Below are 49504 nucleotides of genomic sequence, written 5' to 3'. Positions count from 1 at the left end.
AAACGGGTGCTGGAAGACAACGCCGACGCACAGGCCGCATTCGACCGCGTCGCTCGATTGTCGATCGAGTCCTTCAGGGTCGGCGTTGCCGACGGAGTCGAAGTCGATGGTTGGCTCATCAAACCACCTGAATTCGACCCGGCGAAGAGTTATCCCCTCCTGGTATATGTGTATGGCGAACCCGCGGGCCAGACGGTCGGCAATCAATGGGGGCGGAACACCGGTATGTGGCACCTGATGCTTGCCCAGCGCGGGTACCTGGTGGCGAGCCTCGACAACCGCGGCACGCCGGCACCTCGCGGCCGTGAGTGGCGCAAGTCGGTTTACCGACAGATCGGAATTTTGGCATCAGCCGACCAGGCGGCTGGAGTGCGGGCGATGATCGACCGATGGCCGTTCATCGACCCGGACCGTGTCGGCGTATGGGGATGGAGCGGCGGTGGCACAATGACGCTGAACGCGCTCTTCCGTTACCCGGACATCTACTCGGTCGGCCTGGCGGTCGCCTCGGTCCCAGACCAGAGGCTCTACGACACCGTTTATCAGGAGCGCTACATGGCGTTGCCCGAGATCAACGAACAGGGCTATTTCGATGGCTCTCCCATCAACCACGCCCACCGGCTCGAAGGCAATCTCCTTCTGGTTCACGGCACAGGGGACGACAATGTGCACTACCAGGGCGCCGAGAGGCTGATCAACGAGCTCGTGAAGCACGACAAGCAATTCGAGATGATGGCGTATCCGAATCGGTCGCACGGCATCTCCGAGGGCGAGGGAACAACAATGCATCTCTACACCCTTCTCACCAGGTATCTCGAGGAGAACCTCGAACCGGGATGCCATGCACGGCCCGATCCAGAGGCTATTTCGCTGCTCGGAAAGCCGCTCTCTCCACAGCCGGCGGCACCCGAAGCGATGGCGGATTACGATGTCGGGCGCACTGAATGGAAGAAATCACCCAGGGACGCAGAGGTCGATCTCACACGCATACGAAATTAGGAACGAGGAGATCCCTTCCTCTCTCCCACGAGTTGGAGAACTCGCATGAGACAGGGTTACAGATTATGATTTCCGCATTCGCATCGAGTGATTGAAGGAGACCTCGTGCTCGTCAGATTGGCCCAGCACAGTGCAGAGTTCATCAGACGAACGCTGCCCGACCCGTTCGTGTTCGCGGTGTTGTTGACCGTCATCACCGGAATCGCAGCCGTTCTGTGGGTCGGAGCCGGTCCGCTCGAGGTTCTCTCAGGCTGGTACGACGGATTCTGGATGCTGCTCGAGTTCGGCATGCAAATCATCCTGATCCTCGTCACCGGATACGCTATCGCCCTGTCTGCGCCGGCCGCCCGCCTCATCGACCGACTGGCTCTCAAGATCACCCGTCCCGCCTCGGTCTACCTGACCGTGCTCGTGGCGGGCGAGTTGCTCAACCTCGTGAGCTGGGGATGGATCGTTCTGGCGGCGGTCCTCGGCCGCGAGCTGGCCATTCGTGTGCGTGGCGTTCACTACCCATACCTCATGGCGTGTGTCTTCGTATCGAGTGGATCGTGGGTGACCGGGTTTTCGAGCTCGATTCCCCTGATGCTCAACACGCCCGACAACTTTCTCATCGAGAGCGGCCTCCTGTCCGCCACGATACCTGTCAGTACGACCCTCGGCAGCCCGCTCAACCTGACAGTCATTGCCCTCTACGTGGTCGGCGGGCCGCTCGTGATGTGGCTCCTGAGACCGCGTGGTGCAGCCGTCGAAATCGATGATCTGCGAACCGGCCCGGGACCCGCAAAGGAATGGACGGTGGCCGAGGAGGCCGAGGCTCTCAGAGATCCCGAGCCCATTCTCTCCGACAAGCTGAACCACAGCGCCGTCCTGCAGATGTTCGTCGTCGCAATGGGCCTTGCTTACATCGTCACGCACTTCATTCGTCGAGGCTTCGACCTCAACCTCAACCTCATGATCTTCATTTTTCTGATCTTCGGCATGTTGCTCCACCGCACGCCGATCGCATATGTCACGGCCATGGCCCGCGCCTGCTCGAACATCTCGGGGATCGTGTTTCAGTACCCGTTTTACGCGGGAATCATGGGCATCATGATGGCGACCGGTCTGGGGACGGCGATCGCAGAGTGGATGACATCGTATGTGACCCTGAAGACCCTTCCGTTGGCCGCTTTTCTCCTCGGTGGAGCGGTCAACTTCTCGATTCCGTCGGCCGGCGGTGAATGGGCGGTCATCGGGCCGCCGTTGATCGAGACTGCTCGTGATTTGGCCGGGCAGCTGAGTGCGGCAGAGTTCAACTCTCAGGTCGGCAGAATCGCGATGGCCGTGGCCTACGGCGAGTCGCTCACCAACCTCCTGCAGCCCTTTTTCCTGCTCACCATCCTCCCCGTGATGGGTGCCGGAATTCGTATCCAGGCACGCGACGTCGTCGGGTATTTTCTGCTGCCCTTCCTGATCTTCTTCGCCATTGTCGGGGCGTTGGTGACCGTGTTTCCGTTCTGAACCCGGATGGGTTGCCTCTCGTCACCAGTACCACACGAGCTGCGCCGAGATGCCGGGACCCGAGGAGAGGTACACGCCGGGCACCTCGGTTGCGCCACCGCCGAACTCGGTGCCGTTGGCTCCGACCGGCAGGTTGAACGCGCTCCACAGCAGGAGGTTCTCGCGAAGGTCGTTCTGGAAAACCACCTGGATCAGCGCACTCGGATCCGTCAGGTTGACGAAGGCGTTCGGAGTCACCTGGAAGAGCGGCGTGACCTCGACCGTGGCACTGAGCCCCAGGTAGTGGCGCCCGAGGTTGAACAGCTCCCCGCGGGAAATGCGCGCGATCAGATCAGGGTTCTCGGTCAGACACATGAGGGAATAGCAACCGTCGGAACGCCCGAAGCCGTTGGCATAGTACTCGGCCGCGCCGCTGAAATTCCTGCCGCCCCACACCCACGAGTACGAAAGACTCGTCACCAGTGAGAGAACGGTGTCGTCATCGGTAAAGGTGAGCACCACATCACCACGCCACACCGCCCCGCCGATACTTTGATTCATACCAAACCCGGCGAGCGCATCCCCGAAATGTTGTGTAATGAGGGCATCGTACTCGCTGCTCGAGGCCATGTGGTGGTACTTGAGGGCGAGCGAGCTCTGGTCCGCCTCGACATCCCCCGTGAAAGGGTCGCGACGAAAGACCATCACGGTCTGGGCGTCGTCGCCATTCGAGAACAGGTACTGCCCGTAGAGCAGATCGTCGCCGGTCTTGTACTCCTTGTCGACCGCAGCCGGGTCGAATGGATTGAAGATGTCCATGACGTTGAAGATCAAACCGTTGCCCCAGGTGATCGCCTGCCGGCCGAATTTCACCACCACGCGGTCGGACGTATACCCCACTGAGAGCCGATCGAGCCGGTGAAGGACCGCTGTCTTCCCGGAGTCGGTGAAGACGTGAGTTAGATCGAAAAGTCGGGTGCGATCGTCCGGCAGATGGGGGAAGAGGGCCCCCAGATTTGCCGGGAGCCCTCGAGTGAACTCGAGGCGGTCCGCGTACAGACCGATCAGCTGATAGTCGATGTCGAGGCTCCAGCGACCGCGCCGGAGGTCAAACACCAGGCGTCCGTCGACCGAGGAATCAACCGAACTCGAACCGAAGATGTCGTTGAAGGCACTATCGTCTGCATAGGTCGTGACCGCGATCTGAGGACTCAGGCGACCACTGAGATCGAAGTCCGTATCACCCGCGCGGACCACTCCCGCCGATGCGATCAGGCATCCGATCATGACCGCGATTCCGAGTCGCGAAGGTTTCACCACCGGCCTTCAGGCGGCTTCCTGTTCTTCGTCCCCAACGATGCGACCGTCGAGCATTCGAATCACTCGCCGCGCGTACCCCATGACGCGCCGGTCGTGGGTCGCAATGACGAAGGTGGTGCGGCGGTTCTCGTTGAGCTCGACGAAGAGCTCCATCAACTGGTCGGCTGACTGAGAGTCGAGGTTGGCAGTCGGTTCGTCGGCGAGCACCAGGGCCGGACGGGAGACGATAGCGCGGGCGACCGCCACCCGCTGCTGTTGACCACCGGACATCTCGGCGGGGCGGCGGTTCTCGAGGCCGCCAAGGCCAACCTCCTCCAGGATCGCCAGAGATCGCTCTCGACGTTCCTCGGCGCGGATGCCCTGGACCTCCATCACGAACTCGACGTTTTCCCTCGCGGTCAGTACCGGAATCAGGTTGTATGCCTGAAAGACGAACCCGATGCGATGGAGGCGCATCTCCGCCAGATCGCCCTTGCCCAGATTGTCGATGCGATCGCCTGCGAGCCAGATCTGACCGCTGTCCGGGGTGTCGAGGCCTCCGATGGCGTTGAGGAGGGTTGTCTTCCCGCCGCCTGAAGGAGCGGACAGGCATACAAATCCGCCGTCGGCTATTTCGAGATGAACATGGTCCAGGCCGGTGACTTCTACCTGCCCCTGACGATAGGTTTTGCAAAGGTCTACACAGCGTACTGCTTTCATGATCACACCCTCGTAATGGCCCGCACCGGGTCCAGCTGCGACGCCCGCCAGGCTGGTGCCAGGCTGGCCAGAAATCCGAGCACGATGACGATGACATTGGCGAGAACGACGTCTTTCAGGTAGAGCGCAGGATAGATGACGCTCGAGGAGCCGAAGTACTCCATCCCCTCGCCGACGATGGAGACGTCGATGCCCCCCTGGAGGGGTTCGATTGTGGCCCATGCCGCCAGATTGCCGACCGCCAGGCCGATGACCAGCAGGAGGAAAGACTCCGCCAGGATCTGGGTGAGGATGCTGCGTGGCGTCATCCCGAGCGCGAGCATCAGACCGATCTCGCGCACACGCTCGAAGACAGCCATGACCAGGGTGTTGACGAGGCCAAACGAGAGCGCCAGAAATACGACCACGATCCACACCACGACGAAGCCGTCCATCACGGCCAACATTGACCCGAGGTAGGGATCGAGCTTGTTCCACGGCAGAACCTCGAGCCCGGGCCCGGCCGCGTCGGCCACCATCCGGCGCAGCCCCTCGACGTCACGGTAGTCGGTTCCCAGGACCGCCACCTCGGAGATCGCATCTCCCACTCCGAGAAGATCCTGTATCGCTCCCTCGCCGCTGAACACGAGCCCCTCTTCGAACTGTACGAGTTTGGAGTCGAAAATGCCGACGATGCGGAAGCCTCGGTCGGCGATGTCGTTCTCCCGGTCCTGGGTCATGATCACGACCCGTTTGCCGAGGCCGGTCTCCAGCTTTTCAACGAGTTTGCGGCCCACGACCAGGCCCCGGTCGTCGCGTGACTCCAGGAATCGTCCCTCCGTCACGTCTTCGGCAACGAAGCTGATGTCTCTCTCCCGTTCGGGTTCGACACCGACCAGCGTGACGCTTCGAGTATCACGTTCAGATGAGATCACCGCCGGAACCCGTATTCGCGTCGCCCATGCGACGACCTCCGGGCGGTTCAGAACCTGGAGCAGATTCTCGTCCGGTGGCGCGATCATATTCGAAACCGTTGGATCGTCACGGAATTTCGGGTCGTGGATCTGGACGTGGCCGGGAATTGCGCTGATGCCATCCTCGACCATGTTGTCGACCATGCCGCGCATCAACGCCGTCATGAATATCATCGCCCACACGCCGACGGCGATCGCAGCCAGCATAATCAGCGTGCGACGGTGATTTCGCCACAGGTTTCGCCAGGCGAGACGGAAGACGATTCTGAACCTGCCCATCAGACTGCCCTCATGGCCTTGACCGGCTCGACGAAGTGAAGTTTGAACGCCGGGTAAAGCGTGGAAACAACGCTCGCGATGAAAACGATTACAGGTCCCAAGAGCAGCCCTACGAACGACACCTGCGGATAGACGCGGCTCGGGAGGTTGAACTTCCCGGCCATTTCCTCCATCCCTGGATACGAGAACCCGTGGTATCCGAGCCAGAGCACCAGGGCAGCGCCCAGAACTACCCCCAGAACCAGACCGACGGTGCCCATGAGGCCGGATTCCAGCAGCACCAATCGGCCGAGCCGGCCCGGCTTCACACCAAGGGCCATGATGATGCCAAACTCCTTCGTGCGTTCGAGGACTGACATCAGCTGGGTGTTGAGAACGCTGAATGCGACCAGCACGATCAGGATTCCATACATGAACCAAGCGCTCGTGAAATCGGCCTGAATGGCCTGCTTGAGACCCGGCAGAAGTTCATCCCAGTCGTGAACGACGAGCCCCGAGTCCTCTGGCAAGAGAGCCTCGACCCTCGAGCGGGTTTGACCGACCTGGATCAGACCAGGGGCCATCACGACCACCGCATGTCCCGCGCCGTCCATCGCGAAGACGTCGTCGAAGAAACCGAGGGGCACCTCGGCCAAGCTGCGGTCAAGATCCTCCATGCCGCTCTCGAAGATACCGACGATGGTCACAACCGCGGCTGCAAAGGACCCGTCTCGGCCGTTGCCTATGAAGGTCAGTTCGTCTCCCACCCCGACCTGGAGGTTCCGCGCCAGCACGCGACCGATGACGATTTCCTCGGCGAGGTCGTCATCGAGGAATCTGCCGTCCTTGACCAGTCCGGGCAAGCTCGAGACCCGGGGCTCGAAGTCCGGCTCCACACCCGTGATCTGCAGCCCGTAGCTTCTGTCGGTACTCGATATCAAGGCGAACGCCGAGGCTCGCGCAGCCACTCCGTCGCTCGCGAGACCACGCCGCAGATCGTTGGCGAGCTTCTTCACCTCCGGTACCACCTGCCGCATCCTGTGATCGTCGATGTAACCGGGCGCCTGTACCTGGAGATGACCGGTCTGGGCCCGGAGGGTGTTGTCGATCATCATCCCGTACATCCCGACCTGGAGAGAGATCATGAATACGAGAAGGACATTGGAAAAGACCATCGCACCAACCGTCAGCCAGGTCCGGCGCTTGCGTCTCCAGAGGTTCCTCCAGGCCATCTTGAGCGTAATGTTCATCGCTCAATCACGCGGGTTTCGAAGGTTGGAGCGGGTGAACACGTTGTCGGCGATCTCGACGCCGAACTTCACACTGTCGATGCGGAACTCGGTCCACTCGTCTTCGGTTTCCGCCTTCGCCATCCTCTGGCGGACAGCGATCGTGCGCCCATCCATGACTCCGATTTCGAGTGTACGGAGAGTTTTCACCAGAACGCCATCCTGGTCGTAGTACTCCTGCGACAAAAGGACATCGTCGTCGCGGATCCGCAGGACCTCTCTGCCCCACACCACGGCCGCCTCTTCGTGGGGGATTGCCTCGATCACGTGAACGGTGTGTCCATCTGATTCCTCGGTGCCGACCAAGGTGTGATCGTACTGGTCGACTATGTCGTCGGCACGCGAGACATCTTTGTTGGAAAAGTCCGAACCCATCCAGCTCTGGCCCATCAACGACGACGGAATCTTGATCACCCGATTGACCTTTGGCGCGAACGACCACATGTTGTCGCCGACCGTCAGCGTGCCGTTTCCAGCGTCCTTCTTTGGCGCGGTAATCCGCACCAAGGTTTTCGCGGTTCCCAGAGTCCAGGCCCGCATCGACATCGTTCGCTCCCACGAAGGACGGTGAATCGTCATGGACATTTCACCGTAGGAGGATTCGCCGCGCCAGTTGTCGATCGCAGCGCGGACGATCTCCTTCGCATCCTCGGCACCCGCAATCGAGGCCGTGATTCCAGCCATCGACAGAGCGGCGCACACTACTGCTTTGCGAATCATATTCACTCCACTTGTCCAACTTCCGATTACGGCGGCGACTCCAGCATGCGTCGAAAAATGCCAAAAACCTGGTCGAAGATCCGTTCCACCTCTACCTCACCCAGCCGCTCCCAGTTTTCGACCACCCAGCGATCTCCGGCCTCATCCGCTCCGACCAGCAACGCCTGGAGCAGTCCGGCCGGAAGATCGTCGCGCACGGTCCCGACGGCCTGACCACGTTCGATCAGCTCTGCTTGCCACTGCCTGGCTTCTGCGAACTTCTCCGACAGCGCATCCAACACTCCGGGAATGTCCGGCGGGTTGTACATCAGACGGGTGAAACCGACCAGCCAGGGGTTTGCACGGATTCGTGATCTCATCTCGCGCATCAGAGCTTCGAGGCTCGGCCAGAAGTTCTCGGCATTGAATTCCTCGAGGTCGAATTCCTCGATAGGCAGGAAGATGGCCCAGGCAAGATCGGCCACGGTACTGAAAAGATCTGCCTTGTCGTCGAAGTAGTAATAGAACGAGCCCTTGCTCATCCCGAGGCGATCGAGAAGTTGGTTGAGCGAAACACCCTGGTAGCCTCGCGATGCGAACTCCATCGCCGCCGTTTCGAGTATGCGATACCTGGTATCGACGTCAAGATTTGCAAATCGGGGCCGTGCCATTTCGTGTCCTCAAAATCCCATACGAATCCTCGACCGAAAGGTTTTACCTCATGGTTAGACCAGATGGTCGAACTATTCAGTATAATGTAAATTAGCGGAGCCGATCCGTCAAGGGCCTTCTGGATCCCATTGGCCGCCGTTGCATTATCTCCCCCATGGCAAGAGTGATCGAACGGCGCGACCGAATGATGCCAGCGCCTTCTGCGAGTAAACATAGTTGACCATCAATCCGCACGATTCGCCGAGACCACGCTCGGAGGTGTTGGCGGCGAAATTGACGTTGTTGCGTGACACTCGCGCACCATTTCCGAGGTGAAAGCCGGCGACGGGGTTGAGCGGCCTGCCACGCGGGTCTTCCTCGTGTTCGATATAGGTGAAGGCAAGCTCGCCCAAAGGCTTTCGCAGGTGCTGAGGAAAGACCGGATCGTCGATCCAGTCTGATCGATCGAGCACCGAAATCAAGATTTCCGCGAAATCCCCCGGCTCACCTCCGAGTTCGCTGTGTCGACCGATGATCGCATCCTGGCACTTGACCGAAAACACCTTGAGGGCGTCTGCTCGCTTGATGGCGAATTTCTCATCCCGGCCCTGGAGAATCGGACGGAGGTAACGAGGCCAGAATCCCGGGATAGGGCTGAGGGTGGCGTAGGTCTTGAGCGACGGATGGCGCTCCCTGAGAGCCTCTGTGACACGCATGATCAACACTTTGCCGAGGCCGAGGCCGGCAAGCCCGATCTGCGTATTGTTGATCGAGTAAAAAATCGCCGTGTCGGGCGAACTGACTTGTTCCCGCGCCGAACCGCTGTCATCTATGACATCGTGAATCGAACCCATGAGTCCGCGGCTCAGGGCAACCTCGATGAAGACCACCGGTTCCTTGGGCATCGCGACGTGGTACAGGGCGAAGCACAATCTGTCCTCGCCGAGCCTCTGACCCATTTCCTCCAAACCAACCATGGGATGGACCATCTCCCGTTCCTTGAGAAATCGGATGGTCTCGAAGGGCGCACTGAGATCGATCTCCTCGAGGAACAGGAGCCCATGCTGGCACCAGCGGTTGAGAAGATGCGCGACGTCTTCTTCGAGAGCCTCCAGCCCCTTTTCGCCCAATCGCTGAGCATCGATGACCTCCGCGCGGAGCGCGAGCACGAACTCCATCCCGCCGGTGGTATTGATCAAGGCTTCCAAAAGACGCTGCCTCGGCGACGCGATCGCCTTTCTGAGCTCACGCACATTTTCATTCCAAGCGACACAATCGTTTTCTGTTGCCTTACGAAGGTTGGCCATCGGTTCCTCGAGCGTGTCGAGTCCAACCTCGAACTGCCCGGATAACCAGTGGAAAAGTTCGAGACGTTGTTCCGACGCGAGCTCTTCATATCTCTCGCGGAAACGCTCGAGCAGACTCCGATCCGTGCCGTCGCCGAAAGAAAAGCGCCGTGCCAGCGTCACCACCTGCCGGACTTTCTTCTTCATTTGTCTCGAGTTTACAGGACCATCCAAGCGCTCCCTATCCCTATCTCGCTCCCACTCTCGAAGAACTGAAAATCAAAGGTTGACAGGTCTAGCTTCGGAGCGTATTTTAATAACCAGTTAGTTAAAATAACTGGTTAGTGGCAACTGCTGATGAATGAACGACAACCGCAGACACGTCAAAAGATCCTCGACGCCGCATCCAGCGTCTTCGCCGATGAGGGTTTTGCCGGTGCACGGGTGGACGTGATTGCGCATCGAGCTGGCGTCAACAAGGCCATGCTCTACTACCACATTGGCAACAAGCAGGCTCTTTACGCCGCTGTTCTGAGCCGCAACTTCGATCGAATCGAGGAGGAGCTCAACAGGACTCTGGTTATGGGTGGTTCCGCGCGCGAGCAGCTGCAAGCTCTGATCACAGGCATGGCTCGGACCCTGGAGTCTCTTCCCGACCACCCACGAATCATGTTGCGGGAGTTCGCCTCCGGCGGTATGTACCTTCAGCCCGAGGTTTTCGAGCGGATGGCGAGGCTACTGGGAACGGTGCGAGACCTGTTGACCGACGGGGTTCGCCGCGGAGAATTCCGCGCCACTGACACCGTGATGACACACCTCGTACTGGTCGGCGCATCTCTTTTTCTCAGCGCCGTCGCGCCCCTCCGAAAACAGGTTTCCACAATCGATCCGGGAATCGAATTTCCTCAAGGCGCCGATCTGGGCGAGTTCGTCGCCGATCTCCTCCTCCACGGCATTGCCATCGAGCGAATTGGAGAATCTACATGACTCGAAAAAATTCCATCTACCTTGCGGCGCTCGCAGCTTCTTTGCTTGCCGTCGGATGTCGAGACACCAACAACGACGGGGCGATTTACGCCTCCGGCCACATCGAGGCGACCGAGGTTCGCCTGGCGTCAAAAATCGGCGGCCGGCTTCTCGAGGCTCCTCTCGAGGAGGGCGACATCGTGACGACCGGCGACCTGGTTGCCCGCATCGAGACCATCGACGCCGAGCATCAGCTGGCCCGGGCGCGGGCCAACGCCGAGGCGGCTGATGCCCAGCTCCGCCTTCTGCTCGCCGGCACCCGAGCCGAGGATCTCCGCCGGGCCGAGGATCAGCTTGCGCAGTCTCAGGCCGAGCTCGACGCGGCGCGCCGTGATCTCGACCGCCTCGCTGGCCTCGCCGAGCGAGGCACGGCGACCGAAAAGTCACGCGATGATGCCGCCACTCGTCTGGAGGTTGCGGAACGCTCCGTCGCCGCGGCCAGGGCACAGCTCGACAAGCTGGTAGCCGGACCTCGCCGGCAGGAGATCGAGGCCGCCCGCGCTCAGCGCGCGTCTGCGGAAGCGATGGTGGCGGCGGTCCAGCAGCAGATTTCTGATGCAACCGTCGTTGCGCCATCGGACGGCATCATTACATCGCGGATCGCGGAGCCGGGCGAGGTACTCCCCCCAGGAGCCACTATCGCGGTTCTCACAGACATCGGACGGCCATGGCTGACCGTCTGGATCGACGAGCCGAGCCTTTCACAGGTAACGCTCGGCCAGAGAGTGACCGTTCACATCGACGGAACTGACGAGAGCTTTGAAGGCGCCGTTTCGTTCATCTCGTCGGTGGCCGAGTTCACACCCAAGAACGTCCAGACTCCCGATGAGCGCGCCAAGCTGGTCTTCCGGATCAAGGTACGACTGGACAATCCAAAGGGAATCTTCAAGCCCGGGATGCCAGCCGACGCCTACTTCGGTTGAGAGGGCAGCGTGACCTCAGCCTCTCTGCTCGAGGTGCGAGATCTGGTGGTCTGCTACGGGAACCACGAGGCCGTGCACCGTGTATCCCTCGAGGTGAGGTCGGGCGAAGTCGTGGGCCTCATCGGTCCCGACGGCGCCGGCAAGACCTCCACATTGCGCGTCCTCGGAGGACTGCTGCAAGCAGATTCCGGATCGGCGACCGCATTTGGCGAAGACTGCTGGCGCGAGCGAAGGAGTCTCCACACTCGACTCGGCTATCTCGCGCAGCGATTTGCCCTCTACGGCGACCTCACCGTAGACGAGAACATCCAATTCTTCGCCCTCATGTACGGTGTTCCCGATTGGCGGACACGCCGGCGAAAGTTGCTCGAACTGGTCGGCCTGGCCCCCTTTCATGATCGCCTGGCCGACCGCCTCTCCGGAGGCATGAAGCAGAAGCTGGCCCTCGCCTGCACACTCATCCACTCACCCCGCGCGCTACTCCTCGACGAGCCCACGACGGGCGTTGACCCGGTGACACGACGCGAGTTCTGGCGACTGCTCGCCGATCTCGTGAGCGATGGATTGACCCTCCTGATCGCCACGCCGTACCTCGACGAGGCCGAACGGTGCACGCGAGTGCTGTTGATGCACGAAGGCACGATTCTCGCGGACGCGCGACCGCAGGAGATTCCCGACCTGATGCCCGGCACGGTGATCGAGATCACCGCGAGCCCTCGCGCAGCGGCAATCGAAGCCCTCAGAACCCTGGACTCGGTCGTCGACGTCAGCGTCTTTGGAACGACTCTCCACGCCCACCTCGTCGGAGCAACCGACCCCGGGGGCTCGATTCGCGAGGCGCTCGCCAGAAGGCAGATCGACGTCGAATCGACCCGCGAGGTCCCCGCCGGTCTCGAGGACACCTTTCTCTACCTCACACGGACCGCGACCGCCAGTCACGCAACGGAGGCATCATGGAGCTGAAAACCCCTTTCCTCATCCTGGCATCCGTCACCGCACTCGCCGGGGATGCGGCCGGCGTTGAAACACTGACCCTCGACGCCGAATCCGCAACCAGGATGGCCATCGAGGCGTCGAGGCTGACATCCGCCGCTGAAGAGCGAGTCGAGGCCCGACAATCCTCGGTCAAAGCCGCCGACGCAGCCCGCTTGCCGGTCGTCAGTATCAGTGCGGTAGTCGAGCGGCAGAATTCCGTCCCCGAGTTTGCCGCACCCATCAACGGCCCTACCGAGCCACCGGTTGTGATCTTTCCAAGCATCGAGAACACGTACAGCGCCGACCTGTCGATTTCTCAGCCGATCTACACCGGCGGCGCGATTACTGCAGGCCGCGACGGCGCACGGTTCGACGAGACGGCAGCCACGTGGTCGCAGAAGCTGACTGCCCTCGATTTGTCAAGCCAGGCGCGCAGGCTCTACTGGGCCGCGGTCGCGGCGGCGGCCGGTGTCGACGTCGCCGAGGCGCAGATCACGCGCACGCAGCGTCTCCTCGACGACGCCCGTGCCCTGCGCGCAGCAGGTATGGCAGTTAACGCCGATGTGTTTGCTGCCGAGGCACGGTATTCCGCAGCCGAGGTCGATCTCATCCGGACGCGAAACGAAAAAAAGCAGGCCTTGGCGCGTCTCGGGTCTCTGCTCGGAATCGACACGACCGTTGCTTTCATCACTCTCAAAGACGCCAGAACCGAACACGTTCCCGCCTCTCCACGCGCTCTGGCCGACCTCGAGCGCGCGGCCCTCGAGAATCGGCCCGAGCTCAGGATCACCGATGCTCGAATTGACGGTCTCGGCGTCCAGGCCCGGGCGGTGAATTCGAACCGAAAACCGGCGGTGGCCGCAACTGGCCAATGGCTGGTAGCGCGCCCCAACCATCGTTTCCTGCCCCTCGAGGACGTCGTCAACGACTCCTGGCGAGTCGGTGTCGGCGCCAGTTGGCAGATCTTCGATGGAAGTCGGACCAGAGAACAGGTGGCCACCGTCCACGCCGAACAGCGCGCTCTCCAGTATGACCGTGGCGAACTCGAGCGCCAGATCCTCCTCGAGGTTGCGACCGCGCGCCTGCAACTCGAGTCGGCCCTTGAAGCGGTTGTATCGGCCGACGCCGCGGCGGATGCCGCGGTGGCCTGGGAGGAGGCGTCGAGTGAGCGATACTCCGCCGGCCTGGCGATGCTGTCCGAGCTACTCGATGCCCAGGCCGACCTGAGCGCCGCTGAGGTTGCGCAGGTCAAGACCCGTGCTGGCGCCTGGATGGCCGAGGCGGCACTCCTGCGGGCGGTGGGTCAGTGACCACGGCTTCCGCCGCCACGGCCCAACCCGAGATCATGGTCTCGGCAGATGGGCTGACCCGCCACTTCGGGGATTTCGTAGCTGTCGACCACGTCTCCCTCGAGGTCGCTCCAGGAGAAATCTTCGGCTTCCTCGGCTCCAACGGCGCCGGAAAGACCACCGTCATTCGTATGCTTTGCGGTCTGCTGGCACCCACTGAGGGTCGGGGCACGGTGGCCGGATTCGATATCAATACCCAGGTGCCCGAGATCAAGATGCGCATCGGATACATGTCGCAGAAGTTTTCGCTCTACAGCGACCTCACGGTGGACGAGAACCTCCGCTTCTGGGGCGGGACGTACGGGCTCTGGGGCAAGCAGTACGACGAACAACGGCTATGGGCCCTCGACCTCACCGGACTCGAGTCACGACGCCATGCGATCGTCGCCGATCTGCCCGGCGGCTTTCGGCAACGGCTGGCCCTTTCGTGCGCCCTTCTTCATCGCCCACCTGTGGTATTCCTCGACGAGCCGACCGGCGGCGTCGATCCGGAGGCGCGGCGCCGATTCTGGGACCTGATCGACGACCTTTCGGCGGAGCGAGTCACGGTCTTCGTCACCACCCACTACATGGACGAGGCCGAACGCTGTCACCGCGTCGCCCTGATGCACGCCGGGAAGCTGCTCGCGGTCGACACTATCGCACAGCTCAAGAAGATCTTCCCCTCCGGGTCGGTGCTCGAGATCGCGTGCCGCGACGCGCCCCGCGCCCTCGAGCACCTCGAGAATCTTCCGGGCGTGATCGACGCGGCCCTCTTTGGGAATCACCTCCACGCGGTTGTCGACCGGCCAGAATTGGGACGGACAATCGCCGACCAGCTCGACGCCGCGGGCTTTGCCCCAGTTGAGCTGAGCCCCGTGTCGCCATCGCTCGAGGATGTCTTCATCCGTTCGATCCGAGAAGCCGAAATCGAGTCATGATACGTCGCGTCCTCGCAACCGCGGTCAAGGAGCTTCTTCAGCTCAGGCGCGACTGGCGCACGGCGCTAGCGCTGCTCGCGATGCCGATGATCCTGCTCCTGATTTACGGCTTCGCCCTCAGCTTCGACGTCACCGATGTCCGGCTCGGCATTGTCGACCAGTCGCGAAGTCAGGCCTCCCGCCGGGTCGTCGAGTCCTTCCTCAAGAGCGGCTATTTCGTTCAGCGTGCGGCCCTCGATGACACGCGCCCACTCGACGAACTCTTCACCTCCGGGGCCATACAAGCCGCGCTGGTCATCCCCGCTGAATTCGCATCGCGGACCGCGGACCACAGACCAAGCGCGATACAGTTCATTCTCGACGGTTCCGACGCTCAAATGGCCAACACCGTTCTCGGCTACGCGCGCCAGATCGTCGCCTCCCAGACCGGAGCAGTCTACGGCATTGAGGTGCAGGTGCCGTATGAGACGAGGCCCCTGGTCTGGTACAACCCCAACCTGAACTCGACCATCTTCCTGGTGCCCGGCCTACTCGCCTTCATCCTCATGGTGTCGTCGGTGATCGCCACCGCCCTTGCTGTTGTTCGCGAGAAGGAGCGCGGAACCATGGAATCGCTGCGTGCCACTCCGATTCGCGCCATCGAGCTCCTCCTCGGCAAGACCCTGCCCTATTTGCTGGTCGCCTCGGTATCGGCCACCGGCTCGCTCTTCCTGGCCTGGTCTCTCTTCGACGTGCCGGTCCGCGGATCACTCGTGTGGTTGGCCGCGGTCACACTTCTCTTCCTCGCTGGCGGACTCGGCTGGGGTACCTTCATCTCGACTCTTGCCGACAATCAACAGCTCGCTTTCCAGCTCGCCTTGCTCTCCTCGATGCTGCCCACCCTTCTCCTGTCTGGCTTCATCTTTCCCATCTCATCCATGCCCAAGGTTCTGCAGTTTGTGACCCTCATCGTCCCAGCCCGTTACTACATCACCGCCCTTCGCTCGATCGTCCTCAAGGGCGTAGGTCCCGAAATGTGGTGGCTGCAGGCCGTCGCCCTCGCCGTCTACGCCGCCGTTGTTCTGCTGCTCGCCACCGTACGCATGGTCCGGAGTCTGTGATGCGAATGCTCGTCAATATGCTGGTCAAGGAGCTCATCCAGCTGCGGCGGGACCCCAAGACCCTGGCGGTGCTGTTCATCGCGCCGATCGTTCAGCTGACCCTCCTCTCCTACGCCGCCACCACCGACATTCGACAGATTGCGCTGGCGGTGTGCGACCTAGACCGATCATCGGCAAGCCGTCAACTCCTCCGACACTTCGACTCCTCAACATATTTCAGGCGTGTCGCCTCGGTGAGTTCTCAAAATCAGCTGGATCCGCTCTTGGCCAGCGGAAAGGCGCGGGTCGGCATCACCGTTCCGGCCGGATTTTCGGCCGAGCGCATCGCGGGTCGCACCGGCAATGTACAGGTGGTCGCCGACGGGTCAGACCCAATGGTCGGCACCCTCGGACTTGCCTACGCCCAAGGCATCCTGATGACGTCAGCCGAGGCGTCAGGTGCGGGCACACCGCTCGAGCTTCTGCCCACGGTTCTGTTCAACCCGGACCTCATCAGTCGCTACTTCATGGTTCCGGGCGTTCTCGCCCTGCTCCTGGTCGTCATGACCATGATGCTCTCGTCGATGGCCATCGTTCGCGAAACCGAGCTTGGAACCATGGAGCAGCTGCTGGTGACGCCTCTCACTCCGAGCGCTGTCATTACCGGCAAGCTCGTGCCCTACGCGCTGGTCGGCGTGGTCGAGTTTCTCTCCGCCCTGGCGGTGGTGCTCTTCTGGTTCGAGGTGCCTTTGCGGGGATCGTTCTGGACCCTTTGCCTGTTGACGGCGCCGTTCATTGTCTGCTGCCTCGGCCTGGGCCTCCTGGTCTCCACGCTCTCACGCACCCAGCAACAGGCAATGATGATCTCCGCATTCGTCTTCATGATGCCGCAGATCTACCTCTCCGGCTTCGTGTTTCCGATCCAGAACATGCCGCAGGCCTTCCAATGGGCCACATATGCCATCCCGTTGCGGTACTACGTGACGATTCTCCGCGGCGTGTTCCTGAAGGGCGCCGGTCTCGATGTCCTGTGGCCGAGCGGTCTCGCTCTCCTCGTTCTGGCAGTGGTCATCATCACATTTGCTCGCCTCCGTTACCGCGTTCACCTGGATTAGTTCCGTTTTAGAAAAATGGAACCCGGGGTTCCAGTTCGCTGTGGTGATCGCGGCGTGCAGTCCGGGAAGGGTATCGCTTGAGGTGCCGAGGAGCGAGTTTTCGGACGATCTCTCGGTCTCCGCCGAGGGCCGAGTTTTGCTACGCTCGGATCGTTTCGTACAGGATTATCGAGAGCTCGTCGGACCCGCACCGATTCTGGAGGACCAGCATGCGCACGATCATCGAACCTTTCCGCATCAAAATGACGGAACCACTCAAGATTACAACCCGCGACGAGCGACAGCGTGCGTTGGAGGCGGCTCACCATAACGTCTTTCTGCTCGACGCCGAGGACTGCTGCATCGACCTATTGACCGACTCGGGCACCGGCGCCATGTCGACGCAGCAGTGGGCAGCGCTGATGCTCGGTGACGAAAGCTACGCCGGGAGTCGCTCGTGGAAACGCTTCGAGTCGACGGTACGCGAGATTACCGGTATGGACCATGTGCTGCCGACCCACCAAGGGCGCGCCGCAGAAGGCATCCTTGCCGAGACCGTGGTGCGGCCCGGTGACGTCATCCCCAATAACAGCCACTTCGACACCACCCGCGCCAATATCGAGTACTGCGGTGCGGTGGCTCTCAATCTACCCTGCGCGGAGGCCTACGACACGCAGGTGGCGGCACCGTTCAAAGGCGACATGGACGTGGCCGCACTCCGCGCATGCATTGAAGAACACGGAAGGGAGAAGATACCGTTCGCCATGATGACGGTGACGAACAACACCGGAGGCGGACAACCAGTGTCGATGGCCAACCTCCGCGCCGTCAAAGAGGTCCTCGCCGAGCATGAGATCCCCCTCATCATCGATGCATGCCGTTTTGCCGAAAACTCATATTTCGTAGGTCAGCGTGAGGAGGGCTACGCCGACTACTCGCTCCTCGAGATCGCGCAGGAGATGTTTTCGATGGCCGACGGCGCAACCATGAGCTGCAAGAAGGACGGCCTGGCCAACATCGGCGGCTTCCTGGTATGCCGCGACGACGAGTGGGCAACACGGTTTCGGAACCTCCTCATCCTGCGTGAGGGTTTCCCTACCTACGGCGGTCTCGCTGGACGCGACCTCGAGGCGATCTCTGTCGGCCTCATGGAAGCCCTCGACAACGACTACCAGATCTACCGCCACGCGACCGTCGAATACATGGTCGAGCGCCTGAGCGCGATCGGCATGCCGATGGTGCTCCCGGCCGGGGGACACGCCGTCTTCCTCGACGCCCGCAAAATGGTCCCCCAGGTGCCACAGCTCCAGTATCCAGGAATCGGCGTCGTCAACGCGCTCTATCTGGCCGGAGGAATCCGTGCGGTCGAGCTCGGCAGCGTGATGTTCGGCCACACCGACGGAGATGGTATGGAGCAGCCGTCACCGCTCGAGCTCGTGCGCCTCGCCTTCCCGCGCCGGGTTTACACCCAGAGCCACTTCGATTACATCATCGAGGTCATCGACCAGGTCTGGCGAGAGCGAGAGACGATACCTGGCCACCGCATCACGTACCAGCAGGATATTCTGCGCCACTTCACCTGCCATTTCGAGCCTATGTAGCCCGCAACGCCTCCACCTCGTCGATGTGGAGAGGCCCGGCTGCACCCAGGCGGCGTGCGCCGTCGGAGGTGATGACCAAGTCCTCCTCGTTGCGAATGCCTCCGAAATCCCGCCATTCGTCCAAGGCGCCGAAGTCGAGGTCCTTCATCCACTCTGCGACGACCCGCGCAGCAGTGAGGTGAACCTCGCGGGTCTGAATTCCGGGGCCAAATTCTGCTACAGGCGCGTCGTAGGATTCTCGTGGAAACATCGATTTCAACCCCTCTCGAAAAGGCCTACTGCCCGCCGTATCCGTGCGGAGGTTCGCCTTCAATCACTATCAACCGAAGATGCTCCAGCACCCTAGCAGTCACCTGTTCCTGGAATGCAGCGAGCGCGTCCGGCTGCGGCCGCCCGGCGAGAAACGCCGCGGTGTCGACAAAGATCGACTGTTCCAACGAGAGCAGATCGGGCAGATAGCCGGTGCCGTCGGCGTTGACCAGACGGGTAAGGTCCAGGTAATCGCCGATGTGTCCGATCTCCAAAGGCCTGAGAGCCCTCTTGATACGCAGGGACTCCTTCCACAACGGCGCTTCCTCACCTTCGTAGAACGCCGCCGGGCTGCGACCGGCTTCGACCCACAGCGGTATCGCCGCCGCAGTCACAGGCTCTCCGGGAATGACCCACATGGTCGCGGGACGCTGCTCGTTCCCACCCACAATCACCACGGCAGAGGCGGTCGATGGTCGGTTGATGCGGTCACGTGTGTTGATCCAAACCGGGGGTCGCGACTGCAGCGCCGCGACTTCATTCACCCCGACACTGTTGACCAGCGGGTGTCCGAGATCGCGGCTGAAACGGTGCAGGATGACCTCGGGATCCACGCCTCCGGCCTCGAAGGTTCTGAAAAGCTCGGAAGCGCGCTTGAACCGGATATAGCCTTCACCCTCGCCCTCCTCTCCCGAGCGGGCGAAGTTGGTGTTGACGAGGTAGCCGGTTGGCTGGTCCGCAGCGTCGATCCTCTTGAAGCCGTGGTTGTGGACCTCGTATATCGCGGCCCCACCCTCGGCGTCCATGACTCCGATATTGGTTCGGGCGCCGAGCTCGGGTCCCAGATTCGCTTCGATGTAGCGTTCGAAGTCCTCGACCGTCCTGCAGGTGCGGAGGGCATCAGCCTGAATGATGCCCTCGTGGTCTTCGCTTTCACTGGAAAGCGATGGAACGTTGTATGCGACGGTGTTGATGATCGCGAATCCCGACTCGTTGAGTCCGGCGAAACACGAACGGCCCGAACCGGTGCTCGCGTTTGCCAGGCAGAGATAGGCAAACGGCTCTTCGTCGACGTAGATGACCTTGTTGGACACGTTCGATGTGTCGCGGTTCTTCCACAGAATCGGCGTTCCGGTCGCGGAGCCTGCGGGTGCCACTACAGCCGAGGTACAGGCGTCCGCATCTCGTATCTCCGCCGCCGAAATCCACGCCATCACTGTCACGAGACTCGCGCCGACCACCATTCGGTACGCACGATTGATATTCATGAAGTCCACTCCTCGCCAGTGTGTTCAGCTCTCATGAGACCAGCACCGTTACTTCCCGTGACATAGCACCCCTCCGGTCATCCGGGCCGGCGCATCGCCCTGACGATCTGTCGTCAACAAGATGGCTCACCCGGTTTTCTCACCAAGTATTTACTGCGGGCACCGGAGTGGCACCGTGCAAATTTCCCCTGCCGCCCAATTCCGAGGGTCCAGGCCGCCGTAGACGGGATCAACTCTCTGTGACTTCGATCCCGAGCATCTGCACGTAGTCAGCCACCTTTTTAGTCCACACGATGCGGACTCTGCAATCATCCTCCTTCTCCGCGTCACGCAGCACGAAGGTGCCGGTCGGACTCAGGGTCTCTTTGCCGACATACATCCCACCGAGGCCACCATCGCTGGAGTCTCGGAGGGTCAACGGGAAGGACCGTTCATTGCCGCCGCTATTGATGGCGACCAGCTCGACATTTCGGAAGTCAGGAGAACGCTCATCATCTCGCCGCTCGTCACTCATGGCTCTCTCCCTTACGGATCAAGAAAATGACTGTCAGGAGTCCAATAGAACGATACGATGTGCGGGCTATCCATCGATTCGACTACATCTCGTGAGTGCGATTGTAACGCCACCTGGTGAGGGTTCACCCCAATCTGCCGGCTCGCAATGTCTCAGACGTCCCGGAGGGCTGCGATTTCCTGGGGTGTGTTGGCGTTGAACCAGCAACGCCTCAGCGAGCTTGGGGGTTCGAAGGTCGCAACCCGGGAGTCCCGAGCGAGACGTTGCAGCGCGTGTTCCCCGGCCGCGGCGGCGGTCTCGAGCAAGCCTCGAGCCTCCGACTCGTAGAGGGCAAGCAACGGCTCGACGAACCCATCGAATGACGGGAACACCACCCATGTGCCAACTTTTCGCCTGCTGACCAGCCACCGAATTGCCTCCGGCCGCAGTAGCGGCAGGTCACACGGTGCCACCAGCCAAGCCGCCTGAGGCTCAAACCGCATGGCGCCGAGAATCCCCGCCATCGGACCTCGGCAGCCGTCGGCATCGGCTCTTCTTCGCAGGCCCTCGAGAGCCGCTGGAATCGGACCGGCGCCAAGCAAGACGACCTCGTCGACCTCTCCGGAAAGCGCGTGGACGACTTGCTCGATCATCGTCATTCCGCCGATCTCGACGCACTGCTTCGGTCGACCCATCCGCCGGCTCCGCCCTCCGACCAGCACGCCGCCGAGCAACCGGGCGGCCATCTCAGGCCGCCTCGGCCACCGAATGCTCCGCGTCCTCGGGCCGCTCCGACTCCTGGAGAATCGGAATCGCGACCTTGCACAGCAGGGTGAAGACCAGGAATCCGGCTGCGAAAATGCCAGCGCCGACACGCACCTCGACCAGCGTCGGCACGTATTCGTAGAACTCACCCAGGGTGTCGGGAGTCATACCCGGGATCACCAGCGCCATACCCTTTTCGATGTACACGCCGGCATAGATCAGGAGACAGCCGATGTTGAGGGTCACCAGATTGTGGCGGGTGACCGGAAAGAGAAAGAGCAGGAAGGCGACCACACTCGCGATCAGGGAGGCCCAGGCAAAGGGCACCAGGGCGTTATGCCCCTGGACGCCGCTGAAGAGGTACTGGCTGTGGATCAGGTGTTGGGTCGCCGAGTAGTACTCGCGGAAGATCTCGGCACCGAAGAGGAAGAGGTTGAGGAACATGGCATAGGCCATAAGCTCGGCAATCTTCCAGATCGCCTCGTCCTTGATCTCGATCGAGGTCGTCCTGCGCAGGACCTGGAACAGAATCAGGAGAATGGCCGGTCCCGAGCAGAACGCCGAGGTGAGGAACCGCGGCGCCAGAATGGCGGAGTTCCAGAACGGCCGCGCGGCCACTCCCGCGTATACGAACGCAGTGACGGTGTGGATTCCGACAGCGGCCGGAATCGAAAAGAGGAGCAGCGGCACCACCAGTCGCGAGTTGTAGGGTCGGCGGAAAAAGGCCGTGTAGAGCAGATGCCCAACGATGACCAGGTTGAGAATCAGGTAGAGATTGAGGACGAGCACGTCCCAGCCGAGAATCGAAGACGGCAGGTTGAGGCTGCCAACGAAGGGCATCAAGTGCCACGCCCTGTCCGGACGACCGATATCCACCAGCACGAAGAGCATGCACATGACGATCGAAGAGATGGCTAGCAATTCGCCGAAAATGGCGATCTCCTTGATCGGCTTCCAGTTGTAAATGTAGGCGGGAATGACCAACATTACCGCGGCGGCCGCGACCCCGACCAGGAAGGTGAAGTTGCCGATGTAGAACGCCCATGACACCTGGTCGCGCATGTTCGTGGCGATGAGCCCTTCGGTGACCTGCCGCCACCATGCGGTCGCACCCCAGGCAGTGAGCAGCCCGAGGGCAACCAACCACGCGTAGTACAGCCGGCCACCGCGAAAAGCGAGGCGGGCCGAGCCGACGACAAAAGAAAAGACATCTTTGAGCATGGCTAGGTCGCGTAAAAGTAGTAAAACCGCGGTTGAGTATTCAGCTCTTCCTTGAGCACGAAGACCCGCTTTTCCCGCAGCAGGTAGTACATCTCTGATTCCTTATCGAGCAAATTGCCGAACTTGCGCGCTCCGACCGGGCAGATCTCGACGCAGGCCGGGTACCTCCCTTTGCGGGTGCGGTGGAGGCAGAACGTGCACTTTTCGACAACTCCCCTGGGTCGTGGCCGGTTGCCGAGATAGTGGGTCCTCGGATTGATCTCCTGGGACGGAATTTTTGGCTCCGACCAGTTGAAGTGACGCGCGCCATAGGGGCAGGCCGACATACAGCAGCGGCAGCCGATACACCAATCGTAATCTATGACTACGATCCCGTCGGGATCCTGCCAGGTCGCCTTGACCGGGCAGACCTTGACGCAGGCGGGGTTGCGGCACTGTTGACAGGCGACCGGCAGGTAGAACGCGTCGGGCTCCGGAACCTCCGGCGGTTCGTAATAGGCGGTCGACTCGGTGAAGTCGATGCCCCTTTCCTTCTCCATGCGCAGCACCCGGATCCAGTGGATCTGGGGATCTCGGGACTGGTTGTTCTCGTGCACGCATGCGTAGACGCAGCGCCGGCAACCGACACAGCGAGCGATGTCGAGGCCGTACGCGAACTCGACTCCGTCCAGCGCGGGAGTGTCTTCGACCGACACCTCGCGGCCGTAACGCTCGCTGTATTCCTGCTCGAGCCGATCGAGGATCTCGGCCTTGCGTTCCGGACTGAGCTCGGCAAACCGCTCGCGCAGCAACCGTTCGACAAAGCCGGGCGCAGCGCCTGCGACGGACGCCGACACTGCCGCCATCGCAGTCAGACCGGTACCGACCAGGAGCGAGCGACGGTCGATGGACTGCTCGAGTCCGGAGGTCGCATGTCTTGGGACCCGCTCTCCGTCACTCATCATGGACCTCCTCCGCCCCGGCACGTAAATACTGCGGACGTACCGGTGGTGGCAAGGGTTCGATCGCCTGAAATCGAGGCGCATGGGGGTTGTGGCAGTGGGCGCAGAGGAGGTACGACTTGGCACCGTTCCAGTAACCCTCACGGCGTCCGTGAATGCCCTCGCGCCAGTCGCGGTAGATCGTGCCGTGGCACTGACCGCAGAGTCGATACGACTCGTCGAATCCGATCAAAGTCCCGTTGGCAAGGCGCAGACTGTCCCGGTCGTCCGGGTTGTGACAGTCGAAGCACCAGCGGTCGGCCGGTCCGTGGTCGAGCTGGATGTCGTCGTGCATTTCCTCGAGCTCACGGCGCTCCCGGTTGACCTCCATTTCGCCGTGGCAGTCGGAGCACGGAAAGTAGTCCTCGTAGGCCAATGGCCGCCGCACGCGATAGACGCCCTCGGCGTCGGCCGCGCCGCCCTCGACGACCTCGGGCAAGAGTTCTCGGTCGAACTCGATCTCAGGAAAATCTGCCGGTGAGTATGCCTCGGTTCCACCCGCATCCGAGGCGACGTGACCGGTCCCACCGCGCATGATGGCAAAGAGGGTCAAGAGGGCGAGCGAAACAAAGACGATCAGAAGCACCGCGAGCGAAGCCGAACCCGGCAAAAGGCGACTGTCCTTGAGGTCGTTCTGGCGCTGCCGATCGACCATTCTCGCCTTCCTATCTTCCGACCTTCTCGAGGTTCGGTATTAGCTTACTACCAACCAGCATGGTTTCACCAGCCTCTGGAATCGTTGACCTCGGTCAAGGATGATCGCACATTGAACCCTATCATCGACGATCGAAACCGCTGGCCGCACAAGGGGGGGTTCGAATTCGACCGGCGACGCCGGGACCCCATGGCCGTTCTGTCTCAGAACACCGCCGTCAAATTGAAGCAGAGCGAGGTTTGGCGCAATTCGACCTTGAGCTTCTCGCCACTCGTGTTCTTGTCATAGAGCACGTCGGCGCCCGACAACCCCACCCCGGCTCCGAAATGACGGCTGAAGTACCAGGTCAGGTTAAAAAAGGTCCAAAAAATTCTGCCGTTGTGTTCGCCAATCTCGAGGTCGATGAACGACGCGCGGATCTCCAAAACAATGTTTGGTCTGAAAGCCTGATTGATGAAAAAACCGATCGCAGGAACTGGAGCCAGTACACCAACGCTGTCCTTCCGAAACCTGGTTTCGTCGGGATTGTCTTGGAAAGTCACCTGGCCCTCGATTGCCAGATCGTACTTGTAGATGGCCATCCCTCCGGTTACTCCGGCTTCAGTCTTGTTATGGTTGATGAAACTGTACTGGTACTCGACAGACCCCACCTGATTGACGAATGAGCTGTGCAGGTCCCCGACGAACGTGAGGTCCAGAATCGGGACCGAGGCCTCGACCTGTGCCGAGGCGTCGCGGTCGAAGTTTCCATACTGCAGATGTAGAGTGTGCCTGCCGTTCTTCGAAAACCTCCACATGCCCTCGAAACCGAAGGTTGCGATCTGCTCATCGAAACCAAGGATATCCTCGAGATCGATCAGCGCACCGAGATTGCGCCCGGCGGCGACCTGGGAGTTGATATTCACCACACCGGCCAACAAACGAAACGACAACCGATCGTCGAGAAGGCGGGTATCTCGCTCCCGATCCTGGTCATCCGCAAACGCAGCCCATGACATTGAAAAGAGAAGAAGTATCAGAAACGTCAGGACCGAACGTTGATGATGCATCGACCCCTCCACTGCGCACATCTGTTTCTGCACTTCCGAGCCTAGCACCTCCCCACACGGAATGGTGCGCCGGATTGGCGTCAAAGATTTCAACGATGATGACCCCATCGCCGTTGTGCACGAGCCTTGCCGCGGCGCTATCGGCTACTATGGAGGGTGCGGTTCAGGGAACAAAATTCTGGCCGCTCGAAATCTGACGTGTACCTCTCAGGACTGACGCACCGTGACCGTTTGTTCGATGTCGCCACCAGATGGCTTGCTGACCGTCTCGAGCCGTCAGATGGCCGCGTTCTGACCGAAATATTTACCTTCGAGCGTTCGATTACCGCCCCCACGGTGCGTCGTTTCGTGGCCGATCTATGCCGCACCTGCCATCGCGGCGATCTCTACATGGAACGCATCAGCAACAAGGACGACGTCCGTGCAGCCATCGTCGCCGCCGCATCGCACCCCTCCACCCGTGTCGCCGAGCTCATCGATTGGTACCGACAGCTGCCGGAGGAGTTCTTTCCTCGAACTCCGGTTCGCATGAGCCTGGTGACGCTTCGCAACGGCAAACTGACAGCCATCGTTCGTCGCAAGCGAATCCGTAGAGTTGCCGACAAGGTTTCGCGGCGGATTGCCGATCAGCTCACCGGTGAAATCGCGGCGGTCGCTCGAGGCCTGGCCGGAAGCCGGCCCCGTCATCAAATCACCGGAGTTGACCGCGAGATCGCCCCACCGAGCACGCCGACAGCGGTCGGTGGCGCGGCCGAACGCCTGGTCGCCGATCGTATCCGATCGGGGCGGATCACGCTCGACCCGGAGAAAAATCGGGTTGACGATGTCATCGGCGTCAAGATCATCGGCACCCCGCAAGAACTCGAAAAGATTGAGGCGGCACTCGACAAACTCGAGTACACCTTCGCTTCGGAGCGCGAGGTGCACAACGGAAGCTACGAGGGAATTCACTACTTGGTTGATCTCGAGCTCCCATCCAACGACGTGATCCGGGCCAGCATGGCCCACATCGACTGGTCCTTTGCTTCCGGCAGGGGTCTTGAAATCGGGAGCCTGGAAGACAGCTTCAACGCATACATCGAGAGTTGTCGCCGTACCTTCAGGATCGAGCTTATCCTCACCACTTTCGATGACCTGGTGGAGTCCGAGTTTGGGCTCAGCATTCACGAGCAGAGAATTCTCGAGCAACGAGATCTCGCCGAAGAGTTCGGTCGCATCGCCCGCAACGCCTCGTCGATTATCGAGTACATGCTCCGGCTTGCGACCTCCCCGACTGTTCAGATCGACCACATCCCGTTCAAGATCTGGGGACGATACATCCGCGACACCCTGGACTACGCCATCGAAGGGCTGGGCGGCGATGTGCCCGCGGAATGGCTGGTACCAGAGGAGCATCTCGAGCTCCTCATGCCGCTTTAGGGTGTGTGCAGTGTCGAGGTTGCGCTGGTGTTATCCTCAACACAGGTGACCAAAATAAGGCGAGGGAGTTCCGCGGCACGTGTCGGTGCGACGTTGATCGTGGGACTGATCTGTCTGTCCAGTGCCGATCGGCTCTGCGCGGCTGATCGCACGACGTTCGTCGGCGTGGCGCTGGACCAAGAAACGCGAGAAGCGGATCGCAGGCTGAGAAACTACCTCGAGCGAAGCGCCGCCATGAGCTTCGCGCCCGAGGAGCTGGAATACCGGCAGGTCATCGAGCGACTCGTGAGCTGGGACACCGCCGACGGCGTCGTCGTAGCGCGCACCACGCCGTATGTGCAGGTGGTTGCGGAAATGCTCGGCGCCGAGCTCGAGATCCTCGCAACCTACGTCAGCCAGGCCACCGCACGAACGACCTACCACTCGTACTTCGTCGCCCGACGGGACGACCTCCCCGCCAATCCGACCCCGGCCGATGTGATCTCCTTCGTATCCGAATCCCCCGATCTCATTCACTTCACATTCCACAGCCTGTTCTCGACATCGAGCTTTTTTCTCCCGTCGCTCCACTTCCGCATCAACCGGGTCTTCCACATGCCGGAGCCCACCGAATCGTTGGCGGCCATCGCGCTCGATCCCTCCGAGAGCAACAGCAGCAGCGATCTCGTACGGGCGGTGGCATCCGGCGATGCTGACCTGGCAGCCGTGTGGGACGGAACAAAAGCACGTTTTTCTGACAACGACCCGATCGGTCGCGAGGTGGTGTTCGTGCAGCTGCCCTCGACGATACCAAACGACCTGCTGGTGTGTTCGCGATCCGCGCCGGCCGAGCTCAAGGAGAAAATCCGCACTGCGGTTCGCGAGATGTCCGACGATGAAATCTCAGTCGGCGACTTCACGCGTTGGGTCGACATCACTGATGCATCGGACGCACGAGCCGCCCTCGCCCATCTCAGATGGCTGGCTCGCGAGCAGACAACGCCGGTGACGGTGGATGTTCGACAGGGGCGCGGGTCATCATCCGGAACCGCGGCTATGGCGAGAGCCGCCCGCCATGCGGTGCGACTCTCGGGAACGGAGCTCGTTCTCTTCGACGGAGATTTCTACGAACACATCGACACGGTATGGACTTTGGACGAAATTCACGACGGAGCGGCACGTTTGACGAGCTCGATCCCCGGTACGGGAATTGAAGATCAGGTCTTTCCAATCAGCTTCCGCGACGTTGACGACCTGACAGGGAGAATCGTGGATATCGTCCAGCGACGAATCCACCGTATCCGCTACGTGTGGCCCTACAGCGGCAACCAGCCGATCGTGATACGAGATACGACCCTCACCATGCCCACGGGCCAAAAGGTGCCGGTGCAACGTATCACCTGGATCGACCCTGATCGGAACAGATTCCGCGCCGGGCCGATCTTCGAGGTCGGGGTGAGGACATCGAACCCGTTCATCCATGAGCTCAAGGCGGACGATTTTCGACGCGCCGGAGACGTTCCCGCCGATCTCGACCCGATGTCGAACATCTCGTACCGCGTCTACCAGCTCCGAATCTTGCCACCCAACACGTGGTTTCGAATCGCTACCGGCGCGCTGATCGTGCTGCTGGCGTTGGCTGCCATTGCGGCCGTCATGGCGGTTCGACGATCAACCGCAGAAGACCTCGCCGATCAGGAGACTCTCCTCACGTGACGGCCGAAGATCGGTCACACCCCGTTGCCGGAGACATGCTCGCACATTACAGAGTGATCAAACGCCTCGCGAGTGGCGGCATGGGAGAGATCTACAGCGCCGAAGACACGCGCCTCGGCCGCCGCGTCGCCCTCAAAGTCCTGCCTGCCGACACGGTAGCCGACCCGGAACGTCTCCTGCGGTTCCAAACAGAGGCGCGAGCGGTCGCGGCGATAAATCACCCCAATATCGTCACCATCCACGGGGTCGAAAGTGACCGAGGCACGCATTTCATCGTCATGGAACTGGTCGAAGGGCGCACCCTGAGCAAGCTGGTTTCTGCGGGCGGACTCCCGTTGCCCGAGTTTTTCCATATTGCCGAGCAGTTGACCGAAGCGGTTGCAGTCGCCCATCAGAACGGTATCTCTCACCGCGACCTCAAGCCCGATAACGTGATGGTGACCACTTCTGGTCACGTCAAAGTGCTCGATTTCGGTCTCGCGAAGCTGAGAGATGAAACCGATCAGGTGATATCCGAAAGAACCCCTTCGGACACCTTCGATCGCGAACCTTCACCTGTCTTGACCGAGGAAGGCGCAGTGCTCGGAACGGTACCCTACATGTCGCCCGAGCACGTCACCGGGCGTGGTGTCGATCACCGTTCCGACATCTTTTCGCTCGGGATTATCCTGTACGAGATGCTGACCGGAGAGCGCCCGTTCCAGGGCTTGACCACCGCGTCGGTGATGTCTGCCATTATTCGAGCCTCGACAGAACCAATCACTCGAAAACGCCGCGAGGTCCCACGGTCGGTCGAACTCGCAATAGAGGGCTGCCTCGAAAAGGACCCCTCCCACCGGACACAGCGGGTTTCGACCCTGAACGAGCAGCTGCGCAACGCTCGCCTCGAACTCCCTTCCTCACCCGTGAGCTCCGGCGAAAGCCTCGAGAAGTCCGTCTCTCGGCAGCCCTCGCAACTGACTCGCAACTTTGACCGCGTGTGGTCGATGGCACGCGGGCACCGCCTGCCACTTGTGTTGTTTGGCACGGTATTTCTCGTGAACTTCCTCGAGACGTCGGTCGAAACGACCTTGCGGGACCGCCACGGCGTCGGCCGCGAGCTCGGATTCCAGCTCGCGCGAGCCGCTCACTGGTTCGAAGGATCGGGCACTTCCGAGGCCTACGATACCGCTTCGCCGGTCGTGGTTTACGGGTACTCGATCGCCTACTTTTTCGTCATGTTCTTTCTGATCATCATCACTGGTTGGGCGCTCGCACGCATCCGTGATCGGGAGCCGTTCCGAATCTTCGCACTCGCGGTGACCGCCGATTACCTTGTGAGTCTGCCCTTCTTCCTCTTCTTTCCGGTTCCGGAGAAATGGGCCTACCCGGAATCCGGCGCCGTTCTTTTGTCGGATCTCTGGGCGCCGGGATTGATCGAGTTTTTCCGTCCCATTTCCGGGCTCGACAACTGCTTCCCGAGCTACCACGTCTCCCTGACGACCGTGACAGTCATTATGGCCTTTGTCTACCGTCTTAGATTCCGCTGGGTTGCTCTCTGGCTCGGCGCACTCATCATCCTTTCGACATCGGTTTTGGGTATCCACTGGCTGACCGACATCGCGGCGGGTCTGGCAGCGGGTGTTCTGGCATTTGGCACCGCGCGCCTGGTCAACAGGTCAGCGCTGGTGCATCATTGATTCACCAGTGAAATCACGCGCCGTGTCGGCTGGGCTCAACCCTTGACGACAGCAACCGGGCGGAGGCGCGCCACCTTTTTGGCGATACCTGCGCCGGCAACTGCTTCGACCACCGCGTCAACGTCCTTATACGCCTGCGGCGCCTCCTCCGCGAGTCCGGGCAACGAACCGGCCCGTACCCTGATGCCGCGTTCCTCGAGCTCGCGCCGGAGTTCCCCGCCGTTGATCGATCGTTTGGCCTTGCGCCGGCTCATCGTGCGGCCAGCGCCGTGACAGCAGGATCCGAGGGAACGCTCCATGCTCTGAGCCGTGCCGACCAGCACCCACGAAGCGGTACCCATCGAACCCGGGACAAGGACCGGCTGACCGATCCGGCGGTACTCCGGCGGAAGTCCTTCGAATCCCGGCCCGAACGCGCGGGTCGCTCCCTTGCGGTGGACACAAACCCGGCGTCGCACACCGTCGATCACGTGCTCCTCGGTTTTGCCCATGTTGTGGGCGATGTCGTAGACCTGGTAAAGGTGGACATTTCGTACCCGGCTGCGAAGGACCTCGGCGAAGGCATCGCGGGCCAGGTTTGCGAGGACCTGGCGGTTGGCGAAGGCATAATTTGCAGCCGCACGCATCGCCCCCTCGTACGCCTTGCCCTCCGGCGAGTCGAGAGGTGCGCACACCAGCTCCCGGTCCGGCAACCGGATGTCGTAGAGCCGCACCACCTTCTGGAAGCGCTTGACGTAGTCAGTGCAGACCTGGTGACCGAGCCCGCGCGAACCGCAGTGGATCATCACCGTCAGACAGCCTTCCGACAGGCCCATGACCCGCGCCGCTTCGGTGTCGAAGACCTCGTCCACGACCTCGACCTCGATGAAATGATTCCCGGCACCGAGGGTGCCCATCTGCGGACGCCCACGTTCTCGTGCGCGCGAACTCAGCTTGTTGAAATCAGCACCATCGAGGCGTCCACCTTCCTCGGTACGCGCAACATCCGTTTCTGTTCCGAAGCCCTCCCTGCGCGCCCATTCGCCGCCTTCGCGACACGCCCTTTCGAGCTCGTGCTCGTCGAGCCGCAGCAACCCGCCTTTACCGACCCCGCTCGGACATGCGGCGTCGAGGGCAGCAACCAGATCATGCATCACGTCCTCGGCCTCGGCACGTTCCACCCGTGATGCGAGCAGCCGGACCCCGCAGTTGATGTCGTAGCCGATCGCGCCCGGTGATATGACCCCGTTCGGCAGCTCCGTGGCCGCCACGCCGCCAATCGGAAAACCGTAACCCTGGTGAACGTCGGGCATCACCAAGACCTCACCAACCACTCCGGGCAGGGTCGTCGCGTTGACCGCCTGCTCGAGCGATGCGTCGCTTCCGATCGCTTCGCACAGCTCGCGACTCGCGAAAAGCCTCACCGGTACCCGCATATCGGATCGTACCGACGCAGGGATCACCCACTCGTAGGGACCGGTTCGCTTGAGATCACGCAGCTCGACCATGCCTTCGGGCCATCTTCCTAAACATCGAAGATAATGCGAGTCTTCAGGTTTCGCTCGATTTCCAGGATTTCGAGATTGTGGAACGTCACCGCCTTGATCTCCCTTTCCCGCGAGACGATAGACCCGCCCTCGAGCCGTGCCAACAGGTTTTCTTCCACCAGAGCGAACAGGAAACCGTCGAACGCGAGATCTTCAGACTCGGCGATGAAGAGCAGCTCCTCGAGAAACGACACCAGGAGCTGCTCCCAGTCGTCACATGAGATTTCGAGCTGCCGATGACACCGATCGTCCTCAGAAACCACCAAACCCATCAAACCGTACATGCCGCGTGCAGCTTCCTCGATCAGCGCAGGCATGTCCGGAGCCCACACCTCAAGCTCCCAGTCGGCGGTGTGCTCGACCTCACGATGGCCTCGCTCGGGAGAATTCACCGCTCAAGGGTAGCAGCTCATCCTAAGATCTTCAGAAAAATCGATTGAAATCAAACACTTATCGCGCCGCTCATTGAAGCTTGCTTGACCGTGATCGAGCGCACCGTCTGCGCGGGGAAAACGGCTTCCGAGACCGCGCACCCGGTATGGAGTCACTCTCCCTCGGCGGCGTACTTCGAAAGGTAGTCGACGATCCCGTCTTGCGACTCCTCGATGCCCTCGTCGCCATCGTTCCAGTTGGCGGGGCATACGTCACCCCGAAGCTCGTGGAATCGCAATGCGTCGAGCAGTCGCAAGGCCTCGTCGACGTTTCTGCCGAGCGGCAGATCGTTGACCAAAGCGTGGCGAACGATTCCCTCTCGATCGATCAGAAAGAGACCTCGCAGCGCGACCTCGTCGTCGAGAAGCACACCATAGCTGCGGGCAATGTCCTTGCTCAGGTCCGCCACCAGTGGAAAGCGAATCGGGCCGATGCCACCGTTGTCGACCGAGGTGCGCTTCCACGCCGCATGGGTGAAGTGGGAATCGACCGAAACCCCGACGACCTCCGCGTCGCGGCTGTGAAAATCCTCGAGTGCCTCGTCGAAGGCCAGGATCTCGGTCGGACACACGAAGGTGAAATCCAGCGGATAGAAAAACAGAATCACATAGGTGCCGCGGAGCGATGACAGCCTGAAATCTTCGTCGAAGCTGTTGTCGGCAAGGACCGCAGTCGCGGTGAAATCCGGCGCCTGCTTGGTGACCAGGAACGACATGCTCATCTCCTCCAAATGGCGACGCCGCCGCACCAACGGCACGGCGGCACCACACGGTTCTCCGTCGTCAGATTCCCGAGGGGAACCCTCAGCCGTCAGTCATTCTGCGGATTGTCCGACTCGTCGACGCAAATCATCTTGAGTTGGTCTTCGGTCGGATTGTCGAGCCGGTTGTACGCATCCACGGGGCACAGATAGGTGCGCCCCGAAGCGCCTCGCACCCACTTCACACCCAGGCTCTTCTTGAACTCGACGTCTGCTTCGTGGATTTCGGTCATGGTGTCCTCCTCTTTGTTTTGTTGGGTTGATATTCCCTCGAATATTCTAAACCATCTCAGGTTGACTCACCCTTTGTTCGCTTCTCCATGTCGGCCCTGACTTGCGCCATGTCGAGACCTTCCGCTGTCGAGATGGCCTGATCGATCTCGTCTGCGTTCAAGTAGCCCGGCTGCCGCAGCAGCAGCAAACCATCTCGAAAAAGAACTGTCGTCGGTATATGGCTCACCTTCAATTTCTTCGCGAGATCACTCTGGTCGTGCGTGTTCAACTTCGCAAACGTGTGCGATGCGTGCCGCTCGGACGCAGCCTCGAAGGTCGGAGCGTAATCCTTGCACGCCGCGCACCAAGGCGCCCAGCAATCGATGAGCGCGATGCCCTCGGACATCACGCAAGCATCAAAATTCGACTCGACGAGCTCAACCAGCATTCAACCTCCCTGCGAAGATCGACCGGACAACTGATCGAAATCACGAGTTATTCCGAGAAGATCCAATCGTAGGGTACGGCTCATTCGGCGCAGCGACCGTGACGATGCCCAGGTAACCGTCGACCGTCAATCGGTCACCGGTGGCGACCATTACGGTGATGTCGGGGACTCCGGTAACGCACGGCAGACCGTACTCGCGGGCGATGATCGCGCCGTGGATCAACATGCCGCCCCGGCGCTCGACGACTGCGCTTGCCATCGGTACGACAAAGGTCATGTTTGGATCGACCGCATCACACACCAACACCTCTCCAGCCTGAAACTCGAAGAGATCGTCGACATCGTCGATGACCCGTGCGGTAGCGGTTGCCACACCGGGACCCGCCGGCTGGCCGACCAATTGGCGGGGTCGAGCGCGAAAACCCGGCTCCACAGTCTGCGCCTTGTACGCAGATACCGGCTCGACGACACGATTGGGATGGCGAAGCGCACGCACCACACCCTCCACGTCAATCGCCTCGGCAACCTTGTCCTGTCGGTCGCCAACCCGGCGGCGGCCTTCTTCGACCGCAGCCAGAAGCAGGCCTTCAAGTCGGGCAAGATGAATGTTGTCGTCATCGCGAAGCTGATAGCTGACCCGGGCGATATCCAGCAGCTCGCGTGCCAGCTCCTTTTGATCGCCTTTAACACGGTTGATGAATGCCTCGGTACGGTGTTCGATATCGACAACAGAAGCCGGTTCCGCTGCTGTAGTGTTCGCCATCGCCAGAATGAGATGCGCAACACGCGCGCGATCCCCGAAGCACGGCCGGTCAGCGAAGACCGTGCCACCGTACTCGCGCTGAAACTCCTCGAGATCGCGCTCGAATTCTTCACTGACCGGCTCGCCGCGTTCGAGCCGTGAGCGCATCTGCGCATCGTCACGCACTGCCGAAGCCAGCCGGGCGAGCTCGGCGTTTCGCCGAATGCTGAGCATCGGTGTTGCGGCAAGCAGCTCCATGAACTCGTAGGGATCACTCGGCCGCACAACATCGTTGTAGAACTGCCCAAACATTCGTATACCGTGTGCGAGCGGAATGAACTCCCGCCAGTAGACATCGACCCACCGGTCGTGGATCACCTTCCGGTTTTCGATCTCATCGGCCAGTTTGCCGGCATCGAGCTGGCCGAGATCGCCCATTGCGAGCTCTTCCGCCTCCTTATCCATTGCCGGCAAAAGCTCGTACTCGACGCGATGGCGGAGCCCGCGGAGGTTCTCGAGGCTCCGGGTCAGGCTGAGGTACCAGGCACGATTGTCCCCCTCAGCGGCTTGCGACGTCGTCACTGGCCGAGATTGCAGCAGGACCAGCCGCCCGTTAGCTATGGTCCACTCGACGTCCTGTGGTGCACCGAAAAGCGATTCCAGGGTGAGGGTCGCGTCGAACACCTGCGACAGGTTCTTTGGGTCGAGCGGAGGCGAGGCAGCCAGCTCCGGCGGTACCTGCTCGATCTCGGTTTGCGCACCGCGGGCCACAAGGCGTCGCCGCGATTCCGGCGCTGTGTGCGAGGTCGCTTTGCCCGACGCCCGGTCGAGGATCCATCGATCCGGTTCGATCGAGCCATCCACCAGGCCCTGGTTGAGGCCGTAAACCGATTCCACCACCGCCAGCTCCGGTTCAGTGGGGTGGATGCCGAACGCAATCCCGGAGACGGTTCCCTCGACGAGCTCCTGGATGACCACCGCCATCGAACTCGTGTCGACATCCATCCCGAGCTCGCGGCGATAGAGCAGAGCTCGATCGCTCCACAGGGAAGCCCACACTCCTCGTATCGCCTCGACCGTCGCGTCGACGCCACGTATCCCGACAAAGCTTTCGTGCAAACCGGCAAACGAAGCGTTCGCGGAATCCTCGCCGGGCGCCGACGATCGCACTGCGAGGGCGGTATCCCGGAGCTTGTCGGTCAGGCGTGTGTTGACCGCCGCAAGAATTTCGTCCGGCACCGACGCTCTCGAGAAACGATTGCGGATGCGCAGCGCGACGTCCCAGATCTCTTCCCATCGCATGTCGGAAAAGCTCTTGCGTCCGAGCTCCTGGTGGACGACCGCCCGCAGAGACGCCCGTTCGACGAACAGATCGTACGCTTCGGTTGTCAGGCACCACGTTATCGGGATCGGATGACCACTTCGTTGCAGGGCGGCAAGCACGACCGCTTTGCCACCAACCCGCTCACCATCAGAGGCGTTGATTTTCTCGAGGCCTACGATCAGATCCATCAGTCGATGTGAAGCTCGATCACGTGCTGAAAATGCGTCACCACCATGTAGGTTGTCACGCGGAGGCGCAGCCGCACGCAGCTCGGTGAGGCGACGAAACCCTCGAGGTGGGGCAGCTTGGCCAGGAATACGCGATCGAACTCGACCAGCTCGGATTCCGTGACCTCTTCGACAACGCCGACTGCGGTCGCGGCTGCAGCCTCGGTGAAATCGGCCGGTTGGTTGGTGCGGGTGTCGATCAATATCGACGCTCGCGAATCGGCAGCGAGATTCGCGTGCTTGCGGGTTGCGCGACCGGTCGCGAACAGCAGATGTTTGAGGTCGCCGGTGGCCGCGAATCCGACCAGGCTGGTGTAGGGCTCTCCGTCATGATGCGTGCCGAGGACCCCGAGCAGCTGGTTCTCCAGCATCTCGCGCAGGATCTCCATGTGACTCCGATCTTCGCTCATGCTCCTGGTCACCCTTCGCCCAGCATTATAGGGACGAAATAGGCATGAATTGTGCGAATCGAGTGAGTTCCGACTCAGCCCTGCTGGTTCCGATCGCCCAACAATGAATCGATCGCCGAAATCACCCGTTCATCGAGCGGATCCGCATCGGGCTCGAATCGCGCCACGACACGACCGTCCTGGTCGATCAAGAACTTGGTGAAGTTCCAGCGAATCTCTCCTTGGAATTCATCTCCACTTTCGGTCGTCAGCGTTTTATACACCAACGCCTGGTTCGGGCCCTTGGTGTGCACCTTTGCCATCATGAGAAAGGTCACGCCGTAGTTGAGGCGGCAGAAGTTGCCGATTTCCTCAGCCGTGCCAGGTTCCTGATTGGCAAAATCGTTGCTTGGGAATCCAATTACGACCAGATTGCCCTCATCGTAGCGCTCCCAAAGCTCCTGTAGGCCCGCATACTGGGGCGTGTAGCCGCACTTCGAGGCGGTGTTGACGATCAGCATCGGGCGGCCGCGGAAGGACCCGAGATCGACCGTTTCACCCGTCAACGACTCGACGGTGTGATCGATGATCCCACCCGAGGACCCGGTCGATCGGGTCAGGGGTTGCCGCGGTTCAGGGCCGGCGCTTGGCTGGTCCTGCCCCTCGCCACAACCAATCGATGCGAGCAAAACGCAGCCGGCCATGAAACATGCCGCAATCTGTTTTTTCATTCTTCCTCCCCGTCACCGTCCGTGTCAACGAGGAACCCAGGGCGCTCATTCCAGGTCGCTGGCAGAAGCTCTATGATGAAGATCGCGAGGTTGCTCATTCTCGGGATTCGCCTCTGCTGGCAAGGCGATCTCTTCACGGCGCGATTGGAATACCCATGCCCTGGCGTCAGGTTCTCCGACCAACTGATCGACTGAAAGGAGTTCATGATGATCAAAAAAACTCTTCTCGGCTGTGTAGCCGTTTCATTGATGGCACTTCCCGCTGCCGCTCACTGCGGATCGTGCGGGGTCGGCGAGGACCATAGCCACGCGGCGAAGGTGGCATCGTCCGACATCGTGGCGGTGGCCTCTTCAGCCGGCAGTTTCAGCACGTTGGTGGCCGCGGTACAGGCCGCGAGCCTGGTCGACACGCTGCAATCCGACGGACCGTTCACCGTCTTCGCACCAACCGATGATGCCTTCGCGAAGCTCCCGGAAGGAACGATCGAGAATCTCCTCGCCAATCCCAACAAGCTGAGGGAAATCCTGCTATACCACGTTGTCCCAGGCAAGGTCACCGCCTCTGAGGTGATCGAGCTTTCCAATGCAACCTCCGCGCAGGGATCCGATATCGAGATCACGGTGAACAACGGTTCGGTGATGGTCGACAATGCGAACGTGATCAAGACCGACGTCATGGCTTCGAACGGCGTCATCCACGTCATCGACACCGTAATCATCCCATCCAGCTAACCACGCAGAGTGAATTTCGGAACCCAGGCCCGCCTCGTGCGGGCCTTTGTTTTCCAATATGAAAGCTGTCCGTGAGTGACATCACGCACAGCTTTATTTACCATCGCGCGAGGCGGAGATCGAATGCCAGGAGGTTCTGATATCCGAAGTGCCGCCGACCGGGTCGCGATCATTGGCGCAGGTCTCTCGGGGCTCGTCTGTGCCCGACGCCTCGCCGAGGCCGGCATCAATGTGCAGGTCATCGAGAAGGCCCGCGGACCTGGAGGCCGCATGTCCACCCGTCGCGCTGACGAGTGGCGGTTCGACCACGGCGCCCAGTACTTCACGGCTCGAGACCCGCAATTTTCACAGCGGGTCGACTCGTGGCGGCACCTCGGTCTGGTTGAAAGGTGGGCCGCGAGGATCGCCGTGCTCGACCACGGTTCGATCGAAGTCAAAGGCGACAGTACCGAGAGATACGTCGGCGTGCCCGGGATGAATGCGGTCTGCCGTCACCTGGCGGCTGGACTCGACATCACCTACGGGACCGAGGTCGCAGGCCTCGAAAAGAGTGCAGCTGGCTGGTGTCTTACTGACCGCAGTGGAGCGGACATCGGCCTCTTCGACACGGTCGTGGTTTCAGCGCCAGCACCACAGTCGGCTCGCCTGCTCGAGCACGGTGCTCCCGAGATCGCGACCCAGGCCAACGCAGCGGAAATGGCACCGTGCTGGGCGGCCATGGTCGGATTCGCTCGACCACTCAAGGTCGCATTTGACGGCGCGTTTGTCGTCGGTTCTCCCCTCAGCTGGGTCGCCCGCAACGCATCCAAGCCGGGCCGGCCCAGTGGTGAAAGCTGGATCCTGCACGCCTCACCGGAGTGGTCGCAGCGCCACCTCGAGATTGAGCGAAAACATGCCGCTGATCTGCTCCTCGAGTCATTCAACCGCGCTCTCAAACAGCCGGTCGACTTGCCCGTCCATCTGGCTGCTCATCGCTGGAGATTCGCTCTGCCAACCGAGCCGCTCGCGCACGCGTGCCTTGCACACCCCGAGCTCCGGGTCGTCGCGTGCGGAGATTGGTGCGGTGGCCCGCGGGTCGAAGGGGCTTTTCTTTCCGGGCACGCGGCGGCACGCCTGGTCGCAAAGTTCGGTTTGCGCCCTCGACAGCGCCTCAGCGGAAAACTTAAAGGCGCGGACTGAGACGGAATTCTGCGCGTCGCGCGACCGGTCACAGTGGCTCGGGTGTTCCGTCTCATCGTTTCGATCCCATCCGGTCGCGCCAGGTGTCAGAAGCTCGGGAAACACACGGACCGAGGCAGAGCATGTGATCTTCGTGAAATTCTGAAGCCTGCCAAGAGGCCATCGACTACTCCGAGGAGACCGCGGATCGATCGGCTGTGGCCCTCGCGAACACCGGCCAGGTCGTCAATCAAATCCTGCGTAGCGCTTTCACCAGAAAATCGATCTCGTCTTCACTGTTGAAGATCGACAGAGAAATGCGAAGGCCATTGAGTCCATGGCTCATCATCGGCCGGCAGTCGATGCGGTGGCGTTCGGCAAGCAGCTTCGCGACCTCGACAACTTCACGGTTGACGACCTCGACGGTGGTGATACCGGCCGAGAGCTCGTCTAGCGACGGCGTCTTGATATTGAAAGCAGGATCATCCCTGATTGCCCTTCGGAAGAACTTCTTGAGCGCGAGGATCTGTGCTTGGCTCCGGTCAGGCCCGACGAGATTTTGGAAATCGAATGCGACCCCGAGGCCGAGCACCTCGGGCAGGTTGCGGGTGTTGTAGTTCTCGAGGCGGCGGATCGATTCATCCTCCCAGCCACGAGCGACGATCAACGGCTTGAGCAGCTGCTGCTTCGCCTTACGCGCGAAGAACACACCAACCCCCTTCGGCGAAAAGAGCCACTTGTGGGCCGAAGCGGCATAGAAGTCACAGCCGAGGTCGTGGAGGTCAACGTTAATCATACCCGGTGCCTGGGCTCCGTCCACGGCGACCAGGATGCCATGCCTCCGCGCCATCGCCGACACCCTTTTGACCGGTAGGATCATGCCGTTGGTGTTGACCACGTGGCACATCGAAATCACACGGGTGCGCGGCGTGATCGAACGGCGGTATACCTCAACGATCTCTTCCGGATCATCGGGGAGAATTGGCAACGTTGGCCGCACCAGCTTGACGCCCTGCGGTTCCTGCCAGTACTGCCATGGAATGGTGCCGGAAGGGTGCTCGTGATCGGCGAGAATGATTTCGTCTCCGGGTTCGAGGTCGAGGCTCGAGGCTACGAGGTTCATGCCCTCGGTGGTGTTGTGGATGAGGGCGATCTCCTCGGGTGAGGCGCCAAGCAACCCAGCCGCCTTCTCTCGGACCGTCTCTTTTTCGTCTGACCAGCCTCCCCACATATACCGTGACGGAAAACCGTCGAGCGTACGACGAAAGGTCTCTGTCGCGTCCGCGACCAACGCCGGCGACGGCCCAAGGGAGGCGTTGTTGAGATAGACGAGCCCCGGATCAAGCCGGAACTGACGTCGCACCAGACGCCAATAATCGGTACCGATATCCCCCGCTGAAGACGAGGTCAACAGGTCTTTCGTCTCGGCCAAAGTCGTTTCGAGACCAGCCGCTGTCAGCAATGCAGCACCGCTGAGGGTTGCGGCCGCACGTGTCGCAAAGCTCCTGCGCGTCTGTCCACCCATGGCGTGCCTCCTCGTGCCACATGCTACCCGAGCGTTCGCTGTTGAACTGACCATGCGATGATGGCGTCATGCATGAAGCCAACTTACCCGAACCCTCGTGGCGCCCCTGGCACGACGACGAGCCGATCCGGCTCGGCATTTCGTCTTGCCTCCTCGGTGCCAAGGTCCGCTTCGATGGCGGTCATAAACGCGATCGCTACCTCACCGACGTTCTCGGCGAGTGGTTTCAGTGGGTGGCGGTGTGTCCCGAGCTCGATATAGGCCTCGGCGTGCCGCGGCCAACCATCCGTTTGGTCGAGGGGGGCGACAACCCACGTCTCGTGGAACCGAAATCGGGTGAAGACCTGACCGAAAGGATGGAGACCTACTCGTATCAAAAGGTCGACGAGTTGATGGCCAAGGACCTCGACGGCTACATCCTCAAGCGCGCCTCCCCGAGCTGTGGCATGGAGCGGGTCAAGGTCTACACCGAGGCCGGCATGCCGCTGAAGACTGGTGCCGGGGTCTTCGCCCGCATCTTGATGGAGAAATGGCCCCACCTGCCGGTCGAGGAGGAGGGACGCCTCAACGACGCGATGCTGCGGGTGAGATTTATCGAACACGTCTTCTGCCGTCACCGCTGGCGAATGCTGGTCAGGCGCGGGCTGAGCCGTCGCAGCCTGATCGAGTTTCACACCGCGCACAAGCTGCTGCTCCGGGCGCACAACGAGGCCGGCTATCGTCGGCTGGGGAAGATCGTCGCTTCCGCCGGCACCATTCCGGATGCCGAGCTTTTTCAGGCCTACGAGGATGAATTCCACACGGTGCTCAAGAATCGGGCGACACGGAAGCGCCACACCAACGTGCTCTACCACGTGCTGGGTTATCTGAAAAAGGTCCTCGACCCCTTCGAAAAGCAGGAGGCGGTGGCGCTGATCGAGGACTATCGCAACGAGCTCGTGCCGCTGATCGTGCCGATCACACTGCTACGCCACCACATCACCAAACACGGTATCGTGTACATGCAGGGCCAGCTCTACCTCGAACCGCACCCACGCGAGCTGATGCTGAGGAATCGCGTCTAACCATCTGGCCTGGGATCATGCCCTCAAAACAGACCCTCGAGCGTGCCGGCGTATCCCGTCATCTCGACGTATCCTTCGCCATTCTGCGTGCCCGCAGCCTCGACCGGACCCTCCCAGTAGATGACGCCGGTTGTGACGGAGCCGTCGAGCTCAGCGTCGGCCAGCAGGGCACGCACGTCCAAATCGACATCGTGGGCCGGGATCCGGAGCCGCCACCGAATCGGATAGCGGGCACCAGTGGCGGGGCTCGTCCATCGTTTGAGAACATCAATGTCGACATCCTTAGGTACGAGGATCGAGACCACGCCGTCGGCGCCGACCACGGTGCCCGACGAGCGCGGGTCGACCCCTCCATCCGAGCGCCGCAGACGATAGAGCATCAGATCGCGTCCGTCATCGAGCCGGAGGCTGAACCAGTCCCAGCCGACCACCCCAGCACCGAGCTGGGAGGTGCCCCATTCGTGATCGAACCATGCCGCGCCTTGCACTTTCCGTAGAGCGCCTTCAACCTCGATTTCGCCGGCCACTTGGAGCCTGGTCCAGCTCAGATAGATCGAGGCATTTCCAGTCGCATCACCCTTGCGCGAGTAGCCACGGTCGCCGTGGCGCACCAGCCCGCGCTGCGGGCGCAGCTCGAGATCGAGGCCGATGCCCTGCTCGGGATCGTGCGCCGTCATGGTGATCAACCCGTCGTCTGCACGCACCATCCGCCAATCCTCGAGCCACACCTCGAGATGGGTCTGCGACGCACCGGCGAGACCGCCGGCGATACGACGCAGCCGCTCGGCGTGGTGGAATTGCTGCGCCGAGATGTCGGCGATGGCGAGGTGGGCGGCGACGATCTGGCGCGCCCGCAGGCTCGACTCGTCGGGCCTCGGGTCGCCGGGCTCGATGCCCTGGCGGAAGAAGGTGATCTGAAAGCCGTAGCGCCGCTGCTGCGCATCGGCCACCAGCCCGGTCACGTACCACCATTCGGTGCGGTACTCGAAGTGGGCACCGTGATCGCGGGGAAAGGAAAGCTCTGGTGGGCCGCTCACCTGCCGCCACTGCGGCTCCTCAGCGATCACCGTCGAGGTCACCGCCAGAGCGGTCACCGCCAGCAGCAGCTTGCTGGCCGCGCGGACCATTCACCCCTCCTCTCGCAGCACCATCGCCGGCTGCAGCTTGGCTGCGATGAAAGCCGGCGGCAGTCCAGCGATCAAGCAGGCCGAGACCACCCACAGCGCCAGTTCGGCCAACGAGGCCCACGGCAGGACCAGCTCCAGGGACCAGCCGAAGGACTGCAAGTTGACCACCTTGACCAGAATCACCCCGACCACCAGGCCGGCCAACGTGCCGGCGGTGGCCGCCGCCACCCCGAGAAGGCCCGCCTCTGCCACTACCATCGACATTAGCTGCAGGCGTGATCCACCGACCGCTCGTACTGTCGCCAGCTCACGCCGACGTTCGCCGACCAGGGTGAAGAGCACCGCCGCAACCGACACCACCGCGACCACTGCCGCCACCAGGTACATCGCGGTGGTGATCGCAAAGGTTCGTTCGAAGGCGTCGAGCACTGCCCCCTTGAGCTGGCGGTTGAGAAGTGCGTCGATTAAGAATTTTCCTCGCACGGCGTCGAGCATGCGCTGACGGGCCACCGCCGCATCGATCTCCGGCGGCAGGAACAACGCCATGTCATCGGGGCCGCGGTCAGGAAAGAAGCGCAGGAAGTCCTGTCGGTCCACCACCACCAGGCCGTGCGAGCGCGAGTAGTCGCGAAAAATGCCGACCACCTCCGGTTCGAGCACGCCGCCAGGGAGATCGAGCCGCAAACGTTCACCCTCGGCAATGCCGAATCGGGTGGCGAAGGGCTCGTTGATCACCGCGCCGCCACGCCGCAGCGCTTCGGCGAAGACCGCGCCCGAATCGCGCCCTGGAAACGGCACGCTACCGAAGTGCTGGACAACGTCGAAGGCGGCGCCGGCAAAGCTCACAGGCCGGCCGCGATAGGAGATGGTCTGCGAGTAGAAGGGATCGACCGTTTCCGGGCCGAAGAGCTCCTCGGCAATGGTCACGATCTCGGGATCGAGACGACCCACCCAGACGCCGGTCGCGGCCGCCAGCGGCCGCACCCAGACGTCCGCCCGCAGACCGGACTCGGTCCAGCTCTCGACCGTGCTGCGGAACGAGCTCACCATGGTCGCGATCGCGACCGCCAGCGCCACCGCCACCCCGACCGAGCCGGCCGCCCATGCCGCCCGCCGTCGACCGGCCGACAGCGCCGCTGCCGCGAGCTGCAGCGCCACCGCACGCAGTCGCGCGAATGGCAGATGGCCGAGGCGCGCGAGCGAGTCGAGCAGAACGCCCGAACCAACCAGCACGGCGACCATCACCAGCAGCGCGGCCAGCAGCGCGGCCATCGGCAGATCCCACAGCGCGGGCGCCCGCGTCAGGATCGCGGCCGCGACCAGGATCAGGCTCAGTATCGCCGCGGCAGTGAGTCGGGCTCTGGCGGCCAGCCGTCGCGGCGCGACCGGACGCAGACCCTGCAGCGGCGGAATCGCTGTCACCTCGAGCAGCGGCAGCACGGCTGCGGCCAACGCGGTGACCAGGGCGACCAGAATGCCGAGCAGCGCCAGCTGTGGATCGAAGCGGATGTCGGAGGCGGGGATGCCGCGCACCACCGAAGCGACGGTGAAGCGGACGCTGGCCAGCGCGAGTCGGGCACCGCCGAAGCCGGCCGCAACTCCGAGCACACCGCCCAGCGCTCCGATCGCCAGCGCCTCGGCAAGGATCGCCGCCGCGACCTGGCGACGCGACGCTCCAAGTGAACGCAGCAGCGCGACCACGTAACGGCGCTGGACCACCGAGGTGGCAAGGGTGGTCGCGACCAGAACGCCGCCGACCAGAAGTGAGATCGCCGACAGTGCGACCAGATTGAAACGCAACGAGGCGAGCATCTGGTCGGCGAAACGACGACGTTGGGAGGGCTCCTCGACGGTGGCGCCGGCGGGCACGAGCCGCAGCGCACGTTCGCGCAGACGGTCGATGTCAACACCTTTTCGCGGCACCAGCTCGATACGATCGAGCCGGCCGATGAGACCGAGCAGCTCCTGGGCCGCGGCGACGTCCATCACCACCACCCGTTCCCACACCGCCGACAGATCTTCGGCCTCGAACAACGCCACGATCTCGACCGATCGCGGTCTGCCGTCAGCCGAGACGGTCAATTGATCTCCTTGCGCCACCCCGAGGCGTGCGGCGAGGGGTCGTGAAATCAGCGCACCGGAGCCGAGCAGCGTCGTTTCGAGATCTGGAGGCCGGTCGTCAGCGCCGAACACAGGGCGGACCTGGGCGTCGATCAGCACATCGATGCCGAGCAGTCGCACGCCGTCCTCCAACTCGACCAGCAGCACACTCTCCTCGACCACTGGCACGATGAGCGCGTTGCCGGCCAACGGCCGCAGCGCGCCAAACACCTGCTCGGGCAGCCCGCCGGGCTGCGTCACCTCGAGCCGCGCAGCGCCCGCCACCTCCTCTACCCCCTCGGAGAAGGAGGCGATCGCGGCTCGGCTGGCAGCAACCGTCGACACCACCGCGGCGACCCCGGCCGCAACCCCGATCACGGTGACGACGACGCGCCAAGGGCGACGCAGGATCGGGCGCAAGAAGAGGGCACGAAGGATCATCTGCCGCGATCTCCCGCCTCAGCCGACGACCCGGCCGTCGGCCAGCTCGAGAACGGTATCGGCGACTGCCGCGACCTTGGCGTCGTGAGTCGCCAGCAGCAGCGCGGCCTGCTCGTCGCGACGCAGCTCATCAAGCAGGGCAACCACGTCGGACCCGGTCCGGCTGTCGAGGTTGCCGGTCGGCTCGTCGGCGACCAGCACCCGTGGCCGATGGACCAGCGCGCGGGAAACCGCGGTGCGCTGCTGCTCGCCGCCCGACAGCTCCGAGGGATAGTGCCGGCGCCGATGACCGAGCCCGACCCGCTCGATCAGCTCGGAGACCCGCGCCGGATCGCGCCGGTGGTCGAGGGCGAGCGGCAGGGCGATGTTCTCCTCCACCGTCAGGTGCGGCACGAGGTGAAAGGCCTGGAAGACCATGCCGATGCGGCGGCGCCTCAAGGTGACGAGATCTTCTTCGTTAGCGGCGGCCACATCGATCCCACACACCCGGACCGTGCCGCCGTCAGGCCGATCGACCGCGGCGACGATATTGAGCGCGGTCGATTTGCCGCAGCCCGAGGGCCCGACCAGCGCCACCATCTCACCCTCTGCCAGGGAGAGCGAAAGATCGGCCAGTGCCAGCACTACCTCATCGCCGCGGTGGAAGCTGCGGCTCACGTGCTCGAGCTTGACAATCTTATCCATGCTTCGTCGAACCTCGTTCCTGGCACAACTCTTCCGTCAGCCGTCGTCGAATTCACCGAGCGGCCGGTAGCAGAAGACGTAAGCGCCGTCATTGATCAAGATTTTGAGTTCCGCACCTCGGGTGGCGGCGTACTCGACATACCCCGGCATCTCGCAATCGCCGTGGCACTCGCTGGCGTGGGCCGGCGATTCACGGTCGTTGGCCCGGTCGTACCACGAAAGACAGATCGGCCCGTTCAGCCTCTTTGCCGCCGCCGCGTCGGCCAGCGCCTTGGCGGCCGCGAAGTCGAGTCCGCCAGGCGGCGCCACGATGTGTTCGGTGTGGAGCGGATCACGCATCCTCAGCCTCCGGTCGTTGCTCCGGCCGTAACGTCCCACCCTCGCCGAGTACCGAGCTCACCCATTCGAAAACGTCGCGGTCGTTCCGCAGCCGCGAGTCGTCGCGGCTGGCCAGCGAGTTGAGAACCAGACGCATGCGCGGGTTGTCCGTAAATGCCCGACGGTGGCGGTCGAGGTACGCCCAGTAAAGATTCGTGATAGGACAGTTCTTCTTCGGATTGAACGCGCAAGCCGAGCAGTAGTCGCTCATTCGGTTAATGTAGGCGGCGCCGGACACGTAGGGCTTGGTCGTCATCAGGGGACCGACAGCGTAGGTGCCCATCGCCAGTACATTCGGTTCCACCACCCAATCGAAGGCATCGTGGAAGGCAACCCAGAACCAATCGGCAAGTTCTCGCGGCGTCACGTCGAGCAGGCTGGCGATGTTTGACAGCACCATGAGTCGGGTAATGTGATGGCTCCAGGACTCGCGCCACACGTCCTCAACCACCCGGTCGAGACATTCGAGACCGCTGGGTTGACCCGGCCAGTAACACACCGGCAGCGGTCGGCCAGCGCCGAGCGCGGACGGACAGGCGCCACCATCGAATCCGTAGTCGTCAGAATTAATCGGCCAGGTCGAACCCGACCACCGCGACCAGCCGGCGTCACCCGGTCTTTCGGCAGCCTTCGGATCGACCCCCGACTGCTCGCGAAACCCTCGCGTTGCCTCGTGCACGTGACGCATGAACTCGCGCCATCCGAGGACCTGCCGAATGAAACCCTCTTTGCTCGCGAGAGGAATGTCGAGGGTCTCGACCTCGCCAACCACCCGCGATGGCTGCAGACGTTGGAGATTGAGGAGACCCGAGATCCTGGTGTGAAAGAGCCCCGAACTCGACCGGGACATCGCGTCCTCGTATGGTCCGAACAGCGGAATGCAGTCGCGAAGTGCCCAACGCCAAAGCGTTTCCGCGTCGTCCCGCGAGGCGGGCAAGTGACCGAGATCAACCTCGCCCGGGTGGGCTGCGAAGTGCTGTTCGATGAGCTCGGCAACTTCGATGGTGATTCCGTCGGGCTCGAAAACAGGCGGCTTGGGCGGCGGCGGCTCTCCCGGCCAGGCTTTTCGGTTTTCGGCATCGAAGCTGAACTTGCCGCCAGTCGGCTTTCCACCTTCCATCAGCACTCCGCTCCGCCTGCGGACGTGACGATAAAAGGCGTCCATACGCCACGGCGGCCCCTTTATCTGGCTCGCTGAAAAATCCTCGCTGGTTGTCAACCATCCTTCGTGAGCGAACTCGATCAGTCCGCCCGCCTCGATGAGTGGTGCGAGGTCGAACCGAAGCTCGTATTCGGCCGGCCGCATGAATCGGAGGGGGCCGAGCTCGGCTATCAGCGGCTCCAGGGCAGAGCGATACGGGCCGCGCGCCACTGCGTGCCGTACGGCGACACCCCGAGCCGCCTGCTCGATGGCGAAGTGGCGCAGGTTGGCCAGCACCAGCGCGAGCTTTTGGCGGTGGTAAGGCCGGCGGGCAGCCTTCCACGGGTTCTCGACCAGGACAATGCCAAGCTCTAGCGGGTCTTCTTCAGACAACGGGCCAATACTGTCGGTCAGCTGATCATAGGCGACGAACAGCCACCGCCGACCACCCGGGTCTGGCTGGTGGCGATCGAGCTCGTCGGTGAAATGGCTCATGACTTCCTCGGCTCAGCAGTCTCCACGCCAGTCCCTTCAGATCGTGTCCAGTCGCTGGAATTCTCAGCTCCGCCGCAGCGCTTACACATTCGACCCCTCCAGAAAACCTTTTGCGGGACGCAATGAAGGAGTCCGAAATGGAACGACAGCCAGTGTATGTGATCCTCGGCGGCACCGGAGGCATCGGTTCCGCGGTTGCACGAAAGCTCGCTTCCGACGGCGCGACGGTGGCTCTGGCCGCTCGTCGCTCTGACCGACTCGAGCAGATGGCGAACGAGCTTGGCGGGGCTCCCACCGAAGTGCTCGATGCCACACGGACTGCCGAGGTGGAGCAATTCGTGCGCTCGGTCTCGGATGCTCACGATGGTGTCGACGGCATCGTCAACTGCGTCGGTTCGATTCTGCTCAAGGCCGCGCACCAGACCAAAGACGACGAATGGCGGCAGACGATCGCAGCCAACCTCGACACGGCCTTCGCAACGGTCCGTGCCGGCGCCAAGGTGATGGGGCGAAGCGGCGGTTCGATTGTCCTGATGGCCTCGTCTGCTGCCCTGGTGGGATTGCCGAGCCACGAGGCGATTGCCGCCGCCAAAGCAGGTGTGGTTGGGCTCACGCGGTCGGCCGCCGCCACCTATGCCGGCAAGGGTATCCGGGTCAACGCGGTTGCCCCCGGACTGGTTGACACGCCGATGTCGGCCGCAATCACCGGCAACAAAATGATGTTGAAGGCGTCGACCGCGATGCATCCGCTCGGCCGAATTGGCAAACCGGAAGAGGTCGCGACAGTCATCGCCTGGTTGCTTTCGGACACTTCCGGCTGGGTCACCGGTCAGGTGATCGGCATCGATGGCGGCCTGTCGACAGCCCGCGGCAAAGCCTCGGCCTGAACCCCTGCCCGTGCATGTCTCCTTCCTCGTGCCCGACATTCTTTCGCTCGGATGAGGCACTTTTTTTGCGGCACTGAACCGCAGACGAAAAAGGCGGCGCCGTGGCCCCGCCTTTCTGCTCTCAGGAGGGAGAGAGACTCTGCGCTCAGCGTCTCGGGATGAGCTCGAAGAGCTTGAAGGCCGGGATGAACTTCTGCACGTCGTCGGCACGCGCGACCAGGCGCAGCCTGCGGAGCTGAATGTCATCGAGCATCGCAACGAAGTCTTCGTGATACACCACGTGGACTTCGACCAGTTCCCCGGTGAGTGCCCGCCGTTCGATGAACAGCGCGCCAACAGCGCCTGGATCTGGGGCTCCTGCCTCGAAGAGTGCGTCGATATCCTCCTGGACATCGCGGATGGCCTCCTTGAGCGGCGCTTCGGCACCACGGTGACTCCAGTAGATCTCATTCCAGGTTTCGACCTGCTCCGGGGTCAAACTGAGGAAGGCGACCACCGCGTTGTGCGACGCCTCGACAACCGGCGGCGGCCCCATCTCGGCATCTTGTGCCAGCACCGGGCTGGCGATGACCAGAACGAACATGGCAATCAACAACTTCTTCATCCTTGGCTCCTTTCTTCCGAGTCCAGCTGTGAAGTGCGTTACCTCCGCGTCTCGGCGTTCTGACGGGTAAAGCGGCGATGGGTTGACAGCCTGATTTCGAGAACCTATCGTTGTACTAGATAGAACGTTCTAGTTATTTGAGTGATCTTCGGTTGGGACACCCGTGGCACCACGCAAGACCACAACTCGCGAACGCCTGATTTCTGCCGCGGCGGAGCTCTTTCGGCGCCAGGGCTATGCCCAGACCGGCGTCAATCAGATCATCCAGGGCGCGAACGCCACGAGCGGCAGTTTCTACCACTT

At 61.9% G+C, this 49504-nt stretch carries 48 protein-coding genes; 18 read left to right on the top strand and 30 right to left on the bottom strand.

Features of this window, described 5'->3' with window-relative positions:
- A partial coding sequence (locus LJE93_16655; GenBank protein ID MCG6950545.1) for a prolyl oligopeptidase family serine peptidase occupies positions 1-999 on the top strand: 999 nt, incomplete at its 5' end.
- A 105-nt stretch (positions 1000-1104) separates the two neighbouring features.
- Positions 1105-2499, top strand: a complete 1395-nt coding sequence (locus tag LJE93_16650) for a TIGR00366 family protein (protein MCG6950544.1) — start codon at positions 1105-1107, stop codon at positions 2497-2499.
- Positions 2500-2520: 21 nt separating this feature from the next.
- On the opposite strand, the gene LJE93_16645 is transcribed toward LJE93_16650, so the two are convergent.
- The 7 genes from LJE93_16645 to LJE93_16615 form a co-directional block, all read right to left on the bottom strand.
- A complete protein-coding gene (locus LJE93_16645; protein MCG6950543.1) occupies positions 2521-3795 on the bottom strand; it encodes a hypothetical protein in 1275 nt (424 codons plus the stop codon).
- A 9-nt stretch (positions 3796-3804) separates the two neighbouring features.
- Positions 3805-4497: an ABC transporter ATP-binding protein gene (locus tag LJE93_16640; GenBank protein ID MCG6950542.1), complete on the bottom strand. Its 693-nt coding sequence runs from the start codon at positions 4495-4497 to the stop codon at positions 3805-3807.
- Between the two features lie 2 nt (positions 4498-4499).
- Positions 4500-5729: an ABC transporter permease gene (locus LJE93_16635; GenBank protein ID MCG6950541.1), complete on the bottom strand. Its 1230-nt coding sequence runs from the start codon at positions 5727-5729 to the stop codon at positions 4500-4502.
- On the bottom strand, positions 5729-6958 hold the full coding sequence (locus LJE93_16630) for an FtsX-like permease family protein (GenBank protein ID MCG6950540.1): 1230 nt from the start codon (positions 6956-6958) through the stop codon (positions 5729-5731). Before LJE93_16630 ends, LJE93_16635 begins: the two co-directional genes overlap by 1 nt.
- Positions 6959-6961: 3 nt before the next feature.
- Entirely contained in the window at positions 6962-7717 is a 756-nt protein-coding gene (locus tag LJE93_16625; protein MCG6950539.1) for an outer membrane lipoprotein-sorting protein, read from the bottom strand.
- A 26-nt stretch (positions 7718-7743) separates the two neighbouring features.
- Positions 7744-8367, bottom strand: coding sequence for a TetR/AcrR family transcriptional regulator (locus tag LJE93_16620; GenBank protein ID MCG6950538.1), 624 nt, complete (start codon positions 8365-8367; stop codon positions 7744-7746).
- A gap of 144 nt (positions 8368-8511) precedes the next feature.
- A complete protein-coding gene (locus LJE93_16615) occupies positions 8512-9840 on the bottom strand; it encodes a malonyl-CoA decarboxylase (protein ID MCG6950537.1) in 1329 nt (442 codons plus the stop codon).
- Between the two features lie 150 nt (positions 9841-9990).
- Between LJE93_16615 and LJE93_16610 the strand changes: the two genes are divergently transcribed.
- The 8 genes from LJE93_16610 to LJE93_16575 all read left to right on the top strand — a co-directional run bounded on the left by LJE93_16610 (position 9991) and on the right by LJE93_16575 (position 18600).
- Entirely contained in the window at positions 9991-10620 is a 630-nt protein-coding gene (locus tag LJE93_16610; protein MCG6950536.1) for a TetR/AcrR family transcriptional regulator, read from the top strand.
- The gene (locus LJE93_16605; GenBank protein ID MCG6950535.1) at positions 10617-11582 is read left to right on the top strand and encodes an HlyD family efflux transporter periplasmic adaptor subunit; all 966 of its coding nucleotides are present in this window, start codon (positions 10617-10619) and stop codon (positions 11580-11582) included. Before LJE93_16610 ends, LJE93_16605 begins: the two co-directional genes overlap by 4 nt.
- A 9-nt stretch (positions 11583-11591) precedes the next feature.
- Positions 11592-12545, top strand: a complete 954-nt coding sequence (locus LJE93_16600) for an ABC transporter ATP-binding protein (protein ID MCG6950534.1) — start codon at positions 11592-11594, stop codon at positions 12543-12545.
- Positions 12536-13867, top strand: coding sequence for a TolC family protein (locus tag LJE93_16595; protein MCG6950533.1), 1332 nt, complete (start codon positions 12536-12538; stop codon positions 13865-13867). The genes LJE93_16600 and LJE93_16595 overlap by 10 nt, the downstream gene beginning before the upstream one ends.
- Positions 13864-14826, top strand: coding sequence for an ABC transporter ATP-binding protein (locus tag LJE93_16590; protein ID MCG6950532.1), 963 nt, complete (start codon positions 13864-13866; stop codon positions 14824-14826). The genes LJE93_16595 and LJE93_16590 overlap by 4 nt, the downstream gene beginning before the upstream one ends.
- On the top strand, positions 14823-15926 hold the full coding sequence (locus tag LJE93_16585) for an ABC transporter permease (GenBank protein MCG6950531.1): 1104 nt from the start codon (positions 14823-14825) through the stop codon (positions 15924-15926). Before LJE93_16590 ends, LJE93_16585 begins: the two co-directional genes overlap by 4 nt.
- Complete coding sequence (locus LJE93_16580) at positions 15926-17020, top strand: ABC transporter permease (GenBank protein ID MCG6950530.1); 1095 nt, start codon at positions 15926-15928, stop codon at positions 17018-17020. Before LJE93_16585 ends, LJE93_16580 begins: the two co-directional genes overlap by 1 nt.
- Before the next feature lie 209 nt (positions 17021-17229).
- Positions 17230-18600, top strand: coding sequence for a tryptophanase (locus tag LJE93_16575; protein MCG6950529.1), 1371 nt, complete (start codon positions 17230-17232; stop codon positions 18598-18600).
- On the opposite strand, the gene LJE93_16570 is transcribed toward LJE93_16575, so the two are convergent.
- The 8 genes from LJE93_16570 to LJE93_16535 all read right to left on the bottom strand — a co-directional run bounded on the left by LJE93_16570 (position 18593) and on the right by LJE93_16535 (position 25280).
- A complete protein-coding gene (locus LJE93_16570; GenBank protein ID MCG6950528.1) occupies positions 18593-18850 on the bottom strand; it encodes a hypothetical protein in 258 nt (85 codons plus the stop codon). The two genes, LJE93_16575 and LJE93_16570, sit on opposite strands and share 8 nt — an antisense overlap.
- A 25-nt stretch (positions 18851-18875) precedes the next feature.
- On the bottom strand, positions 18876-20117 hold the full coding sequence (locus tag LJE93_16565; protein MCG6950527.1) for a carcinine hydrolase/isopenicillin-N N-acyltransferase family protein: 1242 nt from the start codon (positions 20115-20117) through the stop codon (positions 18876-18878).
- A gap of 229 nt (positions 20118-20346) precedes the next feature.
- Positions 20347-20631 carry a hypothetical protein gene (locus LJE93_16560; protein MCG6950526.1) on the bottom strand — a complete coding sequence of 95 codons (285 nt, stop codon included), beginning with the start codon at positions 20629-20631 and terminating at the stop codon, positions 20347-20349.
- 152 nt (positions 20632-20783) lie between these two features.
- Positions 20784-21356, bottom strand: a complete 573-nt coding sequence (locus LJE93_16555; GenBank protein MCG6950525.1) for a molybdenum cofactor guanylyltransferase — start codon at positions 21354-21356, stop codon at positions 20784-20786.
- 1 nt (position 21357) lies between these two features.
- Positions 21358-22596, bottom strand: a complete 1239-nt coding sequence (gene nrfD / locus LJE93_16550; protein MCG6950524.1) for a polysulfide reductase NrfD — start codon at positions 22594-22596, stop codon at positions 21358-21360.
- 2 nt (positions 22597-22598) lie between these two features.
- On the bottom strand, positions 22599-23540 hold the full coding sequence (locus tag LJE93_16545; GenBank protein MCG6950523.1) for a 4Fe-4S dicluster domain-containing protein: 942 nt from the start codon (positions 23538-23540) through the stop codon (positions 22599-22601).
- The gene (locus LJE93_16540) at positions 23530-24231 is read right to left on the bottom strand and encodes a hypothetical protein (GenBank protein ID MCG6950522.1); all 702 of its coding nucleotides are present in this window, start codon (positions 24229-24231) and stop codon (positions 23530-23532) included. The genes LJE93_16545 and LJE93_16540 overlap by 11 nt, the downstream gene beginning before the upstream one ends.
- 203 nt (positions 24232-24434) lie before the next feature.
- On the bottom strand, positions 24435-25280 hold the full coding sequence (locus LJE93_16535; protein ID MCG6950521.1) for a hypothetical protein: 846 nt from the start codon (positions 25278-25280) through the stop codon (positions 24435-24437).
- 198 nt (positions 25281-25478) lie between these two features.
- Here LJE93_16535 and LJE93_16530 point away from each other — a divergent pair, with 198 nt between their 5' ends.
- The 3 genes from LJE93_16530 to LJE93_16520 are packed head-to-tail and all read left to right on the top strand — an operon-like array spanning position 25479 to position 30073.
- Entirely contained in the window at positions 25479-26699 is a 1221-nt protein-coding gene (locus tag LJE93_16530) for a hypothetical protein (GenBank protein ID MCG6950520.1), read from the top strand.
- Between the two features lie 45 nt (positions 26700-26744).
- The gene (locus LJE93_16525) at positions 26745-28394 is read left to right on the top strand and encodes a phosphate/phosphite/phosphonate ABC transporter substrate-binding protein (protein MCG6950519.1); all 1650 of its coding nucleotides are present in this window, start codon (positions 26745-26747) and stop codon (positions 28392-28394) included.
- The gene (locus tag LJE93_16520; protein MCG6950518.1) at positions 28391-30073 is read left to right on the top strand and encodes a protein kinase; all 1683 of its coding nucleotides are present in this window, start codon (positions 28391-28393) and stop codon (positions 30071-30073) included. Before LJE93_16525 ends, LJE93_16520 begins: the two co-directional genes overlap by 4 nt.
- Positions 30074-30108: 35 nt before the next feature.
- Here the strand turns inward: LJE93_16520 and LJE93_16515 are convergent, their stop codons facing one another.
- From LJE93_16515 to LJE93_16480, 8 genes are all read right to left on the bottom strand, one after another.
- Complete coding sequence (locus LJE93_16515) at positions 30109-31488, bottom strand: RtcB family protein (GenBank protein ID MCG6950517.1); 1380 nt, start codon at positions 31486-31488, stop codon at positions 30109-30111.
- Between the two features lie 89 nt (positions 31489-31577).
- Positions 31578-31991, bottom strand: a complete 414-nt coding sequence (locus LJE93_16510) for an archease (protein ID MCG6950516.1) — start codon at positions 31989-31991, stop codon at positions 31578-31580.
- A 152-nt stretch (positions 31992-32143) separates the two neighbouring features.
- The gene (locus LJE93_16505; protein MCG6950515.1) at positions 32144-32752 is read right to left on the bottom strand and encodes a peroxiredoxin; all 609 of its coding nucleotides are present in this window, start codon (positions 32750-32752) and stop codon (positions 32144-32146) included.
- 89 nt (positions 32753-32841) lie between these two features.
- Positions 32842-33024, bottom strand: a complete 183-nt coding sequence (locus LJE93_16500; protein ID MCG6950514.1) for a hypothetical protein — start codon at positions 33022-33024, stop codon at positions 32842-32844.
- Positions 33025-33080: 56 nt separating this feature from the next.
- Entirely contained in the window at positions 33081-33452 is a 372-nt protein-coding gene (locus tag LJE93_16495; GenBank protein ID MCG6950513.1) for a thioredoxin family protein, read from the bottom strand.
- A 40-nt stretch (positions 33453-33492) separates the two neighbouring features.
- Positions 33493-35706: a hypothetical protein gene (locus LJE93_16490; GenBank protein ID MCG6950512.1), complete on the bottom strand. Its 2214-nt coding sequence runs from the start codon at positions 35704-35706 to the stop codon at positions 33493-33495.
- Positions 35706-36167 carry a pyridoxamine 5'-phosphate oxidase family protein gene (locus LJE93_16485; protein MCG6950511.1) on the bottom strand — a complete coding sequence of 154 codons (462 nt, stop codon included), beginning with the start codon at positions 36165-36167 and terminating at the stop codon, positions 35706-35708. Before LJE93_16485 ends, LJE93_16490 begins: the two co-directional genes overlap by 1 nt.
- Positions 36168-36229: 62 nt before the next feature.
- Positions 36230-36865, bottom strand: coding sequence for a glutathione peroxidase (locus LJE93_16480; GenBank protein ID MCG6950510.1), 636 nt, complete (start codon positions 36863-36865; stop codon positions 36230-36232).
- A 207-nt stretch (positions 36866-37072) separates the two neighbouring features.
- Here LJE93_16480 and LJE93_16475 point away from each other — a divergent pair, with 207 nt between their 5' ends.
- Together LJE93_16475 and LJE93_16470 are read left to right on the top strand one after the other, a co-directional pair.
- On the top strand, positions 37073-37597 hold the full coding sequence (locus LJE93_16475) for a fasciclin domain-containing protein (protein MCG6950509.1): 525 nt from the start codon (positions 37073-37075) through the stop codon (positions 37595-37597).
- Between the two features lie 123 nt (positions 37598-37720).
- Positions 37721-38776: an FAD-dependent oxidoreductase gene (locus LJE93_16470; protein MCG6950508.1), complete on the top strand. Its 1056-nt coding sequence runs from the start codon at positions 37721-37723 to the stop codon at positions 38774-38776.
- A 229-nt stretch (positions 38777-39005) separates the two neighbouring features.
- Here LJE93_16470 and LJE93_16465 read toward each other — a convergent pair whose 3' ends face one another.
- A complete protein-coding gene (locus tag LJE93_16465) occupies positions 39006-40280 on the bottom strand; it encodes an aminotransferase class V-fold PLP-dependent enzyme (protein MCG6950507.1) in 1275 nt (424 codons plus the stop codon).
- Between the two features lie 68 nt (positions 40281-40348).
- Between LJE93_16465 and LJE93_16460 the strand changes: the two genes are divergently transcribed.
- Entirely contained in the window at positions 40349-41344 is a 996-nt protein-coding gene (locus LJE93_16460; GenBank protein ID MCG6950506.1) for a DUF523 and DUF1722 domain-containing protein, read from the top strand.
- A 23-nt stretch (positions 41345-41367) separates the two neighbouring features.
- Here LJE93_16460 and LJE93_16455 read toward each other — a convergent pair whose 3' ends face one another.
- From LJE93_16455 to LJE93_16435, 5 genes are read right to left on the bottom strand one after another with little or no spacing between them, the layout of a single operon-like run.
- Positions 41368-42471, bottom strand: coding sequence for a carotenoid 1,2-hydratase (locus tag LJE93_16455; GenBank protein ID MCG6950505.1), 1104 nt, complete (start codon positions 42469-42471; stop codon positions 41368-41370).
- A complete protein-coding gene (locus tag LJE93_16450) occupies positions 42472-45012 on the bottom strand; it encodes an ABC transporter permease (GenBank protein MCG6950504.1) in 2541 nt (846 codons plus the stop codon). It abuts the gene before it with no gap.
- 18 nt (positions 45013-45030) lie between these two features.
- On the bottom strand, positions 45031-45696 hold the full coding sequence (locus LJE93_16445) for an ABC transporter ATP-binding protein (protein ID MCG6950503.1): 666 nt from the start codon (positions 45694-45696) through the stop codon (positions 45031-45033).
- Positions 45697-45732: 36 nt separating this feature from the next.
- The gene (locus tag LJE93_16440; protein MCG6950502.1) at positions 45733-46035 is read right to left on the bottom strand and encodes an AF1514 family protein; all 303 of its coding nucleotides are present in this window, start codon (positions 46033-46035) and stop codon (positions 45733-45735) included.
- A complete protein-coding gene (locus LJE93_16435; GenBank protein MCG6950501.1) occupies positions 46028-47710 on the bottom strand; it encodes a cryptochrome/photolyase family protein in 1683 nt (560 codons plus the stop codon). The genes LJE93_16440 and LJE93_16435 overlap by 8 nt, the downstream gene beginning before the upstream one ends.
- A 137-nt stretch (positions 47711-47847) precedes the next feature.
- On the opposite strand from LJE93_16435, the gene LJE93_16430 reads away from it, so the two are divergent.
- Positions 47848-48597 (top strand): SDR family oxidoreductase, encoded by a 750-nt coding sequence (locus LJE93_16430; GenBank protein ID MCG6950500.1) that lies wholly within the window; start codon positions 47848-47850, stop codon positions 48595-48597.
- Between the two features lie 145 nt (positions 48598-48742).
- Here the strand turns inward: LJE93_16430 and LJE93_16425 are convergent, their stop codons facing one another.
- A complete protein-coding gene (locus tag LJE93_16425) occupies positions 48743-49201 on the bottom strand; it encodes a periplasmic heavy metal sensor (GenBank protein ID MCG6950499.1) in 459 nt (152 codons plus the stop codon).
- A 163-nt stretch (positions 49202-49364) separates the two neighbouring features.
- On the opposite strand from LJE93_16425, the gene LJE93_16420 reads away from it, so the two are divergent.
- The coding region (locus tag LJE93_16420; GenBank protein MCG6950498.1) for a TetR/AcrR family transcriptional regulator at positions 49365-49504 on the top strand (140 nt) is incomplete at its 3' end.

It is taken from the genome of Acidobacteriota bacterium, assembly GCA_022340665.1.
Taxonomy (GTDB): domain Bacteria; phylum Acidobacteriota; class Thermoanaerobaculia; order Thermoanaerobaculales; family Sulfomarinibacteraceae; genus Sulfomarinibacter.
This window is presented reverse-complemented; position numbering and strand designations above follow the sequence as displayed.

Bases quoted from the DNA above. Each gene is read 5' to 3' on its own strand.
- LJE93_16640 (MCG6950542.1), bottom strand. From the start codon at position 4,497: ATGAAAGCAGTACGCTGTGTAGACCTTTGCAAAACCTATCGTCAGGGG.
- LJE93_16635 (MCG6950541.1), bottom strand. From the start codon at position 5,729: ATGGGCAGGTTCAGAATCGTCTTCCGTCTCGCCTGGCGAAACCTGTGG.
- LJE93_16630 (MCG6950540.1), bottom strand. From the start codon at position 6,958: ATGAACATTACGCTCAAGATGGCCTGGAGGAACCTCTGGAGACGCAAG.
- LJE93_16625 (MCG6950539.1), bottom strand. From the start codon at position 7,717: ATGATTCGCAAAGCAGTAGTGTGCGCCGCTCTGTCGATGGCTGGAATC.
- LJE93_16620 (MCG6950538.1), bottom strand. From the start codon at position 8,367: ATGGCACGGCCCCGATTTGCAAATCTTGACGTCGATACCAGGTATCGC.
- LJE93_16615 (MCG6950537.1), bottom strand. From the start codon at position 9,840: ATGAAGAAGAAAGTCCGGCAGGTGGTGACGCTGGCACGGCGCTTTTCT.
- LJE93_16610 (MCG6950536.1), top strand. From the start codon at position 9,991: ATGAATGAACGACAACCGCAGACACGTCAAAAGATCCTCGACGCCGCA.
- LJE93_16605 (MCG6950535.1), top strand. From the start codon at position 10,617: ATGACTCGAAAAAATTCCATCTACCTTGCGGCGCTCGCAGCTTCTTTG.
- LJE93_16595 (MCG6950533.1), top strand. From the start codon at position 12,536: ATGGAGCTGAAAACCCCTTTCCTCATCCTGGCATCCGTCACCGCACTC.
- LJE93_16585 (MCG6950531.1), top strand. From the start codon at position 14,823: ATGATACGTCGCGTCCTCGCAACCGCGGTCAAGGAGCTTCTTCAGCTC.
- LJE93_16580 (MCG6950530.1), top strand. From the start codon at position 15,926: ATGCGAATGCTCGTCAATATGCTGGTCAAGGAGCTCATCCAGCTGCGG.
- LJE93_16575 (MCG6950529.1), top strand. From the start codon at position 17,230: ATGCGCACGATCATCGAACCTTTCCGCATCAAAATGACGGAACCACTC.
- LJE93_16570 (MCG6950528.1), bottom strand. From the start codon at position 18,850: ATGTTTCCACGAGAATCCTACGACGCGCCTGTAGCAGAATTTGGCCCC.
- LJE93_16565 (MCG6950527.1), bottom strand. From the start codon at position 20,117: ATGAATATCAATCGTGCGTACCGAATGGTGGTCGGCGCGAGTCTCGTG.
- LJE93_16560 (MCG6950526.1), bottom strand. From the start codon at position 20,631: ATGAGTGACGAGCGGCGAGATGATGAGCGTTCTCCTGACTTCCGAAAT.
- LJE93_16555 (MCG6950525.1), bottom strand. From the start codon at position 21,356: ATGGCCGCCCGGTTGCTCGGCGGCGTGCTGGTCGGAGGGCGGAGCCGG.
- nrfD (MCG6950524.1), bottom strand. From the start codon at position 22,596: ATGCTCAAAGATGTCTTTTCTTTTGTCGTCGGCTCGGCCCGCCTCGCT.
- LJE93_16545 (MCG6950523.1), bottom strand. From the start codon at position 23,540: ATGATGAGTGACGGAGAGCGGGTCCCAAGACATGCGACCTCCGGACTC.
- LJE93_16540 (MCG6950522.1), bottom strand. From the start codon at position 24,231: ATGGTCGATCGGCAGCGCCAGAACGACCTCAAGGACAGTCGCCTTTTG.
- LJE93_16535 (MCG6950521.1), bottom strand. From the start codon at position 25,280: ATGCATCATCAACGTTCGGTCCTGACGTTTCTGATACTTCTTCTCTTT.
- LJE93_16515 (MCG6950517.1), bottom strand. From the start codon at position 31,488: ATGCGGGTACCGGTGAGGCTTTTCGCGAGTCGCGAGCTGTGCGAAGCG.
- LJE93_16505 (MCG6950515.1), bottom strand. From the start codon at position 32,752: ATGAGCATGTCGTTCCTGGTCACCAAGCAGGCGCCGGATTTCACCGCG.
- LJE93_16500 (MCG6950514.1), bottom strand. From the start codon at position 33,024: ATGACCGAAATCCACGAAGCAGACGTCGAGTTCAAGAAGAGCCTGGGT.
- LJE93_16495 (MCG6950513.1), bottom strand. From the start codon at position 33,452: ATGCTGGTTGAGCTCGTCGAGTCGAATTTTGATGCTTGCGTGATGTCC.
- LJE93_16490 (MCG6950512.1), bottom strand. From the start codon at position 35,706: ATGGATCTGATCGTAGGCCTCGAGAAAATCAACGCCTCTGATGGTGAG.
- LJE93_16480 (MCG6950510.1), bottom strand. From the start codon at position 36,865: ATGAAAAAACAGATTGCGGCATGTTTCATGGCCGGCTGCGTTTTGCTC.
- LJE93_16475 (MCG6950509.1), top strand. From the start codon at position 37,073: ATGATCAAAAAAACTCTTCTCGGCTGTGTAGCCGTTTCATTGATGGCA.
- LJE93_16470 (MCG6950508.1), top strand. From the start codon at position 37,721: ATGCCAGGAGGTTCTGATATCCGAAGTGCCGCCGACCGGGTCGCGATC.
- LJE93_16465 (MCG6950507.1), bottom strand. From the start codon at position 40,280: ATGGGTGGACAGACGCGCAGGAGCTTTGCGACACGTGCGGCCGCAACC.
- LJE93_16460 (MCG6950506.1), top strand. From the start codon at position 40,349: ATGCATGAAGCCAACTTACCCGAACCCTCGTGGCGCCCCTGGCACGAC.
- LJE93_16455 (MCG6950505.1), bottom strand. From the start codon at position 42,471: ATGGTCCGCGCGGCCAGCAAGCTGCTGCTGGCGGTGACCGCTCTGGCG.
- LJE93_16450 (MCG6950504.1), bottom strand. From the start codon at position 45,012: ATGATCCTTCGTGCCCTCTTCTTGCGCCCGATCCTGCGTCGCCCTTGG.
- LJE93_16445 (MCG6950503.1), bottom strand. From the start codon at position 45,696: ATGGATAAGATTGTCAAGCTCGAGCACGTGAGCCGCAGCTTCCACCGC.
- LJE93_16440 (MCG6950502.1), bottom strand. From the start codon at position 46,035: ATGCGTGATCCGCTCCACACCGAACACATCGTGGCGCCGCCTGGCGGA.
- LJE93_16435 (MCG6950501.1), bottom strand. From the start codon at position 47,710: ATGAGCCATTTCACCGACGAGCTCGATCGCCACCAGCCAGACCCGGGT.
- LJE93_16430 (MCG6950500.1), top strand. From the start codon at position 47,848: ATGGAACGACAGCCAGTGTATGTGATCCTCGGCGGCACCGGAGGCATC.
- LJE93_16425 (MCG6950499.1), bottom strand. From the start codon at position 49,201: ATGAAGAAGTTGTTGATTGCCATGTTCGTTCTGGTCATCGCCAGCCCG.